Annotated in this window: 39 protein-coding genes and 10 pseudogenes (1 of these 49 running past the window's edge); 36 read left to right on the top strand and 13 right to left on the bottom strand. The window is 34.1% G+C overall.

What is annotated here, in order from left to right; all coding sequences use genetic code 11:
* The 11 genes and pseudogenes from J2S10_RS21150 to J2S10_RS21100 form a co-directional block, all read left to right on the top strand.
* Positions 1-460, top strand: partial view of an FAD binding domain-containing protein gene (locus tag J2S10_RS21150; RefSeq protein WP_307412010.1) — the 3' portion only. 410 nt of this gene lie to the left of the window's left edge; only the last 460 of its 870 coding nucleotides appear in the window; its start codon lies beyond the left edge, outside the window; its stop codon occupies positions 458-460.
* A gap of 25 nt (positions 461-485) precedes the next feature.
* Positions 486-1,283, top strand: coding sequence for an XdhC family protein (locus J2S10_RS21145; protein ID WP_307412008.1), 798 nt, complete (start codon positions 486-488; stop codon positions 1,281-1,283).
* 53 nt (positions 1,284-1,336) lie between these two features.
* The gene (locus J2S10_RS21140; RefSeq protein ID WP_307412005.1) at positions 1,337-1,771 is read left to right on the top strand and encodes a J domain-containing protein; all 435 of its coding nucleotides are present in this window, start codon (positions 1,337-1,339) and stop codon (positions 1,769-1,771) included.
* Between the two features lie 319 nt (positions 1,772-2,090).
* Positions 2,091-2,732, top strand: a pseudogene (locus tag J2S10_RS21135) (L,D-transpeptidase family protein); the annotation flags it as partial.
* A gap of 150 nt (positions 2,733-2,882) precedes the next feature.
* On the top strand, positions 2,883-3,020 hold the full coding sequence (locus tag J2S10_RS21130; protein WP_307412002.1) for a hypothetical protein: 138 nt from the start codon (positions 2,883-2,885) through the stop codon (positions 3,018-3,020).
* Complete coding sequence (locus tag J2S10_RS21125; RefSeq protein WP_307411999.1) at positions 3,002-3,352, top strand: hypothetical protein; 351 nt, start codon at positions 3,002-3,004, stop codon at positions 3,350-3,352. Before J2S10_RS21130 ends, J2S10_RS21125 begins: the two co-directional genes overlap by 19 nt.
* 753 nt (positions 3,353-4,105) lie before the next feature.
* Complete coding sequence (locus J2S10_RS21120) at positions 4,106-4,885, top strand: DUF6602 domain-containing protein (RefSeq protein WP_307411996.1); 780 nt, start codon at positions 4,106-4,108, stop codon at positions 4,883-4,885.
* 1,058 nt (positions 4,886-5,943) lie between these two features.
* Entirely contained in the window at positions 5,944-6,933 is a 990-nt protein-coding gene (locus J2S10_RS21115; protein WP_307411991.1) for a restriction endonuclease, read from the top strand.
* A gap of 167 nt (positions 6,934-7,100) precedes the next feature.
* On the top strand, positions 7,101-7,976 hold the full coding sequence (locus tag J2S10_RS21110; RefSeq protein ID WP_307411988.1) for a hypothetical protein: 876 nt from the start codon (positions 7,101-7,103) through the stop codon (positions 7,974-7,976).
* A gap of 18 nt (positions 7,977-7,994) precedes the next feature.
* Complete coding sequence (locus J2S10_RS21105; protein ID WP_307411985.1) at positions 7,995-8,420, top strand: DUF6884 domain-containing protein; 426 nt, start codon at positions 7,995-7,997, stop codon at positions 8,418-8,420.
* Positions 8,420-9,853 (top strand): HNH endonuclease, encoded by a 1,434-nt coding sequence (locus J2S10_RS21100; RefSeq protein ID WP_307411981.1) that lies wholly within the window; start codon positions 8,420-8,422, stop codon positions 9,851-9,853. Before J2S10_RS21105 ends, J2S10_RS21100 begins: the two co-directional genes overlap by 1 nt.
* Before the next feature lie 132 nt (positions 9,854-9,985).
* On the opposite strand, the gene J2S10_RS21095 is transcribed toward J2S10_RS21100, so the two are convergent.
* Positions 9,986-10,195 carry a hypothetical protein gene (locus J2S10_RS21095; RefSeq protein ID WP_307411979.1) on the bottom strand — a complete coding sequence of 70 codons (210 nt, stop codon included), beginning with the start codon at positions 10,193-10,195 and terminating at the stop codon, positions 9,986-9,988.
* An 830-nt stretch (positions 10,196-11,025) separates the two neighbouring features.
* On the opposite strand from J2S10_RS21095, the gene J2S10_RS21090 reads away from it, so the two are divergent.
* The 9 genes from J2S10_RS21090 (at position 11,026) to J2S10_RS21050 (ending at position 30,958) form a co-directional block, all read left to right on the top strand.
* The gene (locus J2S10_RS21090; protein WP_307411976.1) at positions 11,026-12,780 is read left to right on the top strand and encodes a hypothetical protein; all 1,755 of its coding nucleotides are present in this window, start codon (positions 11,026-11,028) and stop codon (positions 12,778-12,780) included.
* Positions 12,781-12,792: 12 nt separating this feature from the next.
* On the top strand, positions 12,793-14,343 hold the full coding sequence (locus tag J2S10_RS21085) for a hypothetical protein (RefSeq protein WP_307411973.1): 1,551 nt from the start codon (positions 12,793-12,795) through the stop codon (positions 14,341-14,343).
* 5 nt (positions 14,344-14,348) lie between these two features.
* The gene (locus J2S10_RS21080; protein ID WP_307411970.1) at positions 14,349-19,652 is read left to right on the top strand and encodes an ATP-binding protein; all 5,304 of its coding nucleotides are present in this window, start codon (positions 14,349-14,351) and stop codon (positions 19,650-19,652) included.
* A 2-nt stretch (positions 19,653-19,654) separates the two neighbouring features.
* Positions 19,655-20,473 carry a DUF4007 family protein gene (locus J2S10_RS21075; RefSeq protein ID WP_307411966.1) on the top strand — a complete coding sequence of 273 codons (819 nt, stop codon included), beginning with the start codon at positions 19,655-19,657 and terminating at the stop codon, positions 20,471-20,473.
* 15 nt (positions 20,474-20,488) lie between these two features.
* Positions 20,489-24,754 carry a hypothetical protein gene (locus J2S10_RS21070; RefSeq protein ID WP_307411963.1) on the top strand — a complete coding sequence of 1,422 codons (4,266 nt, stop codon included), beginning with the start codon at positions 20,489-20,491 and terminating at the stop codon, positions 24,752-24,754.
* Between the two features lie 105 nt (positions 24,755-24,859).
* Positions 24,860-25,744 carry a DUF4007 family protein gene (locus tag J2S10_RS21065; RefSeq protein WP_307411961.1) on the top strand — a complete coding sequence of 295 codons (885 nt, stop codon included), beginning with the start codon at positions 24,860-24,862 and terminating at the stop codon, positions 25,742-25,744.
* Positions 25,734-29,180, top strand: coding sequence for a hypothetical protein (locus tag J2S10_RS21060; RefSeq protein ID WP_307411959.1), 3,447 nt, complete (start codon positions 25,734-25,736; stop codon positions 29,178-29,180). The genes J2S10_RS21065 and J2S10_RS21060 overlap by 11 nt, the downstream gene beginning before the upstream one ends.
* 12 nt (positions 29,181-29,192) lie before the next feature.
* Positions 29,193-30,026 (top strand): hypothetical protein, encoded by an 834-nt coding sequence (locus J2S10_RS21055; RefSeq protein ID WP_307411956.1) that lies wholly within the window; start codon positions 29,193-29,195, stop codon positions 30,024-30,026.
* A 542-nt stretch (positions 30,027-30,568) separates the two neighbouring features.
* On the top strand, positions 30,569-30,958 hold the full coding sequence (locus tag J2S10_RS21050; RefSeq protein ID WP_307411953.1) for a hypothetical protein: 390 nt from the start codon (positions 30,569-30,571) through the stop codon (positions 30,956-30,958).
* 481 nt (positions 30,959-31,439) lie between these two features.
* Here the strand turns inward: J2S10_RS21050 and J2S10_RS21045 are convergent, their stop codons facing one another.
* Positions 31,440-31,595 (bottom strand): hypothetical protein, encoded by a 156-nt coding sequence (locus tag J2S10_RS21045; RefSeq protein ID WP_307411951.1) that lies wholly within the window; start codon positions 31,593-31,595, stop codon positions 31,440-31,442.
* Positions 31,596-31,820: 225 nt separating this feature from the next.
* On the opposite strand from J2S10_RS21045, the pseudogene J2S10_RS21040 reads away from it, so the two are divergent.
* A pseudogene (locus J2S10_RS21040) lies at positions 31,821-32,255 on the top strand (nuclease-related domain-containing protein); the annotation flags it as partial.
* Positions 32,256-32,377: 122 nt separating this feature from the next.
* Here J2S10_RS21040 and J2S10_RS21035 read toward each other — a convergent pair.
* The 5 genes from J2S10_RS21035 to J2S10_RS21015 all read right to left on the bottom strand — a co-directional run bounded on the left by J2S10_RS21035 (position 32,378) and on the right by J2S10_RS21015 (position 37,298).
* Positions 32,378-33,247 carry a nuclease-related domain-containing protein gene (locus J2S10_RS21035; RefSeq protein ID WP_307411948.1) on the bottom strand — a complete coding sequence of 290 codons (870 nt, stop codon included), beginning with the start codon at positions 33,245-33,247 and terminating at the stop codon, positions 32,378-32,380.
* A gap of 29 nt (positions 33,248-33,276) precedes the next feature.
* Positions 33,277-33,726, bottom strand: coding sequence for a hypothetical protein (locus J2S10_RS21030; protein WP_307411945.1), 450 nt, complete (start codon positions 33,724-33,726; stop codon positions 33,277-33,279).
* Positions 33,727-33,848: 122 nt separating this feature from the next.
* On the bottom strand, positions 33,849-34,067 hold the full coding sequence (locus tag J2S10_RS21025; protein WP_307412445.1) for an arsenate reductase/protein-tyrosine-phosphatase family protein: 219 nt from the start codon (positions 34,065-34,067) through the stop codon (positions 33,849-33,851).
* Positions 34,068-34,667: 600 nt separating this feature from the next.
* A complete protein-coding gene (gene iadA, locus J2S10_RS21020) occupies positions 34,668-35,840 on the bottom strand; it encodes a beta-aspartyl-peptidase (RefSeq protein WP_307411941.1) in 1,173 nt (390 codons plus the stop codon).
* A gap of 36 nt (positions 35,841-35,876) precedes the next feature.
* Positions 35,877-37,298 (bottom strand): YfcC family protein, encoded by a 1,422-nt coding sequence (locus J2S10_RS21015; RefSeq protein WP_307411937.1) that lies wholly within the window; start codon positions 37,296-37,298, stop codon positions 35,877-35,879.
* Between the two features lie 272 nt (positions 37,299-37,570).
* On the opposite strand from J2S10_RS21015, the gene J2S10_RS21010 reads away from it, so the two are divergent.
* The 5 genes from J2S10_RS21010 (at position 37,571) to J2S10_RS20990 (ending at position 44,373) form a co-directional block, all read left to right on the top strand.
* On the top strand, positions 37,571-39,616 hold the full coding sequence (locus J2S10_RS21010; protein WP_307411934.1) for a sigma-54 interaction domain-containing protein: 2,046 nt from the start codon (positions 37,571-37,573) through the stop codon (positions 39,614-39,616).
* A gap of 535 nt (positions 39,617-40,151) precedes the next feature.
* Positions 40,152-41,246, top strand: a complete 1,095-nt coding sequence (locus tag J2S10_RS21005) for an endospore germination permease (RefSeq protein ID WP_307411931.1) — start codon at positions 40,152-40,154, stop codon at positions 41,244-41,246.
* The gene (locus J2S10_RS21000; protein WP_307411928.1) at positions 41,239-42,651 is read left to right on the top strand and encodes a spore germination protein; all 1,413 of its coding nucleotides are present in this window, start codon (positions 41,239-41,241) and stop codon (positions 42,649-42,651) included. The genes J2S10_RS21005 and J2S10_RS21000 overlap by 8 nt, the downstream gene beginning before the upstream one ends.
* Entirely contained in the window at positions 42,652-43,803 is a 1,152-nt protein-coding gene (locus J2S10_RS20995; protein ID WP_307411925.1) for a Ger(x)C family spore germination protein, read from the top strand.
* A gap of 432 nt (positions 43,804-44,235) precedes the next feature.
* Positions 44,236-44,373, top strand: a complete 138-nt coding sequence (locus J2S10_RS20990; RefSeq protein WP_307412465.1) for a hypothetical protein — start codon at positions 44,236-44,238, stop codon at positions 44,371-44,373.
* Positions 44,374-44,594: 221 nt separating this feature from the next.
* On the opposite strand, the gene J2S10_RS20985 is transcribed toward J2S10_RS20990, so the two are convergent.
* Positions 44,595-46,112 (bottom strand): Ig-like domain-containing protein, encoded by a 1,518-nt coding sequence (locus tag J2S10_RS20985; RefSeq protein WP_307411922.1) that lies wholly within the window; start codon positions 46,110-46,112, stop codon positions 44,595-44,597.
* Positions 46,113-46,382: 270 nt separating this feature from the next.
* Here J2S10_RS20985 and J2S10_RS20980 point away from each other — a divergent pair, with 270 nt between their 5' ends.
* From J2S10_RS20980 to J2S10_RS20960, 5 genes and pseudogenes are all read left to right on the top strand, one after another.
* Positions 46,383-47,474 (top strand): low temperature requirement protein A, encoded by a 1,092-nt coding sequence (locus tag J2S10_RS20980; protein WP_307411919.1) that lies wholly within the window; start codon positions 46,383-46,385, stop codon positions 47,472-47,474.
* A 190-nt stretch (positions 47,475-47,664) separates the two neighbouring features.
* Positions 47,665-47,853, top strand: a pseudogene (locus tag J2S10_RS20975) (MFS transporter); the annotation flags it as partial.
* A gap of 492 nt (positions 47,854-48,345) precedes the next feature.
* Positions 48,346-48,603 carry a hypothetical protein gene (locus tag J2S10_RS20970; protein WP_307411916.1) on the top strand — a complete coding sequence of 86 codons (258 nt, stop codon included), beginning with the start codon at positions 48,346-48,348 and terminating at the stop codon, positions 48,601-48,603.
* Between the two features lie 44 nt (positions 48,604-48,647).
* Positions 48,648-48,962, top strand: a pseudogene (locus J2S10_RS20965) (Ger(x)C family spore germination protein); the annotation flags it as partial.
* Between the two features lie 275 nt (positions 48,963-49,237).
* Positions 49,238-50,053 (top strand): lytic transglycosylase domain-containing protein, encoded by an 816-nt coding sequence (locus J2S10_RS20960; RefSeq protein WP_307411910.1) that lies wholly within the window; start codon positions 49,238-49,240, stop codon positions 50,051-50,053.
* A gap of 322 nt (positions 50,054-50,375) precedes the next feature.
* Here J2S10_RS20960 and J2S10_RS20955 read toward each other — a convergent pair whose 3' ends face one another.
* Entirely contained in the window at positions 50,376-50,501 is a 126-nt protein-coding gene (locus J2S10_RS20955; RefSeq protein ID WP_307411907.1) for a hypothetical protein, read from the bottom strand.
* Positions 50,502-50,569: 68 nt separating this feature from the next.
* Between J2S10_RS20955 and J2S10_RS20950 the strand changes: the two genes are divergently transcribed.
* Positions 50,570-51,835 (top strand): ATP-binding protein, encoded by a 1,266-nt coding sequence (locus J2S10_RS20950; RefSeq protein ID WP_307411904.1) that lies wholly within the window; start codon positions 50,570-50,572, stop codon positions 51,833-51,835.
* Between the two features lie 22 nt (positions 51,836-51,857).
* On the top strand, positions 51,858-51,992 hold the full coding sequence (locus tag J2S10_RS27515) for a PDDEXK family nuclease (RefSeq protein WP_370876259.1): 135 nt from the start codon (positions 51,858-51,860) through the stop codon (positions 51,990-51,992).
* 158 nt (positions 51,993-52,150) lie between these two features.
* Here the strand turns inward: J2S10_RS27515 and J2S10_RS20945 are convergent.
* The 4 pseudogenes from J2S10_RS20945 to J2S10_RS20930 form a co-directional block, all read right to left on the bottom strand.
* A pseudogene (locus J2S10_RS20945) lies at positions 52,151-53,040 on the bottom strand (transposase); the annotation flags it as partial.
* 221 nt (positions 53,041-53,261) lie between these two features.
* A pseudogene (locus J2S10_RS20940) lies at positions 53,262-53,963 on the bottom strand (polysaccharide deacetylase family protein); the annotation flags it as partial.
* A gap of 179 nt (positions 53,964-54,142) precedes the next feature.
* Positions 54,143-54,939: pseudogene (locus J2S10_RS20935) on the bottom strand (polysaccharide deacetylase family protein).
* Positions 54,940-55,136: 197 nt separating this feature from the next.
* Positions 55,137-55,313: pseudogene (locus tag J2S10_RS20930) on the bottom strand (DUF3189 family protein); the annotation flags it as partial.
* Here J2S10_RS20930 and J2S10_RS20925 point away from each other — a divergent pair.
* The 3 genes and pseudogenes from J2S10_RS20925 to J2S10_RS20915 all read left to right on the top strand — a co-directional run.
* A pseudogene (locus tag J2S10_RS20925) lies at positions 55,312-55,476 on the top strand (IS110 family transposase); the annotation flags it as partial. The pseudogenes J2S10_RS20930 and J2S10_RS20925 sit on opposite strands and share 2 nt — an antisense overlap.
* Before the next feature lie 486 nt (positions 55,477-55,962).
* Positions 55,963-56,474 (top strand): annotated as a pseudogene (locus J2S10_RS20920) (DinB family protein).
* Positions 56,475-56,890: 416 nt separating this feature from the next.
* The gene (locus J2S10_RS20915; RefSeq protein WP_307411898.1) at positions 56,891-57,451 is read left to right on the top strand and encodes a class I SAM-dependent methyltransferase; all 561 of its coding nucleotides are present in this window, start codon (positions 56,891-56,893) and stop codon (positions 57,449-57,451) included.
* The last annotated feature ends 220 nt before the right edge of the window (positions 57,452-57,671 follow it).

Genomic DNA, 57,671 nt, shown 5'->3' with positions numbered 1-57,671 from the left:
CTCTGTTAATGGTGATCGGGTAGTAGCGATTAGCGATTTTATTCAAGGTCCACGAAGGGTCGGGCGGGATCACAATGAAATTTTGGCTGAAATTATATTGCCGTCCGTATTCGAAGAAGGTTCTCATGTCGTTTTTGAGAAAGTAGGCAATCGCAATGCCGATGCCATTGCCAAAGTATCGTTTGCAGGATATATCCGGATAAATGGCGCTCGAATCGATGATGTTCGCTTTGCATTCGGGGCGGTCGGACCTACTATGGTTCGTTCCATCGATATTGAGAAGAAGTTGCTTGGACATACCATACCATTAGCAGATGCAGACATCGCTCAGGTTGTGGCAGACTTCGATAAGATCATTAAACCAATCGACGATCAGCGCTCCACTGCTTTATACAGAAAAACAGTCGCGTTAAATCTTTTACATTATTTTCTTAGCACGTCGCAAAATCATCCGACTTAATGTTTAAAAAAGGGGGGAGCTATTCATGCTACTGATGGAAAAAGTGGCCATGCTGACGCGTCAAAACGAAACCTTTGCTTTAGCCATGATAATTGAATCCAAGGGCTCGACTCCCAGGCATGTTGGAAAAATGATTGTATACCGTGATGGTACGATTGAAGGGACTGTCGGTGGGGGCTTGGCTGAACACTATATCATCGAAGAGAGTGTACAGGCGATTCAAAAGGGTCAATCGCAAATCGTTGAATACAAATTGAATAAACATGCAAAAGACGGAATTCAAATGAATTGCGGCGGAACGTTGCGGGTGTTTATTGAAGTCTATACAAGCAGGCCTGAACTCGTTCTGGCTGGAGCCGGTCATTTAGGCTATGCGTTGGCAAAGCTCGCCGATTTTCTTGAAATTCCATATTGCGTTGTTGATGACCGGGTGGGTTATTGTACGAAGGAACGCTTTCCGAATGCAACCAACCTTTTTGTGAATGAGGATATTGGAAAGGCAATGCTTGCAGCCAACCTAAATGAAAAGTCTTACGTAGTGATTGTTACAAAAGATGGTGATGATATTGTCCTAAAAACGGCACTGCAATTTCCGATTGCCTATGTTGGGATGGTCGCCAGCAAGCGCAAGGTCATAACCATATTTGAAAAATTAAAAAGTGAAGGAGTTTCAATAGAACAGTTGGAGCAGGTTCATTCTCCCATCGGATTGGAAATTGGCTCGGAAACAACACAAGAAATTGCCATCAGTATTATCGGAGAAATCATCAAAGTAAGCAAGGAAAAAAAGCCTATAAAAGTGATACAATTAATAGATAATTAGAATAGAAGAAATAAAGGTAGACGTCTTCACACAAAAAAGGCTTCTACCTTAATTTGAAAACAGGAGCTATTTTTACACAAGAGGGTGGAAAATACATGGGAACCATTGGAAATTACTATCGTATTTTAGACGTACCCTATGATGCAACTTTTAGTGAAATTAAAGAAGCTTATCGAAAAAAAGTAAAAGAAGCACATCCAGATAAAGAAAGAGGGAACGCTGAACAGTTTAAAAGAGTTAAAGAAGCATATGAATTTTTAAAAAATGTTGAAAAAAGAAAGAGGTATGACGATCTCCTTTTCCAAAAAGCTCATAACGTCACACATAATTTAAATCAGGAAGCTCCCGCTAAAACGAATCCTTCGATAAATATACTAAAAATACAGAGAAAAAATCGAAAACAAGTTACCCTTACACCTGTAATCATAAATGCAGCTCTTATTTTAATTGGAGTTTTGGGAAATACGTATTTAAATAAAAAGAAATAGTAAAAAATAAAAAACCTCATTTAGATGCTTTGCGGTGAACCGTATCATAAGTAATTGAGGTTTTTTGAGATTTTCGACTGCTAATGTTTAATTCTCAAAATCTGTTCCATTTTCGTGGAAGACTGTTATTGGTTGGGGAGTGATAAAAGGTTTTTTATCTATTGCAATTGTTTTATCCATAACACCTAATTACAATGGAAAAGACCTACTATTAGCAAAGATCTTTATCAAAGTACTGTTCTCTTTGCTTGTCCAATGAACAACAATTAAGTTACTTGTTAATAAAAATCTAACTATAAGATATTTTGGATTGATACATAAAAATAAGATTACTGAAATTAATAATTCCCAATCAACCTTAAAAAAATTTCACTTTTAAAACACATTCAGGTTCAGTCATACAGGTAAAAGGAGAATCTTACGGTTGGGCTATTAATGTCCCTAAAGAAACGAAGCGAATTCAGGAAGCTTTTGAAAAAGGGGAAAAATCGCATGTTGCCGATCATATTTACACTACTGGTTTCACAACTAAAGGTGTTGGCTACAATACGATAACGAACAATAAGTATTGGCGATACTTATGTGAAAGTATCCATTGCAGAACAACGTATTTGGAATTTAAAAAATGGCCAATTAGCAATTACAACAAACGTGGTAGGTAAGGGGCAGGCATGATGTTGGCGAAGATACACCAAAAGGAGTTTGGTATATTATGTTTAAAGAATCGCCTTCAATCCTTGAGGGCAGTGAATATGGAATGGCACACTATAGAGTTCCAGTATCTTATTGGGCTCCTTTTACGCTCAGTGGATGCGGGTTTCATGACGCCAGCTGGCGAAAAAAATGGGCAAGTAACGCATATCTCACCGCAGGTTCTGGAGGATGTGTTAACACTCCACCAAGTGTAATGAAAACCGTGTATGACAATTTTAGTCAGAACGAACCGGTTGTCATTTATTAAGGAATGGTAGTCTATTTTTTATTAAATCAATTAAAAGTAGTATTTTCTTTAAAAAGATGCAGGAAATCGTTCAAGTGAGGGAATTGATACATAAATAGATTATCATTTACTATATTATGTATTGAACATGTGAAAGTGGGGAACGGGGAATTGGAAAGAATACAGCAAATCATTGACAAGTATAAAGTGATTTCTTTTGAGAAAATCTTCGAAGAGGACAAAGATTATGACCAAAGAGTGAATGATGCCACTTGGGATAAAAAACTGAATTGTTTGATTCTAAATTAGAAGGTTTTCAAAGTCAAATTAGCTTTTTTGATGAAGATAATCTTGAAACGGATGCATCTAATAAAAACAAACTAAGTGAAAATAAGGACTTAGACTCATTTTCTTTAGTTCAATATTTACAAACTGAGGGATACGATGTCATAGATCAGAGAGAAAAGGGCGGATGTATCTGGGTTATACGTGATGAGACCCTACAACCATTAATGGATAACCTCGAAAGGACGAATATATCATTTAAATATTCACCCAATGGAAGTCGTTCAACGAAAAAGTACCTGCTTGGTATTCAAAGTATAATGGTTAGTAAGAAAAGAGAGTCTAACAAAGAATAATAAATTACTCTATCAATGCCTCCTTCGTGGGGGCTTTTATTATGTTTATTGAGTGCACCCGTCCAAAATTAGTCGACGACACACGTACGCCTATTCAGAAAAGGATATAACTTGTTCCGTTTAATCTTTACAATGGTATTAAAAAGATGTACATGAATAAGTAATCCCTTTTGGAATTAAACAGTAATATAGAAAGGTAAGTATTAGATATTTTTCACCAAGTTTATACTTGCAGATACCTGCTATAAATCTTTGTTATCAAACCTTGTAGCCCTCTAATTAGATTCATTAATCCCTTAAGTTTATTTTCTCATCAAGTTTGCAAATTCCGCTTTAGGTGACGGATTTTTGAGAAAGTAAGATTAGACTGATGATATGTATGGAAAATGAAATTGATGGGTTATTTGTATTATGTCTAGTAAAATGCTTTCTAATAACTACAACGATTAATAAGGAATTAGAATTTCAAATATCATTGATTTCCATTACAATAGAACTAGAGGTTTTTTATAGTTAAGGAACAACTTGATCTACAGCAAATATTGGATTTGAAGGAAAGCTATGGCTATTGTCAGATAATTTGCGCTCGGCAGAATGGGTTCATCTGAATATTAACACGGAGTACTTGGGATGTTTTTTTAAAATTATGTATCTGATGCTTTTAAAAAAAACAATCGGAACTTCGGGTGATTTAATAAACACTCTTTTTCCAAAACTTCTATCTGGAGAAACCGAATTAAGGGAGATTTTAAAATGAGAAACAGTGATTTTACAGCATATCATGAATCGATCACAGCAGAATTATTGGCTAGTCGAAATAGAGTAAGATACTTTATCGGAAATCGTCATTGGGGAGAAGATGGGAGATTTAAAGAAGTATTATTAATGAATTACTTAAAAAAGGTTTTACCGTCTAATATTTCCATTGGTACAGGATTTGTAAGTAATGGACAAGAAATTACTAGTCAAATTGATTTAATTATCTATGATAACAGCATACCTACTCTATTTTCTGAAGGGGATTTTGTAATAGCATTACCTGAAAGTATTTATGGGATTATTGAAGTAAAGTCCAAACTGAGTGCAAATGAAAAGTGCAGTAATGCAATTATTAAAGCGAATAAGAATGGTGAAATAATTGGAAATAATATTTTTAATGGTATCTTCGGTTATGAATCTGACATTAGCTTTTCTGAAAATCGAGTTCTTCCCGATACTGTAAAACATGCTTTGTTAAGTAATAATGGATATATTAACCACATTACATTTGGCCCTGATATTTTCGTTAAATATTGGGGGGAAGGAAATCCTGAAGACATAGATGAGCTTGAGTGTTTTTCATTTTATAAATTAAGGAATCTATCCTTTGGATATTTTATTTCTAACCTTATTGAAACAATTCATATAAAAAGTAGAAATCAGCCTTTAAGTGATAACCTTAGTGATTTTTTATATCCAGTTAATGAAGGTAAAGAAACACGTAGATTAAAACACTTGGAGATGAAACTGAGAGTTCCCATTTCACGAGGATGATTAGGAATAAGCTCTCTTGAATAGGTTGTGGGAATTGGCTATCAAGGAACAAATGGTTCAGTGATTGATGCGGACTTATCTTGCCAGAGATTATTCTGATGATGTGTTGAAATGGTTTTTAGAAGACACTCATTCTGGTGTCGAGTATCCTGGAAATAACGATTTTCTTGAATTAATCAATTTACCGTGATCGAGAGTTCTACCACCAAGCTTCCGGATACTGTTTATTGGGTATTGTAGGACTTTGGTTAAAGCGACGGTTGGATTTTAAGGTATCGAACCAGAAATGTTTTAATGGTAGAACCAGGGGGAAGATAAACAAGACAAAAAATAGTATAGCGATTTAAATCCTCTCCGTTTTATCAGGGTATATTTTGGATTATAACGATGATTCGTGCCCCATATCGATTGGATGGGCAATAAGAAGAAGTGGTTAATGGGAAAGGCTAAATGGTATTTATATAAAGAACCCTGATGAGTTGAAAGTGCAGGAAGTAAACGATTCCATCCTTCTCCTAGAAAAACGAAAAATGCAACAATTAACAGAGAAGAGTACAGCCAATATTTAAGTAAGCGAATTAAGGAAAGCCTTACCGTAAAAAATTAATTTCAAGTTGAAGCATTAAGGGCTTTCCATTTTAGCTCGAAGGCAATTGGTGATGAAATGTATGTTGTCAAAACGAATTTTTTCCGAGAAAAAGGATTATCAACCCAAAAATATAAAATGGCTGATTTTAATTCTCTAAATGCAAAGTCAGGAACTCCATTGCAAAACAAATTAAGGTTCGACCACATGGTCCCTAAAAACTTATAAGTTAACAATATGGTATAAGCAACGATGTCAAGCACCATAACTGAACCGTTCATATATAATTTAATGTATAAGTTTTACTATGTGTGTACGGTTACATTAGAAGAGGTTGCTCTCTTATTAACAAAAAAAATGCCAACCAATTGGGATGAACCTAATCCTTTTTATAGGTATGAATTAGCAGATGTCCCATTCATTCCGAACTTGTTGGTTAATAACAATAATTTAATTAAAGGGGAATATATAAATGACAAGATGGTGGATGGTAAGAGCAGGAGATAATAATGAGCTAATTTCTTTATGGCTAGAAAAAGGAGTAGCATCAATTGGATGGGCAGATCTTGATAACCCTAAAAAATTTAGAAATAGAAATGATTTTATTGAAAAGGCCCATGAAATCTATTACGGAGAAAAACCTGGAACAAGAATAAATTGGGCAAGTCAAGTCTGGCGATTTGCATATGAAATAGAGATAGGCGATAGAATTTTGTCTTATGCAAGAGACAAAAGGGAATACATAGTGGGAAAGGTAACAGGAACTCATAAATATGACAGCACTGCTGTAAGTGATTACTATCCAAACTGTATCAGCGTTAAATGGGAAGAGAAAAAAGTGTCAAGGGACCTCTTATCACAGGCTGCAAAAAATTCACTTGGTTCAACTTTAACAGTTTTTCGTGTTGATGATTGGGGAACCGAGTTTGATAATCTTTTAAAAAATAATGATAAAAATCCAATTATTCCTCCGCCTTCTGACGATGACGATGAGGATTTTATTATTGAAGACTTTGTTTCAAAAGCCCTTACCTTAATCCAGGATAAAGTCGATAAATTAGATGCCTGGCAAATGCAAGAGCTTGTAGCAGGATTACTTCAAGCAATGGGGTATAACGTAAAGGTAAGCAAAAAAGGTCCTGATGGTGGAGTTGATATCTTGGCTCACAAAGATGCATTGGGCTTTGAAAGACCAATCATAAAGGTTCAGGTAAAACATCGTAAGTCAAGTTCCTCTGGTCCAGAAATTCAACAGTTATTAGGTGCACATCCACTGGATGCAAGCTGTTTATTTGTTTCAACTGGGGGCTTTACCTCACATGCTGAAGCCATAGCTAAACATCATAACGTAAAACTATTGGATTTAGAAGAACTAGTCAATATGATAGTTTTCTGGTATGAGAAAATGCCAAACGATACAAGGTCATTGCTGCCACTTCAGAAAATATATGTGCCTGAATAAATTTTACTAAAGCACTTTACCAAATATGGTAGGTGCTTTTTTCTTAATCGAAGGCGGTCCCTTTTTCTATTGTAAAAATATAGAACAAATTTGATGATACACTTCGAATGGTGCAGGAATTATATTACAATGGTAAATATAGGATTAGGGTGGAGGTGCAATAATGTATGAACCTAATATTAGATAGAGAGTTTTTAAAATCATTGTTTTCAAGTGAAAAGGAAAAAAGAATAAAAGGGATTGAGTCATTGATTAATAGGGATACTAATCTTTCGAGTTTAAATAAAAGGTTTGCTCATCAAAAGGAAAAAGATGAAACCTTACTTACCTTATATACAATGGCGTTCTTACATAAAAATGGACCCAAAAGCTGGAGAAAACTTTTGGAAAAAGGATTTGTTGATGATGATTGGACTGACTTAGCAGAAGTAAAATTAGAACTAGAAAAGGCCATTTCCCCCACTAAAGAGGTGATGGAAACAATCCGAAGTAAGACTTTTCAAAATCCCGTCAAGTATTTAAGGGAAGAAAGTAAATCCAAACAGGTGATAGAAGGCAAAACCACTTTTGATTGCACGCTTACCCTTAACAATCAGAAAAAGATTTTTATTGAGTGTAAGTTTACTTCAGACATTTCCTACCAAACTACATACTTTACAACCCGTAATCAAATTGCTAGAAGTATCGAAGTGGGATTGGCTTCCATGAACTTTGATGTAAAAAACTTTTATTTTTTGCTCATAACACCAGCTATTTATATGGAATATCCAGGAAGCCGATTGTATTACTATAAAATGCATGAATATAAGAACGAATTGGAGGCTTTAGCGGAAGATATTCGAACTATACAATCCTGGTATGACGACAAAAATTTACATGAGCAACTGGAGACTCTAAGTAAACATATTGGATGGATATCATGGGAAGATTGTTATGATATAATTCGAAATTCAAATTTTACTAGGAATGAGCTGAATAAATTAACCGATTTTTATAACGAACGTCTTTTAATTCGAGATGACGACGATTCATTACCTTTTTAAAAAGGGGAAGGAATAAAAATGAAAATTGCCTTAGTAAGTTGTACTAAGTTAAAAGAAGAGTATCCATGTGAGGCGAAAAAGCTGTATAGTAAATCAACTTTGTTTAAGAAAGCAGTAAACTACATTGAAGCAAAGGACTATGATGATTGGTACGTTTTATCAGCAAAATACGGACTCCTTTCAAAGGATAAGGTAATCGAACCATATGATGTTACACTCAACAAGATGAACATAAGGGAGCGAAAATTTTGGGCTGAATCGGTCCTAAGGGACATAGTTAAAATTAAGCCTAACGAAATTGACTTCTATGCTGGTAACAAATATAGGGAACATCTTATTAAACCATTGCGGGACATAGGTATATTAGTTAATGTTCCTCTTGAAGGAAAGGCTATTGGAGAACAATTAAGGTTTTATACTGAAAGACATGAGGAGGTAAAATAATGCCAATTCCAAAAAATATTAAAAGGGAACATGTATTAAGCGCTATATCTGAAATCGACAATCACGGAGTCCCAGAAGAAAGGAATTCAACCAAGTTTAATCTTTTGTATGAAGGGCGGCATTATCCTCCAAAGTATGTTTTAACGCTCGCTAATAAATATGCAAATGGTCATGAATTGATCCCTTCAGAATTCAGTGGTGGAAAAGAATCGAATTCTTATTTATCGGATTTGGGTTTTGAAATTAAATCAAATGAAAGAGAACATGAGCATGGAAGCCATTCATGGACAATCATATCCCCAATCGTTGCAGTAAAGGAGATGGATAAATCATCTTTTTTACATAAAGGAACTGGTATCCCAATGGATATAAGATATTTCTTTGAAATAGAGAATATGGAAAAAGGAGAAAAAAGAAGGACCACTTTAATTTATAGTGATACCCAATATGAAGCTAATTTTATTATGGATAAGATTGATAACCCAAGAACAAGGTTACTTTGGGCAGGTGATTTCGCAAAAGCAATTAGAGATGACTTTCCGGTTGAATACGAAGGTTTTAAAGAAGGGACTTTAACAAAGAGCAAATTAAAGATGAAATTTACCAAATACAGTGATAATGAATTCGAAGTACATATAGCATCTGAAATTATAGAAAACAGTGCTGTTCCAGGCGAATTTGACTACATTCAGTTTAATAGAAGTTTTTCTAAAAAAGAGTATGTTAAGGGAAAACTAGAAACAAAGTATTATATTTTAACTGTTAAAAATCCTGAAAATCTTACACCTCCTCACCAAAATATTATTTATAGAGTAATTGTACTAGAAAATCATCAAGTCATTAAAAAAGATTATGTATATGATAGGAATCATAAAAACCTGTTAACACCCGCAAAAGATATGGGAATACGTTTTTTGTTAGAATATGCTCCAGCTGTTTCAATTGATGACATTACCATGGTTCATTATAAGCAGGACAGACCAAATGCAGATGCTTGGCAAAATGAAAAGACTAAAGTCCTAGAAGACCTTTTTAACAAAGGTAAGGGCATCCAAAACAAACAACTAGAGACAGTTAGTAATGATATTGAGTCCGAGCGTGCAGAGGAGGATGAATATTACCAAGATGGAGCTGTTAGGTATTATTATGGTAAAAGGTATGAAAGAAACCCTATAAACAGACAAAGGGCAATTGAAATCCATGGACTTACATGCATGGCTTGTGGCTTTAATTTTGAAGAGGTATACGGGGAACATGGGAAAGATTTCATTGAAGTACATCATGTAAAGCAGCTTAGTACACTGAAAGAGGAAATGGATATCAATCCTGCTGAAGACTTGGTTACGCTTTGTTCCAATTGTCATCGGATGGTTCATAGGCAGAAGGACAATGTCCTATCTCTTGACCAATTAAAGGAAATAATTATGTGGTAGAAAGTAGCCTTAATCTTCGATGGATTTATATAATGGGGATATCCCATTTTCTCCAAAAGTGAAGGGATATCCTTGTTTTATTTATTATTATGTAAGCTAAGTGAGTCTCCTTTATTAAGGAAACTCTTTTACTTATTTTTTATCTTTGTTTATAATTACTAGTTCGTTATCCGTAATGGTTTTAGTTTCAGAAGGTTTTTCAAACTCAAATAAATAAAGGGCGGGTTTTTGCTCCTCAGTTTTACTAAGAATACTATTAGTAGCTTTAATCATATTCTGCACATTTTTGGGAGATAGGTTAATAAAATCATTTTGGCTAATCCAATAGTCAAAACCAACCAAGAAATATTACCACTTTCCCTTTACAAGTCTCTTGTTAGAACTAAATAATGGCTATAGTTAAGATAAGGAAGAAGAAATAGGTTCATTCACGTTTTTCTGCAGCTCGTCCGGTTTTTCTTTTGAAAAGGAAAGTTTTAATTTACGTTTCATAGACTGGTCTGTATATTGGTTTTTTGCTTTTTCATGTGACATAGAAGAATAAACGCAAGCCTTTAACATAAACTCATCTTTATGGTTATCAGGTATCTCACTAAAAACTGTAAGCCAATGAAGTAATTCGTTTTGTGGAGCTCTATTTTTTTCAAAGTCGAAAAATAACGATCTACAGGATTGCTAAGAGAGAACCCTTCAGGGCGTTAGGTAGATAGGTGAATATATTTTGATGAACTTAACTTGGAATTCCGCGATGAAATTTAGAGAGAAAATCAGTAAACGTTGCTGTTTCACCTGATTTATTAGTTATTCCAGAGTGAGAGGAACTGGAAAAATGGAGATTTTCACACTCCAAACATTTTTCATTGTATAAAGATAGAAAGGAAAATTAATACCAATAGAGATGTAAGCACAGATCTGCTTCTGGACTAATATGGAAGCTTTTTCTGTATAGTAATCATAGCTTTTTGTTTGTGTAGAACTAAAATTGAATTAAAAGATCATTACCAATCTATAGAATATTAGAATTAAAAGTAAATTAAAATATAAAGATTTTACTATCTTTGACAAAAAATATGTTAAGATAATTTATATATGTATATAATTGTAAGCTAATTTTAATATGAATGTAATATTTAGATTATTACTGTTCTAGGTAAAGGTGGCAAATAGAAAAAATGAATGGATTTGTAACATACCTAAATTCACTGAATAACGCAAACAGTTCAAATGAGAATGCGTTGGCAGAAGCTCAAGTTACTAATCAATATTATAAGAAATTTCACGTTGAAAGAGATTTAGGCAATTATTTAGCAAAAGAGTTATCGAAAAAACCCACATGTGTAATTCTAACAGGTCATGCTGGTGATGGAAAAACAAGCTTAGTTTATCAAATTTTAAAGGCTGTTAATATTTTTGATGAAAAAGAAGGGCTTAAGAAATATGATCAGAAATTTGCAAGTGAGTTAGGTCGTGACTTTTTTTACATAAAAGATATGAGTGAACTATCAGAGCAGGAACAAATTAATCTGTTAAAACATGCACTTTTAGGAAAAACCAAAGGTATGTCTTCAATAGTTGTATCTAACACAGGACCCTTAATAGAAACGTTTAGGCAATTAATTAAAAATGGCAATATTAATACTGTCACTGAAGAAGAAGCAGAGATGAAACTCCTTAAGCTAATGGATGAGAATGTGGGGCAAGAAGCCAATATTGGGGATTTTGACATATTGTTAGTAAATATGGCCCGTATAGATAATGTCGTATTAGTACCAAAGTTTATAGACAAAATTACATCTGATGAACTTTGGATTACATGTGAAACTTGTCCCAAAAGACCGGTATGTCCAATTTATAATAATTATAATTCTGTAAAGGAAAATAAAAGGAATATTAGTTTATTTGCAACAAGTTATTATCGTTGGTTATTTGAATCAGATCGTCGTTTGACTATTCGTCAAATCCTTGCGCAGTTGTCGTATTCTATGACAGGCAATCAACAGTGTGAATCTATTTCTGAAAATTATGGTATAGAAAGAAAATTTAATTACCACTTTAGTAATTTATTTTTTGGATATATAGGTATTATTGCTTATGAAGAAGCTAGACAAATTAGAGCTATTCAAGAATTACAGCATCTTGAATTAGACAGCAAAGAAACATCTTATGATTACGATTTTTTTGCTAGAAATGACTTTTCCCATCTTTCTTCGGAGACTCAAGAAATTATTTCGTCGATTTGGGAAAAAAGAATGCAAAAGTATAAACTCAAACCTACTGAATACATGCTTTTTGAAGAACCCTACCTATTGAGGAAAGCTGTTCGGAGGATGAATATTTTATTCGGTCAATATAATAAAGAAGGGTTAAATGGTTTATTTAATGAGTTATTTTCTCCTATTTTTAGTAATTATTTGTCATTTAGAGAAAATAAATGGAACATTAAGGAAAGTAGGATTTTAAAATCTACTTTGTATAAGGCGCTACATTACATACTAGTAGGAACACATTCAAAAAACGATAATGACAAGATATACTTGCCGCTACAACGGCAAGGTACTGGAATGCAAAATGTTCAACTGTTATTAGGTGAGCTAAATAATAACGATATTTCTGTTATTCAAAAGTATAAGGAATCAGTGTTTGATGCAGCTGAAAATCATTACGAACTATATATTGGTTTTACTAGTAAAAAGGAATACAAAGTACCATTAATGTTACTAGATTACTTTAACCACATTGCAAAAGGTGCTGTTTCTTCAAAGATTAATCCTTCACTTAGTCATGGTATTGATAGAATGAAATCACAGTTGTTTTCTGAGTATCAATATAACGATAACGAAGAGATAATAAGGCTTTTAATTCATACACTTAAAGGTCCTAAATTAGTCAAGCTACAAATTGGTGAATCAGAAATATTTGTAGATTAAGGAGCATCATTAATGATTATTAAAACTAGTAAAAATATTATCTTTCCAAATTTCAAAAAAAATGAAGATATTTTAAAGGAAAACTTACAAATCCAGACATATGGTCAAAGGTTGTTTAGGGATCAGACCTTGTATGAGTATTTGCTAGAATTCTTAGTGATTTTCGCTTCTCCTAAAAGCTTGGGGAAAAAGGATTATATGGATGCTAGTCATCAATTTCAGTTTTTGTCACAAGCGGGTGAAAATCAGTTATTTTATTTCCCCACTCCAAGAATGGGATTAAAACGTTTTATATTTCTAAATCGCAGTGAAATAGAAAAACGTTTTGAAGTTGACATTAATGCATTGGAAGACCATAGGGAAATACTAAAGGGCAAACTTACGATAGATTCAAACCAACAGGAAGATTTTCTATTAAATATACTTCAAGATTTATTATATGGATTTAACGCCATTATCGGGAAACGTTCCTGGTTTGCTCAATCTTTATTACCTGTAGCACCAGAACTCATTTTTTGTGAGGCAATAGGAAAGAAAAGTGATAGAGAAAAATTAGAAAAAAATTCAAGCTTTAAGGACATTGATGGCAAATTTGATTTTAATTACAGAGCGTTTATGGCAAGAGGTGGAGAGGTTTATTATCTTCATGTCTTACAAGGAGTTCAGGAAAAACCTGATCTAAAGGAAAATTTAGAAAAGAATTTACAAGAGTTAATAACCGGAATCCCCCAACTTAGCCAAATTGCACAATTTATACAAAATAGTTGGCGTCACGACAAGATCAAGGAATTAGATGGAGACCAAGACTCGTTCATAGAAAAAATAGATTATGTCACTAAAAGTATGGAATGGATACCTGATAATTATAGAAATAGAGCTGCTTTTACTGTTCAAGAGTTAACTAACCTTCTCTCTTCTTCTATAAATACTTTAGAAAAAGTAGAAATGCTTTCCTCTTTGATCGCATTACAAGTAATGCGAATGATGTGTCTACAAGCGCAATTATTATTAGAGGGAAAAGATAATGCTGAATGGCTAATTGACGTAATCAATAATCCAGGTAATCAAATTAGAAAAATGGCAGTAGCCTCTTACGAAAAGCTAGAGGAAAATGTATTTAGAGCCGTACATCAAGCAAATATCCAGAATTATATGGATAAGAGTGTGTCGAATAAGGCAGAGGAAGCCATTTACGAAGATGCTTCTAAAGATACTAATCGGTTAATTAGAAAACTTGGTAAACAGCTTGGTTTCGTTGTACCCCCGAAGGGAGGAAGTATGCGTTTTGGAATTAATGAAGAAATCACGAAAATATTAGTCTTATCACTGGTGACTCCCGGAGAAAGAATGTTATATACAACATTTTTAGACAAGTGTTATAAACATTTTAAAATTATAATCGGTCCAAATGAAGCGAAGAAACATTGGTCAGAAAACAACAGTCTTGATTTAACAATGTTTAATGCAAACTCCGAAAAATTTCAAGATTTATTAAAAGACTCAGGACTTTTAAGGGATTTATCAGATTCAACTGCAATTGTAGAAAACCCATTTCAGGAGTGAATTAGGTGAAGGAATATATAAGTGAAATAATAGGAATATTAGATGAAAATATTGATTTCTCAAATAGAGATAAAGCGTATTTGTTTAGATTAGAAAACTTTGTACACCCTAGAATCTATTTAGAGGTATGTAGATATTTTAGAAATACTTTTTCTAAAGAGGGAATAAGCTTTCATGCAAAGCTTTCTAAAGAACAATATTCACTTTTTAAAGCACATAAGGAATTTCATTCTTTTCTAGAGGAACTTGAAGAAGAAAATTTCGTTGAACATGAAGTTCAAATGACAACATGGAGAAATTCAGTAGTTGAATATAAGGGAATAATATTCTTAATGGGAACTGAAAGTGTTCAAGATAAGGGAGGTTTAGCAGATTTTTATAAAATATCTCCTGAAGTTCTCGAGCGACTAGTTGGTAAGAAATATTATTCCTGGTTTGTAAAGCTAATAGATGTACAAGATAAATCCGAAAGAACTGCGATAAATCATTTTTTTGACCACTTATTTCGTATAGTACCGAAAGACTTATATAAGCTTAGTAGCGTTATTGATCGGTTAGAAAGAGAAAATGTAAACGGTCTCGAAGAAGTTCTAGAATCAATTGGTAGAAACCTATTAAATGACTGGGGTTTGCCTTCTATTCATAAATTTGACAGTAGAACGATTAGTAATTTGGGAAAAGAAAAAAAGTTCGATTTAATTGAAAAAGCAAATAAATTTAAAAATCGAGCAGAATTTAAGGATGGATTGACGAAAGCAAAATTTTCCAAGTTACAAAAGAAATTAAAAGATTTTAAAGATAAAAATATGTATGAAGAGTTTCCTGAATGTATTGAGCATGTAAAGGAATTATTTGGATCATTTGAAAAGTTTGAAATAGCGCTTCTTGATTATTTTAAAGGTAAAACCTTAGATGAATTAAGACCTAAACTGTTTAAATTAGATTTTAACTTTATTAATGCCATTATAAATTTAAAAAGCACTAAGGGTCCTGTGGAACCTAAAGAAAAAATGGTTAAAATTTATGGTGCTCCAATTGAGGCATTTTCAAAAATAATTTTTAGTAGCTTGTCCATGCTTAATAACTCAATTGATTTAGATGGAAAAACCAAACTTGAACTATCAGTTAATGAAGCTGTGTTATCAAATTATATAGAAGATAATGAATACGATCTTTACAATGCTTGGACGAGGATATGTTTTGCCACAGGTGGAGTAGTTGAATATCTACAGGAAGAGCTAGAAAGTGAAATAGACATTTATTATAGGGACAATAAAGATCCATTTCAAATTTCTCATTTGGATGATTTATCAATTAAACCCTCAAAAGGTACTCAAAAACTTTCTAATATATCATTTTCTGTAAATATTGAAGGTATTAACAAACCTATTGAATACAAGTGGATTTTTAACCCTAATGAATTTTGGCTTCATACCTTTGATATTAATATTCTGGATCAATTAATTGAAACAAGTCAATCAACAACAGGTTTCTTACCTATTTTTTATTGTGAGTCTTTAGGTAATTTATTAAGCAGTGTAGACTCAGAAATCTTTTTTTACCAGTTAAATGGGTCTGACTATCAGTATCTTAATGTATTTGACTTATTTCCAAAGGAAATTAAAGAAGACACGATGGCGTCTAAGTTATATCAGTTAAATAAGCCATTTAAAGACTTTTTAAATGATTTGAAAAATCATGGTTTCTACAACACTGTAAACGCAAGAAAATCATTTACAGCACAACTGTTTATTAAAAAGTATATTGATGTAATTGAATCAATTATAAACAATAATACAACGCTTACTACAATAGAAAAGAAACATTACCATCTCTTAACAAATCTTTTCTTAATGGTCGAGTCTAAGGAAGCAGCACGTGATGAAAATCTTAATGGAGCTATTGTTCCTCCTTTTCACCCTGCAATGTTAGAGAAAATGATTGAACAACAGGCGTTTTTCAGAAAAGGTATCCATACTCTTTTAATTGAGGCATTAAACAACAATACTACAAACAAGCATTTTGAAAAATTTATTGAAAATATTATTAGACAATCAACTATTAATTCGGGTTTAGATACAATAATCTCAGATTTTTCAAATAATAAACTTACAAAAGAAGTATTTGGTTATTATGCTTTACACGGTGATGTCTTAGATGAGAATACTTTAGAGTCTATTGTTCTATTGGATAACGATTTGGTATTTGATGATGATTTTAATACCAAGGAAATGATAACGAACACTTTTATGTCTCGCCTTATTGAAAGAAAGTTAACCGAATATGTTCAAACATTCCCTGCTCAAACTGATTGTATTAAAATTGGTTTTATAAACTTTGAACATTTACAACCAGTAGTTGCTGGAGTCCACACATTTATTGAAACATTAAAAGAAATAACTCACATAATAAATATTAAGTTACAAATTATATCTCCAAGCCAACTTCAAGAGGGAAGAACCTATGTGAATTATTGGTTGGATAATTTCTTTAATGAAGAAGATAATGTGAAAATTGAGACTTACTATAGAAATATTAATTTAGAAAACGATCCGTGTTCAGTATTAGAAGATGTATTACTAGATCATGATTTGATCTTTATTAATGATGTTATGACAACTAGTAAAGTTGCCTACCGACATACGGGTCAAACTAATATCACACCTTCAGAAACTAGATTTCCAATGGTGTTTCATCCTATGCCAATTTATGAATCTGAGTTAACAAGAAGGGTTTCAGTTAGTCAAAGACAGTTCCATTCTTCTTTCATTTACTCACAATTAACACATAGGGTTGAGTACCCTGATAGTAAAGAGGGAATATATAGGGTAGAAAAAGAACTGAATCTGCCTGATCAAATGTATCAAGTTTTAGATGTTTTACATAGTAAGGCAAGATGGGTAGTTACATTGGATACTGCTCTTGACAAAAATTTCTTTAATAGAGATAAGGTAATAAGCTTTTCAACTGGTGAGGGCCCATACGGTGAGTTAAATATGACTATCTCAGCCTCTGATAAGATGCGAACAGATGTAATTACACGTCTTACTAAGAGATTAAAGGATTTATTTCCATCGTGGGGTAATGATAAGTTAAATGCATGTGCTAAATATTGTATTGAACAGTCTAAGGAATTGGATGGCATTAAAATCTTAAAAGCTTTAAATCCCTATGATTACGAAATTCATAGTTTTTTATCATATATTTTATCAGTCAACACTATTAATGTTAATTCTCGTGAGGAAAATATCCTTCTAAAGGCTTACATCCCAATGGATTCCTATATGCACTGGTTTAGCGATTCTTCAAACCGACCAGACTACTTGTTAATACAAATTAAGAAAGACGATTTGAAAAATGATTTTATTGAGATCGATGCGACTATTGTTGAATGCAAAATGGGTAGGGAAAATAATGTTCATGTTGAGAAGGGGCTTACCCAGCTTAATAATAGTATTAATTATCTTTCAAAATTATTTGATGGTGAATCATCTTCATATAATAGAAGATATTGGTTTGCGCAGTTATATCGTTCATTAGTATTTGCTCCAAATTTTGTACCAAATTTAGAAAAAGATCAAAGTGAGTTTAATCAAAGTCTATTAAATATACTTGAGGGTAAATTTAAAATAAATTGGTCTGCCAAATTACTTACTTATTGGCTTAATATTAATAATGAAGTAAGTAAAAATAACATTGATATACTTCTAGGGAACAATGTTTTATGTACACACGAAGAATATGGTCAGCTTTACATTCAAAAGTATTTACTTCCTAAGGAAATGTCAGAGAATATTGAGTATGTAGATATTCAAGAGAACAACTTATTAAGTTTTACCAATAATCGTGATGATTTTGAATTTTTAATAGAAGAGTTTGAAAAGGAATTAACGAGTGATTTCACAGAGGTTAGCTTAGAAGAAAGAAATCTAGAGGATGAAGACCAACATATTAAGTTTTCACCTTCAATTAAAATTCCAGTTACTTCAGATGAAGATAGAGATGATACCAACAGTCACGATACACAGACGGTTGAAGGCCCTACCTCCATCAAAATAGGAAATGGTGGAAATGGTAATGAATTAACTGGGGAAGATAATCATCACGTAGATAATTCTAATTCCGAAATTCGTGAGCCCAAGAACAAAGATGTGGCCAGTATTAACACAAATTTTGTACCCCTTGAAAAGGTGCGCATACTTTTAGGTAAGGATACTAGAAATAATCAGGATATTTTTTGGGAGTATGGACATCCACAATTAGAAAATAGACATATTTTGATTTCTGGCAAATCAGGAGTAGGGAAAACATACTTTATTCAATGTTTACTTTATGAGTTAGCAAGAAGTGGGATCTCAAGTATTGTGTTTGATTATACAGACGGCTTTAAAAAGTCGAAACTTGAGCCGGAATTTAAAGAGGCACTAGGCGAAAATATTGAACAATTTTTGGTTTTTAGAGATAGTTTTCCTGTTAACCCGTTTAAAAGAAATCTTAAAGAATTAGACGAAGATGAATTTTTACCTGAGAGTGATGAGGATGTTGCGGAAAGAATAAAGAGCGTATTTATGGCTGTTTATAAAGATATAGGATCACAGCAAGCGAATGCATTGTATCAGGCAACCAAGGAAGGTTTACGTAAATATGGAGATGCGATGGATTTGAAATACCTAGGAAAAGAGCTAGAAGCACTTGGTACTTCATACGCTCAAACTACTCTTTCAAAGCTTCAATCTATTATTGACAGGAACCCGTTCGATACAAGCTCCAGCTATAACTGGGAAGAACACTTAAAGAAAAAAGGAAAAGTATTTATTGTTCAATTGACAGGGTTTAACAGGGATGTTCAGTTGGTTATTACTGAATTTATTCTTTGGGATTTATGGAATTATTTATTAACTCATGGTGATAAATCTTTACCTTTTCCTGCAATTATCGATGAAGCACAGAACCTTGATCATAGTGAAAAATCTCCAAGTGCTAAGATATTAACGGAAGGACGAAAGTTTGGTTGGTCTGGTTGGTATGCAACGCAATTTATGCAAGGACAATTAGGAAAAGATGAGATTCAAAGATTACAAAATGCCAGTCAAAAAATATATTTTTCACCACCGGAAGAAGAAATTACAAGTATAGCCTCTTATTTAGACACAGATTCTTTTAAACGTAAGGAATGGGCGAAAAAATTGTCTGGTCTAAGGAAAGGTCAATGTATTGTTTGGGGACCTTTACTCAAGAATGATGGTAATTTAGAAAGAATGGGTCCTAGAATTGTTAATGTTATACCATTCTCTGAAAGGATGAATTAGTTATGAAATATAGTTTGAATTTCCATAAAACCTTTTCTCCTGAAAGAGATGCAATTGCCCAATTATTACGTCTTAGCAAACAAAGTGATAAGTTTTTAACAAAAGAGGAAATCTCACAATTGACTACAATTCCAACCGGTGCAAGTTCCGGAAAGGTCGTCCCTAACATTAATTATGCTGAGTTTATGGGTCTCATAAACGTAGAAACCAAAGGAAAGAGGTTCAAGGTCTTTCCTACAATATTAGGCGACATTATATATAATGAAGACCCATACTTTGTTGAATCCATAACTTTGTGGTCCTGTCATTATAACTTAGTGTCTAAAGGTTCCAAGGCTATTTTGTGGAGTTTTGTCTTTAACGAACTAGTCCCACAACTTGGTACAGAAATTCAGAAAGAAGTTTTATCTAATATAGTTTGTAAAAATTTTGAGTCAGAAGTAAATCTTACTCCCCTACGTTCAAGTTATTTAAATGATACTAGCTTTGCTGCTCTTAATATTATGATTGACGAAGGGAAAAATTATATTTTTACACCTCATAAGATTGAGCCTTCCTATAAATATCTATACGCTTATCAACTCCTTTCTAACTGGGAAAAGTTAGCCGGTGATATGACAGAAATAACAATTACCGATTTAAAGGAAAAATTATATTTTGGGGTTCCTTATCTATGGTCTGACAGAGACATACTAAATGTTATTGAACTATTACAAGACGAACGAATAATACTAATCAATCGACAATTGAATCCGTTGACAATTGTAAGGCAGGAGTCCTCTCAAGTTTTATTAAGTCAAATATATTCATTGTTAATATGACGGGGGATATAGGGTATGGAAGGACATAAAATTAAAGATATATTACGATTTAAAAAAGAGCTATATTTTAATGGTGCTGTTCAAGTTGACTGGTATTATCAAAAAGAGAAACAAATAGATGTTGCAAAAAGCTTTGTTTTCCATGGACCAGAGTATTTTGGTGTAAGTGAAGCTGATATTGTTTATAAAAGTCATAAATTAGTAGATACAGCTAGTTTTACTAACATAATAGCTAATAAATTATATGGCGAGACAAACGGTTCAAACTTTGTCATGACAATTGCTCCTTATGGTACAGGCAAATCCCATTTAGCTGTAACTTTAGCCGCATTATTTGGAAGTCCACAAAGTTCAAGTAATGTCCTAACAAATTTAAATAAAGTGGACAAAAGAATTGAGAACGAAGTGACTACTCTTATCAATAAACCCAACCTAGTTCTTGTTTTAAATGGTATGAAGGATTTCAATTTAAATTATGAAATATTAAATGCAACACAAAAGGCCTTAGCTATTCATAATGTGGATTCGACATTCCTACAAACATTGACTAAATCTTACGACATTGCCAAGAATTTTGTGAAAAATACTTTTAATACTTTTCGGGATTTATATGAAAAAAATGCGAAAGAATTACTTCCGCACCTACCATTATCTCAATTAAAAGAATACCTTATTGAAAATATCTTACAGGATACACAAGTTTTTGAAGTAATAAACGTCGTTTATGAATATGTTAATGGAACTTTTATTCGATGGGATGAGGGAGTTTCTGCAGGTGATGTTTTGCTTAAAATATCTCAAACACTTTGTGGAGATAGAAATCAATTTAATAAAGTCCTTGTTTTATTTGATGAATTTGGACGTTACATTGAGTTTGCATCCTCATATCCAACAAGAGCAGGAGATTCGGCCCTTCAGCAAATTTACGAGGCTGTACAAGATAGTTCTGATAAGATACTTTTTGTTGGTTTCATTCAATCGGACTTAAAAACTTATCTTACCAGGGTAGATCGGTCCTCTAACATAAACCGTTATGTTGGGCGTTATGAAGCAAGTGAAAAGATACACTTATCTTCCAATTTAGAAACAATCTTTGCAAATTTAATTGAGAGAACTAACACAAAGACATTTAAAGAAATAATTGAAAACAAACTCAATAAAGAAAATGAAACTCAATACTGGAGAGAATTTCATAAACGATTATTATCTTGGTTGCCATCAGCTCAAGAATCAAGTGTGTGGAAGGAATTTAATCAATTTAGAAAAGTTATTTTAGAAGGTATATATCCTTTACACCCTTTGACAACGTGGATGTTATCAAACCTTTCCAGCTGGCTACAACAACGTTCTTCTTTAACTTTTTTAGATAAACAAATTGAAAATTTTGGTGATGTAAAATTACATGATTTCGGTGACTTACCTTTTATTCCTGGGATCTCAATAATACAATCTGATTTCTTCCAAGAGTTGTTAGCTGCAGAACAAGACGAACGGAAACAGAGTGAATATTGTATACTCTTTAATCAAATTCTGATTAAATACGGAGATAAATTAGATGAAAGACAAAAGGCAGTTCTTGCTGCAAACCTATTATTGAGAATAGGCAGATTTAGAACAAAATCCTTACAGGATGTAAAAATAGCACTGATTTATGCATCTGGATTATCTGAAAAGGAAGTAGATGCTTCTCTATCTATTCTCGAGAATGATTATGGTGTTATCAGCTTTGATGAAACTGCAAATGTCTATGATTTTGTTTCTGATGCCACAGGAATAAATGATTTTAAAAGATTAATTCAAAAGAAAAAAAATAAAATTGATCTTGATTTAAAATTAGTTTTTCAAAGTACCACTAAAGATTTACTGAAATTAGATAATATTGAAACCTCTTTTGGACAACGTAACTATATTGTTTCAAATGAATGGAAGTACACTCAACATATAATACATTTAGACGAAATTATTAATGAGTTTCTTATTTCCTTAAAAAATGAATTCGAGATGTCTACAACACCAGAATTACCTAAAGGGAAAGTATTTTGGATATACGTACCTAAAAGTGAAGAAAGTGATAAGTTAAAATCCGTTCAGAAATTATTACACAAGTTAAAATTTAAAGAGATTCCAATTTTGTTCTTTATCCTCGATGATAGAGAAGGAATGTTTTATAACTCAATTTTAGATTATCAAATATCGAAATTATTTACTGAAGAAGAAAAGCTAAAGTATGCAAGATTTATTCCGGATTATATTTCAAAAAATGAAATGCTAGTCAAAGATAAATTTAATAATCTCGCTAGTCAAAGACTAGTTATAACAGAGAGTGGCATCGATAAAACAAGTAATCGTTTAAACAGGTATGCTGAAGATCAATTAGACCAATTGTATCCTAACATAATTCCTTTCCCTTTTACTGGCTTTACTGGAAAAACTTTAGCTACTCCCAAGAAGGGTCTTTCTAGAGTAGCAAGATTAGTACTAGCAGGAATGAATTATCAAATGATTCATTCAGAGACATCCGATATTAAAAATAGAATTGAAGAGGTTCTATTTGATGGTAAAGCTGGTGCATGGGGTGTCCTAAATAATAACTATCAACTTATTTCACCAACGTATAGGAAGGTAAAGAGAATTTTTAATAAGTTGGATGAGGAGTTAGAAAGGAACGAATCAATTCCTGTTAATAATATATTTGATCAATATCAGAAACCTCCTTTCGGTTTAAATGACTATTCTCTGGCCTTATTGATTGCGGTATATTTAGCACAGAAGAAGTTTGAAACTCGTGTTAATATTAATGATGAGCGTTTAAGATTAGAAGAATGGGGACAAGAGATTTATCTTGATAAAGAAGTTAATTTATTAAGACTCCTGGAAACGACCATTGTAAAAGTGAATGTGGATGAATTATCATCCCGATATCTAAATTTGTCGCTTAAAGTTGAAAGAAATAACGATGTGGACCAATGCCCTGTATTGAAAAAAGAATTAGAGCATCTAAAAAAAGAGGAAGATATTCCAGAAGAAATGGAAGATAAAGTTGCACATATGGAGATGATTCTTGATTTAGGGATGAACCTCTATGATAAAACAACAAGATCCATTGCAGCAGTAAGGGATAAATATTCACAAGCAAAAAGCGATAAAGACCTGAAAAAAATATTAGAGGTTATTGAAAAATGCGAAGGAATTAATGGACCGATCGAAGAATCAAACAGATACGTTTTTAATGAAAAACATACTGAAATTGCCGACAATTTAATTCAAGGTTCACATGCATTTATAGAGAAAGAATTTAAAGATTGGCTAATAAAACTGAAGTGTCAAAATATTGGTCAAGTTACTCTATTTGAAAAATGGGTAAAAGAAATCATTAAATTATTAAGAAAATATGATTATAAAGAGGAAGCAAGGAAAACGCAAACCAAACTAGAAAAAATATTAGATGATCTCTCAGTTGTTCACAAATTACAAAATATTAATGGGAATGTTAAAGAATATTTGAGGAAAAGTGTTCCAACAGAGAATACAGGCTTTGAACAACTTAATAATTTTAAAAAAGAGGGACAAGAACTTATTGATTTCATTCTAGGTCATAACGTAGATCGTAATTATTTAGATAGTTACCTTGATAAACTAGAACCTCGTGTAGAGCTTATTTCTTCTTATATAGATAGATTAACTGAGGAAATTACTCAAGTTTATGACTCATTCTTCGATCTTTCTGATATTAGGTTAAGCCAAGAAGTTTTAAAGAAAGCCAAGAAACTTTTAGCTAGAACTATAAAGGAAGAAGATAGGGTAAGTATAGAGCAAAGTGCAAATGATTTACAAAATTTCTTGAATGATGTCGATATACTTGAAGAATTAAAGGATATACGTGAAGAATTATTATCAGAGCTAGCAACATTAGAAAATAAATGGAATGAAGTTGAATCAGATATTGATTTTATTCCACTGCTAGAATCAAATAGAGAACAAATGATAAATCATCTTAATGAATTAGAAACTAAGTGGGTTAATAGGTATTTAAAGCAGCTGAACTCTGAGATAGGTTGGGATGTAACAGAGTGTAATATATGGCTCAATGATACTACGGTTTTGCCGCATTTTCTAAGTCCAATATCAATCGATAATTTCAAAAAAATGCGCAACCAAGTTATGTTGCGTTTGAATGAACTTTCTGTCGATGGCGTTCTCAGTTTATTTAACAATTTGACAGAAGAACAAAAAAAATTCTGTTATGATAAAATAGTATCTTTGCTAAGCGTAAGAAGTTAATTTAGCAGAATACTAAGCATCTAGAATTTTTCTAGATGCATTCTTTTGTACAGTATGCACTACTGGAGGATTTTCTCCAGTAGTGCACATGAAAGGGAGTTCCTTATGGGTTATGGTCAACATCAAAGCTTTTATTTGAGAGATAGATGGTTAAATAAAGCGATAAGATTTTTGAGAGAAGATCCGAGATTTTTTTATGATAAAGAAGCCTTCGAAAAAATTGGGCTAGGTAAAAATATGGTACAATCACTCAGATATTGGGCAGTTGCTACCGGCGTTGTCGAAGAAGTTTTTAATGATGATAGAAAAAAGATTCATCTAATTACGGAATTTGGAGAATTGTTTTTTAGGTACGATAAATTTGTTAAATTTCAAGATACTGCTTCTATTCTTCATTTTCATATGTGCAGAGAAAAAGATCCTAGTACCGCGTGGTTTTGGGTTTTTAATAAGTTTAATGAAACAATATCTACAAAGGAAAATCTTACCTCCGAGTTTATTGAATGGGTAAAAGAAAATGAAAACAAACCCTTTTCTAATAATTCACTTAAGAAAGATATTGATTGTTTAATAAAGTTGTATACTTCTGGTCAAAGCAATATTGATCCAGAAGAGGTAATACAAAGTCCGCTTAGTAAACTAGTATTACTAGAAGAAAAGAAGGGGTTTGTATATAAGCGGAATTTATCGGCTTCGCAAATCGGTCTTACAGCTTTAATGTACGTACTTTTAGAATACAAGTCCAAACAAAATACTGACAGTGTATCTGTGGAGGAATTAGTAAACCTTCCTGGCTTATGGGGCAAAGTATTTAATATGACTAGAGCTGCTATTGTAAATGCATTAACTGAATTATCCAGAAAAGAAAAGTACTCTTTAAGCTTTATAAGAACTAATAATTTAGATCTGATTCGAATTCCAAATGTTAGTTCACTGGAATTTCTTAAGGAAGAATATTCCCGAAAGGTTGAAATACTGCATGTCTACTAAAGTTAATAGTTTTAAGACAAGTGTAAATATTAAATTTGATTTAGGTAAAAAAGAATTTGTAGATCGTTACCTACCTACACCATCTCATGCACAATCTCTTTTAGGATTACTTAAAGGGTTTAATGACACAAAAAATAAAAGATCTCATATTATCGTTGGTCCGTACGGAACGGGTAAGTCTTTAATCGCAACTATTGTTGGAAATATTACTTCTAAAAAGATAGATTCATGGACACTTGGATCATTAACTAAAAAATTTGATAAAGTTCACGATGATATTTATAAAGAATTGCAAGTAGTAGATAAGCTAGAAAAAAAATATTTGACAGTTGTACTTAATGGCTTTGAAGGTCGTTTTCGTGAGGCTTTGTTAAATTCTATAATTAAAACAATAAATGAAAATCATATTAATATAGTTCTACCAGGTCAATATGGTAAGATTCTCGAAACTGTAAACCTATGGGAAAATAAGTTTCCTAAAACTTATAAAGAATTTAAGAAACTTCTTCGTGAAAATAATAAGGAATTAAACATTTGGAGACTTGCTATCATGAATCAGGAAAAGGTTGAGGTAGATTGGTTTATTTCTATTTACCCACAACTTACAGCAGGCTCTAAATTCGTGCTCGAATTTAATGAAAGCTTTACGGATCAGATAATCCATGTATTAAAAGAATTAGATAAGCAAAATATTGGCCTATTTATTACATATGATGAATTTGGTCGATTATTGCAAACTTTAGATACTCGAGAAATTCATGAAACAATGCAAGATTTACAAGACTTAGCTGAATTAATTGATCATTCGTGTGAGAATTTTCATCTCCTTTTAATAACACATCGCAATCTAAGTCAATATTTCAGTTTAATAAGTGAAGAAATTAGAAACGAATTTCAAAGAATTGAAAAGAGGTTTAAAGTTTATTACGTTGAAAGCGATAAATCAACCTTTATTAGGTTAGCCGAGATAATTATTCAAGGGCTAGGACATAAAAATACAATTAATTGTGAAACAAACAAAAGTTTAATCCAGTACCTTAGAAAATTCCCTTTATTCCCTGAACTAAATCAAAAAGAACTAGAGAAGATTATCGTTGAAGGAATATATCCTGTCCATCCTGTTGCTCTCTTTCTACTACCTTTTTTATCTAATAGTTTTGGTCAAAATGAAAGAACCTTATTTACATTTTTAGAGAGTAATGAAACTGGTGGTTTATTAAATCACTTGAGCAAAACAAATAGCTTTTATTTAGCGTCTGATTTATTTAGTTATTTTTTCCCTAATATATACGATCTAGATACAAGTAGGGAGGAAATAGATTCACTAAGAATTTATAAAAATTTAATCACAAAAACGCCAAATTTAGAAAGTAATACACCTGCCTTGAACCTTTTAAAATTGATTACTCTATGGCAATTAGCTGGCCTACAATCAAAAATTAAACTAGATACAGAATTTTTGTGCTTTGCATTAAATATCAACGTTGAAACAATTTCAACTCTATTAAAAGAACTTTCAATATTAAAGATAATTAGGTATAACTGGGTTTTAGGTTATTGGGAGCTACTCGAAGGAAGTTCTTTTCAAATAGAGGAACTTTTAAATGAGCGAGCTGCAAAATCTCCACCAACAAGAAAAACACGTTTATCAGTTTTAGAAAATTGTTTGCCAAAACATTTCTTTTTCGCTAATGAATATAATGATCAGAAAAGTATAACTCGTTATGCACGTGTAAAATTCATATTAAGCTCTCAACTAACAAAAGAAGAAATTGATTGGAAGAGCTTGAGAGAAAAAACAAAAGCAGATGCAGTAGTTTACTATATTTTAATTGAAAAAACTAGTGAAATAAATTTACTAACAGAAGAAATAAAGAAGGTAAGCGATCCACTGTCTATTTTCTGCATATCTCGGTTACCGTTCACAGCTATTGAAGAACAATTAACAGAGTATTCGATGATAGAAGCACTTTTAATTGATGCTGAATTGTTAAATTCAGATAAGAATTTGAAACAGGAACTGTTGTTAAAAAGAGAAGATTTAGATTTTATTATTAATGACTTTCTTTCAAAATATGTATCTTATGGCAAAGACATGATATGGATCTATACTGGGAAAGTAATTTCACTTTCTAGTGAAATCCATCTTGAGAATATGTTGAGCAAAATTATGTTTGAGAATTTCTCGCTTACTCCAGAAGTTAGGAATGATTCCTTCAATAGAAGAATCGTAAATAATGTTCAGCGAAAAGCTGGACAGGGTGTTCTCGATCATATAATTAATAACCCTTATCAAAATGGGTTTGGAATAGAAGGACAGGGTCCAGATTATTTGATTTATGCAACTATTTTTAAGAATAACCAGCTAAATATTTCTAATCTTAACGATATAGAAAACAAAGAATTATCACATCTTCGCAGTGTCTTAATTAATTATATTGAGCAAAAAAATACCGGAACTCTCCATGAATTTTTTAAAATAATGACTGAATCACCATTTGGAATTAGGGAACCATTAATACCTATATATCTTGTTGCTTTACTTAGGGATAAATGGGATCAAATCATGTTTTACAGAAATGATCTTTTTGTTTCTGGAATTAATGGGGAAAAATTATACAAGATGTTTGATGATTCTTCTGAATACTCATTTGTTTATTATAATTTTGACATTCAATACAAAGAATTTTTCAAAGTTCTTGAAGAGTTTTTCGGAGAATACGAGAACGATCTTGTTAAAAACAAACCAATGGTCTTAAGATTAAATAATTCGATTTTAACATGGTTAAGAAAACTTCCAAGAATCACACAAATTACAAACAGTGTACCAAATGAATTAGTTTGGTTGAAAGAGACAATACGAAGAAGTGAGATAAATCCCCAGGAATCACTCACACAGCTATTTAATAGGTTCGGAAACAAAATAGACATGCTATTACACCATAAGTTTGAATTGGAAAGCCATTATAAATTATACAAAGCAGAGCTAGAAGATGAGATTCTTAGGCTAACGAATACTTCAAACTTTAAGGAACTTTTTAGTTGGGCTAGTGAACAAACTCCAGAGAACAAAAAGAAAAATAACTTAGTTAAAAGTATTTTAAAATGTAATGAAACGAATAGTTGGCTAGAGAATTTTATTCTTAGCTTTATAGGGATTGACCTTGTAAATTGGTCTGATGCAACCTACTCATTGTTCTTAAACCAGTTGAAGTCAGAATATAAATCTACCTTTGATAAAAACGAAAATGCTGGAGATTTTATCCGAATTTCATTAAATGGAACAATTAAGACTATTAATAAGGTCCAACTTTCAACAAAATCTGAGACAATATATAGAAATGTTCAGAGAATGATTAAAAATGCAGGTAGAAATGTTACTAAAGAAGAAACAGAATACCTAATTTTTAAACTAATTGATGAGTTTATTGAATAAGGCGGAGATTATATGGAAAGAAAAACAGTACATGTTGCAATGTTTAGTGGCGGGGCTGCCAGTGCATATGTCGCTTATAATATGGTTCAAGCATATGGACGAGAAAATTGTATTTTGTTCTTCACAAACACTTTATGGGAAGATGTGGACAATTATCGTTTTATGGACGAGATAGCTGATTATATTGGACTAGAAATTACTGAACGAATAGATGGCAGAACTCCCGAAGAAGTTTTCTACGATTATAGATTCTTAGGTAATTCACGTTTAGCAAAATGCTCTGAGGAATTAAAAGTTTATCAAACTATAGTTTTTCTTGAAGAGTTACGAGATGTACACAACTTAGAACCTATCCTTTATTTTGGAATAGGCCCCCACGAGTCACATCGTGCAGATAACCTTAAAGAATTTTATGAGCATCGTCCAGTCGAACCAATTCAAACCCGTTTTCCTATGATAGAAACATTTAGAGCAGATATTGATGTTAAATCAATTATAGAAGACGAGTGGGGAATTAAATTGCCTAGAATGTATTCCATAGCAGAGAAATTAAGACCGGAGCTGGGAATAAAAGGCTTTTCTCACGCGAACTGTGGAGGCCGATGTGTAAGAGGTGGTTTCCAGCATTACGCATTACTATATGCAATTTGGCCTGATCGATATGCGGAACAAGAAGAAATGGAAGAAAACTTCAGAAAACATTTTGAAAAAGATGTATCTATATTAAAGAAGGATGGCGGACCGTATACTCTTCGAGAATATCGAGAGGTACTAGAAAAAGAAGGGGTAGAAAACTTCTTACAAAAACCTGATGATACTGTACCTTGTGTTTGTGCATTTTCATAAAATTTTCTGTACAGATGTATAGGAATTTATATATTGTAATAAAATTTAATTCAAAAACCACATTAAGGAGTAACTTCCTATATGTGGTTTTTTATTTTTTTTAATTTTAAGTAAAAGTTTTATTTCTAAGTATTATAAAATTATTTAATATTTAGATTGAAGATGAATGTGCCCTATGAAATAAAGGATTTAATCAAATCATCACTTTAAAGCTTGTAGTTTAGCATAAATATAACCAATACATTTTTAGATACAAAAATTCCCATTGTATGAATGGAATAGTAAAAATATTATATAGAAAATATTCTCAATAGAGAAAGTGGATATTTTTGTAAACATTTGGATAAGCTTGTCCTATGATACAGAATCAAATTAGTTTTAATTTTACTAATCCGATTAAAATTGGTTAGTAAGAAAAATTTAATTAAAAAGATATTTGATCAAGTTACCAAATTTCTGATCTCTAATATTGTAATTATCAGACTACAAATGTAATTGAGTTGAAAAAAACTTGACATTACCTGTATTAAAGGTGGTATTATATGACAAATCCACTCATTTTAAATGGTCAAATACTAATAAACCAACGTGTAAAAGTATATCGTAATCTTCGAAAAAAATTATTCTCAGTTTTAGATAATAAGACACGACGCTTAATTTCATATCAAGATGTGTTATTTTTATCTGACGTAGAGTTTAAAGTTCAAAAAGCTGGTCAAAAAAGAGTTAGACGCGACAAACAAAAGAATGTTCATGCTTATGTAATAGGTAACTATATGGGAAATATGGCTGAAAACATTGAAATTAATAATTTAGTTTATTATAACCCTTATGTAACAGATACATTTGTTATTGCAAATAACAATAAACCAATATTTAAGGCGGAAAAATGTTACTTGATTAACGGAATGTGTTTTGTTGAAAAATGTTGAATTAGGACAAAAAAAGCAATTAAAAAAATCACTTTTTTCTCAATGACTTTTGATGTTGTACAAAATAAAGTTTATTTTTTAGAGCATGAAAAAAATCTTTAACTTGCTGGTTAATAAATCAGATTAATTAACACATTTAAAATAAAATTTAAAGTATTAATTATCATATTCAAACAAAAAAAGAAGAAACGTTCCCTCTCCATTAGTAGAACGGTAATGGTTTTCTTCCTCTTAAACTTGCATTTATTGTAAATTATGTAACTTTATAATCTCCTCAATACTCCTTTTTTAACAAGATTAATAAGGATTCCCTTATTTTTATATCGATTATAGCCAATTAATTTATTTAAGTCCTTCACAGTTATATTAACAGGATCCGTAGCCAGTTCAAATTCCTTTGTCTTCTCAATCAAAGAGAGGGCAAATTCAATTTGTTTTGCAGATAATGAATAATCCTCTTGTTCACCTAATTGATCAGTGCTTATTTTGTCAGCAAATGATTCTCAATAGTAGCAGCATGCTCTTTTAACCTAGTATCTACTAATGCCTCTACCTCAGCTTGGCTAATCGGTTTGACAACTGATTGTGTTGTTTTTTGGTTAGCTTGAATAAATTTATCGAGGAATCCTTTCAACATTATTTCTACTTCAATTTCTATTTGTTCTCAACATTTTCTATGTAAGTAAAAAGATAACTTCCATTCTATTATTAAAATAATAGGACAAAAATACAATACTTTTGGCAGAATTTTGTTTATTTTAGTGGAAAATTGTCTTTTTACTAGGATTATTTTGTGGAATTTTAGGATAATTGCACTATCTGTTGTATAATGGAGAAAAATGCAAATTTTGGAGCGGTTATTATGGCAGTTACGATTCCTGAAACAATAAGATCATCTGCTACAGCTGGAGAACGGTTATTATTTCGCACTTTAAAGGCTTTTCTCCCAGATGATTATATTGTCTATTTCGAGCCTGAAATACAGGGGAAGAGACCTGATTTTGTGATTATTGGTCCTGACCTTGGAATTGTTGTTTTAGAAGTAAAGGATTATACGAAAAATACCTTGTTTCAAATTAATCATGAGGAGTGGCATATCGTCACCACATCAGGTGATCAAGCTGTGATTAAAAGTCCAATGAAACAGGCGAGGGACTATATGTTCCATTTAGTCGATGTTTTGAAAAAAGATAAAAGTCTTATCCAATTGGATGGCAAGTATAAATTCAATTTAAAATTTCCATATGGACACGGTGTCGTTTATACAAGAATGTTTTCAAAAGACTTTATCAAAGAGGGACCGCAGCAAAAACACTTTTGATCCGTTCCGCCAAATCTGTATTGGATTCAAGTAATTGATGGGGGCAGACCCCCATTACTATGTTTCCTCACGTGGATTCTTCTTAAATTCTTGCAAACTTAAATATAATTAGCGCTTTCGATAAGATGCTTTAAATTTTGAAGCTGAAAAGCTCCATATATTCTATTTTTGGATGTAAGCTCATTGATAAAAAACTGTTGTAACTGCTCTTTATTCGTCAACCGTTTTACTATGCTGTTATCCGACCAATCATGAACCTCTTTTTCATCGTAATTAAAGAATACCAAGGTGTTTATCCATGTTGTAATTTCTTGACTTTGTAAATAATTTGATAGGATGACGGCTGTCTCTTGAACCTGGCTAATTGGATTTTCATACGTCTTTACAGTTAATGCTCCCGACTCATCTTTATCAAATACAAGCGTTTCCTCTTTTTCTCTGTCTACTATCTCTGCCAAAAAAGATAACTTGTGGCTGCCCATCCTTGTTAATCCCAACACTATGTGACCTTCCCAGTGTTTAGTTTCTATTACATATATACCGGTTGATAATAATATAAGGTGATCGATTTGCCGACTATTACCGTTTTCTTCAGGTATAAAAATGTTCGGCATAATAATCATTTCATCTGGTGGGATGATTTTTTTTCGAATTAAATCTGATTTGAAATTTTCTAGTATCTGATGGGTTATGATTTCCCCTTGGTTTCTATAATTTTTCCGTATATCTTCATTTTCGATCATCAGTTTTTCTATTTCACGTTGGTAGGATTCGCTCAAAAGCATAACGTCCTCATCGAACCTAGTTGCTGCTGTTTCCATAGAAGCTTTTTGTAATTCTTTCAGAGCTTCTAACTCTTGGTAATGGTCGTTTCTCATTTCTTTTTGTTTCGTCTTTTCCTTTTTTACTACATAAGCTAACCAAGCGACAGACGCAGCAAGTAAAATGGAAATAATTAACCAGATCATTTATTTTCTCCTTGTCTACCAGATCATATTTAATAGCTTTTTATTAATATTTTATCTATTTCACGGACTTTATCATAGGAATTTACTAGTTTATCAGGTACCAAGGTTCTACCATAATCCCAAGCATTCGTTTCTATTCTAGTTAGTAGCTCTGCTTTTTTTTCATCTTCGAAATACTTTAAAATCCTTAAATCATGTTTGTTTTCCTTAAAAGCTAAATAATAACCGAGCTGACGGTATAGAATAAGTTTAACACAGTCTTCATCTGTCTCTTTAATTTTAAAGTTAATATTAGCTATGTATCCATTAACTTGTAAATAGTTAAACTTAATCGTATTAGTCGATACATTAAAGCTCATAGGTGCAAGTAGATTATTGTTTATTTCATAATCAATATTAAATTTGTGCTCTTGCAATGTATTTTCAATTATTTTCTCAATATCCCTTATATAAAGCATCTTTTCGACACTACCTTTCAAAATCTTCTACTCTTTATTTTTAAGAAATGAAAGTGGAAAGTAAATCCTACTATTTTCCTTTAGACTTTATTCCTATCGTATTTGATTTGATTAACTTTAAAAGAATTCCGCCAATCAACATACTAGCGGGATATCATATTATAAGTTCTGTACGATGCGTATTTTCCGAGTAATGCTCGGCAACCCTCTGAAATAAGATCATAGGTTTCCTGAAAATCACCAGTGTTGTAAGGATCAGGGACATCTTTATTCTGTTCAGATAAATCAAGCAGACGAATGATTTTTGGATGATTAGGTTTGCCGGTTATCTCTGAAATATTCTTTGTGTTGCTTTCATTGATGCCGATGATGTAGTGCTATTTGTAGAATCTTAGGAAGACGATACTCTCAATTTCTTTTGTTATAAAAGGAAAAATATATATTCCAACCTAACAATTCATCCATAGTATACTTCGTAATGCTATAATAAATTTCTAGTGTTTTAGTGCTATTCAGACTGATTCTATATAAAAATAAATCTGTTTTGGTAATGTATCAAAAAAAGCCATTCGTTTCTCTATAAGAGGCGAATGGCTTTTAAATGATAATTGTGTGTTTTTTGATAATAGAGCAATCTCTTCCGTGTCTGTATCTTTGTTCACATCGTAAGCTTGATCAGTACAACGGCATATGTTTATACCTTAACATCTTTTAAAAATAATTTTAACAAATATGTCAATATTGTATCTTATCATATGATTTATCTTTAATTTCGTTGTGCATATCATGATTACTATTAAATCATATATATAAATATTTGGTTACCTGTATCGCTGTTTTATATTGAATAATTCCTTCTTCTGTGAGTTTTTTTAATTGAGGGTAAATTTACTTCCTTTCCCTCCAAAAGTGGCCAATTATTCTTCTCTAAAAGGTCTATATTTGACATAAATGTCTCTCTCTCATTCAAATGTTCCTTTTATCAGCGTAACCCCCTTTTCTACCATCACTTGTCCTCTCGCTATTACGGTGGAAATGGCCAATGTTTCTTTTTGCAACAATACGATATCAGCATCCTTCCCGATTTGGATGCTGCCCTTGTTTGAAAGCTTCAGCACGTGTGAGGGATTCGAGGTGATGACCTCCAATGCCGTTTCCAGCGGGATGCCTTCCTCTAAAACAGAATCGCGCACTTCGTTAAATAGCGACGATACTTTTCCAACTTGAAGGCCTGCAAACTCCCCATTGCTGTCAAAGAAGGGGAGGCTGGCCTGACCGTCTGAAGAGAAGGTAATGTGTCCAACTGGAACCCCTTCGTCAAGCATCGTACGTAATGCCTTACTGCACTTCACTTCGCCTTCCTCCAAAAACTGAGGGATGGTACTTGTAGTAAAGTCCACGTATCCGCCTCGTTTCGCGTAATCTATACCCGCCCTAAATAATTCTTCATTTCGGTTGATATGCGTTGGATGAAGATGTCGAATTGGAATGTTGGTTTTATCTGCAATTTCATGCAGCAATGAAAGCTTTCCATCTCCGTCCCCAACATGAACTTCTAATAGGCCGGCTTTTCCTGAAAGGATCCCTCCATTGCGTGCCGCAGCGGCGACTTTAGCCAATTCCTCAAATGTGGGTTCTGATGATCTATGGTCGGAGATTGCAATTTCTCCAACACCGATAATTTTGTCGATTAAAATAATATCGTCTTCAATTTTTCCTGTCAGTGTTTTTACTGGCACTTGATAGGAGCCTGTATGAATGAAGCAGGAAACACCCTCTTCCTCAAGCGCCCGTGCCTTGGCAAGCAGACTTTCCATTTTACGTGTTGTCCCGTCTGTACCAAGTAAACCGACCAGTGTTGTAATACCCGCAGTTGTAATATCAGTGAGCATCAGCTCGGGAGTGCGGGTTTTGAATCCGCCCTCACCGCCTCCGCCAATAATATGAACATGTGAATCTATAAATCCTGGAACAACCAAAAGATTTTCTGCATCAATGATTTGAATAGGGGCAAAGTTTTCAGGAACCGCGATTCTGTCATCAATGAATACAATTTTATCATCGGCAATCAATATGTCTTTCCTTCCTAAGTAATAGGGTGCGTATACTTCGCCATTTTTGATTAACGTTAACAATTCATTTCTCCTCCTGTCAATACTGCCTGTCCTAAATTAGAATGGACCATACCCAATGAAGTGTGCTGTGATAACAGCTATTAATCCGATGAGGTATTGAATGAGCACCAGCGGCAGAATCCACTTCACCCACTTTGTCCAAGGAATGCCTGCAATTGCCAAGCTCGCCATTAAGGTGGTGGCAGTAGGGAAAATCATATTTCCGATTCCGTCCGCAAAAGAAAAAGACAACACTGCCGTTTGGCGCGTTATATGCAATAAGTCTGCGAGCGGCGCCATAATGGGCATGGTCAGCATCGCATGTCCGCTGCCGGACGCTAGAACAAAATGAATCAGAGTTTGGAAGTTGTACATGCCGACAACGCTTAAATAGGCAGGAATATGTTTCATCGATTCAGATACAAGATGCAACATAGGGTCGATGATATGTCCCGCATTCAATACAACAAGAATGGCACGTGAAACGCCGATTACCAAAGCGCCGCCAATCAAAGATGCAGAGCCTTTTGTAAAGGAGTTGACAATGTGATCTGCAGACAGTTTTCCGATGATTCCAATTACGACTGTCAATATAACGAATAAGGCTGCGATTTCTGTAATGTACCATTTGAACTTGATGACACCAAATGCTAAGACGATATAGTTAATTAAAAAAGCACCTAATATGAACTTATGTCTCACTGTTAACCTCGCACTTGATTGCAGCAGATGGTTCGCTTCTTCTTTTGTATATTTTCCATAGATTCCTATAGAAGGGTTTTTCTTAACTTTTATTGCGTGGCGATAGATATAAAGAACAGAAACAGGATAGACGATAACAAATAAAACAAGGCGGAATCCCATGCCTGAGAACATCGGCAATTCTGCGATTCCTTGTGCAATTCCTACTGTGAATGGATTCATAATGGCTGTTGTAAACCCTGATAATGCCCCTACAATGACGATCGCGGTTCCTGTAATCGTATCAAATCCAAGAGCCAACGCCAGTGGAATGACAAGAGGAACATAAGCCAGTGTTTCTTCCGCCATGCCCATTAAGGAGCCGCCTACAGCGAAAACAAGCATCACAACAGGAATCAATAGCTTTTCACGCTTCGACAGCTTCCGGGCCTTGGTAGCGATAAGTGCGTCAATCGTACCTGTTGCTCGTAAGACACCGAAAAATCCTCCGATAATCAATATGAAAAAGATAATATTGCCGGCTTCTACCATTCCTGTATGAACAGCTTTTATCATATCGAACAATCCGACAGGAGCCGATTTTATCCATTTAAATGAATCGGGGTTGATAGTGGTCCGTCCATTCGCTTGAATTTGTGTATATTCCCCGGCAGGTAAAATATAGGTTAGTAGAGTTGCTATTGCGAGAATGCAGAATAGCAATACAAAAATATTGACTTTTCTCTCTCTTTTTCCCGCTGTTCCGAGCGAAACAGCCTTTTCTTGTGGTAGACTCATACACGTATCTCCTTTGTATTTAAAATAAATGCACTAGACTAAAACGCTTACAAAATATACCCGCCTAAAAACTCTCTCTTTTTTTTCAGTATTCTGTTATTTCCCTCCTTATACAATCTACGGGCACTTCACTGATTTATATATGCAAAAATTGTGCCAATCTAGGTAGATTGATTTTTAAGGGAATTTTATACGTAGTTTAAATATTTTGGTCTTTATTGTCCTTTTTTGGTGATATAATAGAACCAATAAAAAGACAGGAAGGTATTTTTATGTCAAAATCCTCACTTACACTTATAGCGGGAAGCGAAAAAACAAAGCATGCCTTGCAGGAACAGCTGGAACAATTGCTTGGCGATTTTGTCCATATTAAAAGTCATGCTGCAGATGAGGGAATTCCACAGACTCTAGAAGATACAATTATCTTGTATTCATCAGATACTGCTTATACGAGAACAAAGGGTATGTATAGCCTAAATGCCAAGAAAATAATTGTAGGAAAGAGAACCGTTCATCATGAATACATTGACAAACTTTTAAGAATACCTGAAGGGTCAGCCGTTCTGCTGGTGAATGATGATGATGATGCAACGAACAGGCTTATTGAATCCTTCTATCAGCTTGGTATCGATCATGTTCAATTTATCCCTTTTCGGAAGGGTAACTTGTTTTATGAGGATGTTCAAATTGCTGTTTCACCAGGAGAAACACATCTTTGTCCCTCTTACATAAAAGAAGTAATTGACATAGGTGTGCGGCTTTTTGATATGACAACAATCCTGGAAGTTGTAGAATGCTGCGGTTTGAACAAGGATATATCCTCGAAGATTTCAGAAAGGTATATTAGCAATATCATTGAATTACAACGTAAACTGCTAGATGCGGAGCGGGATGCAAAGCAGATGAGTGAGCACATCCAAAATGTGGTGGGAACTGTCGATGATGGAATATTGGTCGTCAACCAGGAAGGACGAATTACGGTATTTAATCCTCGGCTTGCCGCATTGTTTCATGTTGTTGTTCAAGATGTAGTTAATAAAGATATAGAACATGTGATAAATTGCCGGGATATTACCGATTTCATCCTGAACGGCAAGGATGAAAGCAAGTACTTTGAGATAGACGGCGTGGGTGTTGTCATTTTTCGATTGCAAATGACGAAGGAAAATACAATTGTCGCAACTTTCAAGAGTGTGCATCAAGCCTTTGAAATTGAAAAGACAGCGCAAAGAGAAATGCGTAATAAAGGATTTCATACAAAATATGGATTTAATGATATTATCGGTGAGCACGCTGTAATGAAAGAGCGCAAGCGGATTGCCAAGAAGCTTGCTTTATCGGAACATCCGATTTTGATTCAGGGCGAGACAGGAACAGGAAAAGAGCTGTTTGCGCATGCTATTCATCAGCATTCATTACGGAAAAACCGGCCATTTCTGGCTGTAAACTGTAGCGCACTAACAGAAAGCCTGCTTGAAAGTGAATTGTTCGGTTACGAAGAAGGGACATTTACCGGCGCACAAAAAGGAGGTAAGAAAGGTCTGTTTGAATTGGCGGATAACGGGACGATCTTTTTGGATGAAATTGGCGACATAAGTCTCACAGTTCAATCACATCTGCTGCGCGTTCTGCAAGAAGGCGAAATTCGCAGAATCGGCGGTGGAAGAATTATCCCTATTAATGTACGAGTGATTACCGCAACGAATAAAGACCTTCAAGGAAAGATACGTGACGGCTCATTCAGATCAGACTTGTTTTACCGGCTGAACGTACTTAATCTCTGCATTCCGCCACTCATTGAGAGAAGAGCGGATATTCCACTTTTGATCAAGCATATCATTACAAAGAGCGGGAAGTGGGTAAAGGTAGAGCAAAACGTGTTGGAGTATTTCATGCAATATGAATGGCCCGGAAATATACGGGAATTAAAAAGCACTATTGATTACATGCTGACGGTTTGTGAGGGAAATGTGGTGACAAAAAGAGACCTTCCGTCCATGCTTGGACAAGCCGGAGGCAGCGTGGCGTCCGAATATACCGAATGTGAAAGTATGCTCGAAATCCGGGAGCGCGCTTTCATCTTGGAGATAATCATGCAATGTAACGAAAAAGGAAAAGCTGCAAGCAGAGAACTGATTTCAAGTCAAAGCAAAGAATCGGACGTTGTTTTGTCCCCTCAGCAGATCCGCCGCCGCTTGGATATTTTAGAAAGTGAAGGATTTGTCGTCAAAGGTAGAGGAAGGGCAGGCACGAAGATAACCGCTGCAGGAATGGAGTATTTGTACTTTCTTAAGTCAAAGCGTGCAGTGTATTCCTAAAGAAATTTTTATTGTTGATATTATTGTTTATCCCACCTATCTTAAGATGGGGATTGTGAGCAATATAATGAATCTATTTAGGATAAATGTAATCCTAGTAGGATCAAATGAGTTCAATCATCTTACGCTGAAGGAAAACAAGAGGTTCTGGTGCAAACCTAAAATCTTGTCAAACTACCTCCCATATGACGGGAGTAATCGTACTTATTTTACAAAATTATGTAGTTAATTAATGGGAAAAGGTTAATAATCTCAAATAGAATACAAATTCAATACTTGTAGATAATCGGAGAACCATATAATAAATATTGTAAAACGCCATTTGGCGTTTTTTTAATATCTTACCAGACACTTGAGATTGAAGAAACGAGAATTACAATATAACAAACGAGGAAAGGTTGTGTTTATTTTCAGGTTAAAGGGAGACTTTTATTAAGATAGAACCTCATTTATTAGTGTTCAAAACTAAATAATAAATATCTCCGAATAGGATAAGGAAACAGGATGAATAATATGGAAAAAAGGAAATGAAAAAATGCATAATACTTTAAGGTTCATTTCGGTCTTTTACATAATTTTACTATCCACAGGCCTTTTTGCCCATGTTGAGATTATTCCTATCCTGTTAAGCACAGCAAAAAGAGATGCTTGGATTAGTATTTTGTTAACGGTCTTCATTCTACCTTTATGGATTTATGTTCTTTACAAAATTGTTGCCATCCTAAACAAGCATTCCATTATCCAGCTAATAAAGGATCATGGGAGCCTACTTTGTTATTACAGCCTTCTTTTACCATTAGCCTTCTATATGCTGTTTGATGCTTTTGCGACGGCAAAGGAAATTATTTATTGGTCACAATTGAGCTATATGCAAGGGTTTAACAGTTTTACCCTGGCCCTTGTTCTGCTTATTTTCTGTTTGTTTTGTACCGAGTCTGGCTTGTTTTCCATTGGGCTCTTAAGCAGCATTCTTTGTCCTTTCGTTCTTTTATTAGGATTTTTTATTGCTTTTGCCAATGTTAAGAAAAAGCATTTTGAACTATTATTCCCTGTTTTTATCGACGGGTACTTACCAATCATAAAGGGTCTTTTATATACCTCTTTACCAATTTTAGAGTTATTTATCATCATTTTTTTAACTCCCGTTCTAAAAAAGACTGTTTCAAGAAAGCAATTATTCATTGTTGGGCTTGTTATCCTAGGATTAATGATAGGACCTACGATTGGGGCGATTGTCGAGTTTGGACCTGACCAGGCCTCTAAATATCGATACCCTGCTTTTGAACAGTGGCGCTTAATATCGATTGGAAGATATTTTTCACATACCGATTTTTTTGCGATTTATCAGTGGATTTCAGGTGGGGTGATAAGAATTAGTTTATTCGTATTTATCTCATGCAAAATTCTGACAAAAGGCATTACTAATATAAAAGTAGTAAGGATTATATACACTATCCTTTTTATTGCTTGCATCTATCCATTTGACCAAAGCGCTTTGGCTACCTTGATCTATGGATATTTCAGACCTTCCTCTTTCTTTTTATTAACTTTCCAAATTGTCATCTTAGCGTTTTTTATTGTGAAGAATAAACAGAAGTGGTCAGGGGAGGCAGGATTGAATCATGAATGAACATCTTTTCTCGATTGAAAAACTGCAGAAGCTTTTCAACCATTCGTCTGATATTGAAATAAAAACGGATAAAACTGCGGACCATCCTTCCATCTTTGTATATTGTAAACCCTTAACGGATACTAGTCTGATTCCCTCATTTATACTGTCGTCCTGCGAAACCCCCAGCTCCATTTATCAATCTTTGCAGATGGAGGTTATAAATAAAAAGAACATCAATGCTGAAAAAATAGAGGAAGCTATTTTCGCGGGGAAACTAATGGTAATACCTGCCGGAGAAAAGGTTTATTTTTATAATATCAGTAAATCTCCATCGAGACAGCCTGACGAGTCTGTAGCAGAAGTATCGATTCGAGGCCCGAAGGATGGATTTGTGGAGGATATCACAACCAATCTAGGTTTAATCCGTAAAAGGTTAAGAACCTCCTCTTTGGTTATTGAAGATTACACCATCGGCAAAAGAACCAATACAAGGATTTCCCTTCTTTATATAAAAGATATCATTAACGAACAGATCCTGAGAGATATACAGGGGAGGCTGAAAGCTTTAGACATTGATATAGTAACAAGTACTTCTATGCTAATCGAACATTTAATAGAGAATAAATTCACGCTTATTCCAGAAATAAACTATACAGGACGAGCTGATTTCGTAACAGAATCGATCAATCAAGGGAGGTTTGCCATTGTAGTAGATGGATCTCCAACCGTATTGATTGCACCGACAAATCTTTCTTTTCTATTTAAGACGCCTGAAGATGATAACACAAGTTTTTATTTTGCATCGTTAGAAAGAACCTTGCGTATATTAGGTCTGTTTACAACAACTTTTCTGCCAGGTTTTTATGCGGCTTTAATCACACATAATGTAGGACAATTACCTCTTCCACTTATTGCAACGATTACAGTTTCTAGAATAGGATTGCCATTCTCACCGCTTATAGAGATCTTCCTAATGCTCGTTATGTTTGAGCTATTTAAAGAAGGCGGCGCACGTCTTCCTAAAGGAATAGGACAAACGGTTGCCGTTATTGGTGGTTTGATCATCGGTGACGCGGCTATTCGAGGGGGTATTACATCCCCGACTACGCTCGTTGTCATTGGTATAACAGCCATTTCTAGCTTTACGCTGGTCAATCAGTCTTTAACAGGTAATATTTTTTTTATAAGAGTGTTTGTTCTATTTTTAAGCTATTTTATGGGGATTTTTGGTTTTATCATAAGTCTGATGTTCGTATTTCTCTTTTTAACGAAGTTAAAGTCATTTGGTGTTCCTTTATTAGCAGATATCTCTTCACCAGAGGGGAAAGATATCCTTTTCACTTTTTTCCGTATCCCTTTTTCATTCATGAAAAAACGGATTGCCTCTTTACAAATTAAAGATAGGTCAAGAACAGGTGAATAAATGAGAAGACTACTAATCATAATCTATATATTGCCTTTGTTAACGGGTTGTACGAAAGTGAATGAGATTCAATTCGTAGCATATGCGGTGGGGTTGGGAATTGATTATAAAAATAATGAATATCATGTCGTGCTACAGTTCTTAGACTTCTCGAATGTAGCTAAAACAGAGCAAGGGAAAAGTGATCAGCCTAGTCCGGTTTGGATAGGAACTGGAAAAGGGAAAACGATAGAAGAAGCGATAAATAAAATCTATCATGGCATACAAATTCCAGTGAATTATGACCAGATAGGTTTGTTCGTTTTTGGAAAGTCTTTATTGGAAAGTAGATTAGAAAGAACGCTAAAGGCTTTAGATACGAATTTCAATATTCGTTTAACAGGTTTGACCTACGGGACAGAGGAACCTCTTGAAGAAATTTTTACAACGAAAGTTCCGTTTAATTATGCATACTCTAATGCTCGAATTAATCATCCTGAATACATGCAGGAACAAGATTCATCAATTCCTGCTATTTCGTTGCAAGATCTTATTTATCAATTTAATGAAAAAACAAAAACCATAATATTGCCAGGTATAAAAATCAACGATGAAATCATGAAAAAGGATCTAAAAAAATTGCCAGTTACTACTTTTAATGGTGCGTATCTTTTAAAGGGAGGAAAACTAAAGGGGCAATTAACGAGAAATGAGCTTGAAGGTTTTATACGTATTAATAATCAATCGGTTCGCTCACCAGTAATCGTAAGTGAGAGGAAAGCAGGAAAAGAGGAACTTGTTCAAATCGAGTTATTGAAACCGAAGGTCAAAAGGGTTTTTAATAAAGACCAAAACGATGTACAAATCGGATTAGATATAATAGTTTCAGCAATTGTTAGAGAATCCGACCATGAGATTCTCTCCCCAAAAATTAAGAGACAGATACAAGATAAAATAAGAAATAAGGTATATGGAGTTTATTTAAAAAGCCAAAAAATCGGTGGAGATATATATCAATTTGAGGACTATATGTATCGATTTATGCACGATGACTGGAGGAAGTATCAAAAAAGTGCGAATTTCCCCAGTTTAAATAAAACTGACATACATGTAAAAATAGTACCACTAAAAAGCATAAACAAAATTAATTCCGGGATCCATCTGCTATTTTAAAAAAGGGGATTGAGGGTCACGCGCTAATAAACTCCAATATTTAAAAGGTACTTTCTGACCACTTGCCGTTTCATACTGAATATGTCTACATATTTTATTGGATATTAAACCATAAGGAGAGATGCCTAGATTTATCCGTATGGAAATTTTCAAATGCCACAAATTCAGTTCGAGTATAATCCATATGTATTACAGGATCAATATGACCCTAGCAGGCAAGTGTCGCAACTTCTTCAACTTCTTCCTGGCACCAGCGCATCATCATCAATTTTTATAGGAAATTTTAAATAAGAACGAGAAAAATCCCTTCCGAAAATAGAGGGCACTGAAAAAGTCCTTAAAAACAATTAAAGGTAGAACTCTCATACCATTGAGGGCTTCTGCCTTTTTTTGTTCTATAATTAAGGTATCTATTTCAGGCAGGTGGGTACGATGATTCAAAAACAACAATCAATGATATTCAGTCCTTATATGGACCTTTATAAATTAATCGTTCCGAAGGATAATCTTTTGCGAAGGATCAATGAACTGGTCGACTTCTCCTATGGTATCGGCTCCAAGTGCATTTGAATATTATTCCCGTATTGGATTTGAAAAATCGGATAAAGCGTTTTTAATTAGTCGTAAACGCAATAGGACATGTTTGCCGCCAAAAAAAGGACTTCTGGTATCGTCAACTTTTGGACAAAATAGCTTAGTAGAATCAGTTTAATATGAAAATTAGATTTGTTCTATAACGAAGGCAATATAAAAAAGAGCGACTAATTAGCCACTCTCATTCCAATCAAAATTTATCTAATCCAAGCACCATCATGACCTAATCTATAAGAACCAATCTTAGTGTCATGCGCCATGATACCATTGCTATATAGGTAATACCACTTACCACCTGTTAAAACCCAACCAGTAGCCATGGAACCGTCATTAGTTAAGAAATACCAGTTTTTATTGTAAGACAACCAACCAGTTTTCATAACACCTGTGCTATCTAGATAGTACCATTTACCATCAAGAACCCAACCAGTAGTCATTACACCAGTATTTTTATTGAAGAAGTACCATTTACCATTATATAGCAACCAGCCAGTTTTCATTGCACCAGTATTATCTAAATAATACTTCATCCCACTAATTACTATCCAACCAGTTTGTTTTACATCATTGATATAGTAATAGCGTTTACCATTTTGTGTTACCCAACCATTTAATACCCCTTTTACAACAGTTACAGTTGCTGGACTTAACTCATTCAGTTTATCCTTATAGGTTACAGTTAGGTTAGTCCCTACCTTTTGAGTAGGAATTTCTGCCTTGAAGTTTCCGGTTGCATCAGCCACTGTACTGCCAACAGGCAATGTTCCGTTCATTATTTGTATCATTACATTTGCAAAAGGAGCTTTGCCAGATAAAGATACATCATTTTCATCCACTGGGTTAACTACAGGTGCATCTAACTTATTAATAATATAAGCAGAGGAAATATAACCTGATAATTTTTGATCAGCCGTTTTGACTGGGTACCAGACAAAGCGATTACCGGTAGACTGGTCATATACAAAATCTCCGTCAATGATTAGAGGAGTATTTTTCCCTAAAGAATTTGCTGATTTAATGTCAGGTGTTGAACGCAAATTTACACCATCCATCGTTACTACTACCTTGTTTCCCGTTTTAAAAAGATAGGCAGAAGCATGCATCTGGTCAGTAATGGTATATTCCAACTTATTGAAAATAATATTTTGGTCGCTGGTGGGGTTATAAACAAAATCAGTTGTATGGAAAGGGAACTGTGCTAATTTTGTATCTGTTAAATAGCTATCATTTTCAATATGGGCAAAGACTTTTTCTTGATAAGCGTTCGTATTTTTACTTCCATTAGCCTGAATAAGGGGACTATTTACCGGTTTGGTGCCGTTATAAGCCATAATTGGAAAGTACCAATTTTCAATTACGTCTCGTCCTGCGCCTTTTATTTTCGGAAGGTCTGTACGATTGTACATGTTGTTAAGAATGTCAACACCGGCTTGAATATTGTAGTAAATATCATTCTTTAATTTCTCTTGGTCATAGCTTGATTGATTTGTAATTTGCATGACCCCTATCCCGCCATCTGAAGAAATAGTAGGCTGTCCATTATCGGTAAATTGTTTCCAACTACCATTTTCTTGTGTAGCAACAGCTTTAACAACTTCGGGAGGAATGTTTGCTTCCAATGCAGCATTTGTCAGTAAACAGTTCATCTGCTGAAGTGAAGGATTTTGATTTTGTTTAATTTCACCATATGATGTGCATTTGGATGGAAAGGTCATCTCCGCAGAAGCTTGTTCATGTGACCACCCCAGGACTATTAAACCAGTAAATAATCCTGCTCTTAGTATGAATGATTTTATTCTTTCATTCTCCTTAGCTTTTATTCTATATTTATATAGTAGATTTTACCATAATAGGTACCTGTTTTACTATAATACTATTATAAAAGAATGCTATTGTGCGGCTGATTGACTCATATAACACCTTATTTCTATTCCAGAATGATAAAAGCTTAATATAATCTATTAGAAGATAGGAGGAGTGCAGAAATGGAAGAAAAGAAAGTAACGTGGTTAGAGCTCTTTTATGATTTACTAATTGTGGCAGCTGTTACGACTGTGACTCGTATTTTACTTCATGTAGAAGAAGGCTATATTCCTCTAGAATATTTATTTAAGTTTGTTTTAATTTTTATCCCTATCTGGTGGGCATGGGTGGGGCAAACCATGTTTAATAATCGATTTGGCCAAGACTTATTGCATCAACGTATATTTACGATTCTGCAAATGTTTTTTGTCCTTATTATGACGGCCAGCTTATCGGTTGATTTTGATCGTTACTATCTTCCATTTTTTATTGGCTATATCGGATTAAGAGTACTGACCGCGATTCAATATCTTGTTGTGCAGCGTTCAGAAGAAGGAGATAGAAGAAAAACAGCTCACTATTTGGGGACACGTTTTTGGATCGGTATCATTCTCTCATCTTTCTCTCTCTTTTTTGATTCGTGGATCCGATATGCTGTGTTATATGCAGGTATTTTTGTCGATATTTTTGTGCCCATTTTCGGGCGAAAGTATTTGGTGAAAGCTCCGACAAATACAGCTCATTTATTAGAACGATTTGCTTTATTGACATTAATCCTGTTTGGAGAATCTGTTGTCAGCACTCTTACAGTAATACAACCACAAAAAGGAGATTGGTATTTAATCTCATTTTCAATCATTTCATTTGTCCTTATTCTATCGATGTGGTGGCAGTATTTCGATAATATGGAAAAGAAAGTAGACAAATCGATCCAAACAGCTGGACAAACTATTATTTACGGCCATCTGTTTATTTTAATGTCTTTGAGTATGATTGCAGCATCGATAAAACTGTTGTGTTTACATGAAGTCCATTATTCATTTATCCTATATTTTGTTTTTGGTTCTGTATTGCTCTATTTCCTTGCAACTACTTTTGTTTTCCACCAATATAGACATGAGCACCATCGGTTGAAAATTTATCATTTAGGTTTATTTTTAGGTATTTTAGCAGTCTTTTTTATTATTAATTTGATTACGGTCGTTTCAAACATTGTCATAATGGGGGAATTAACCCTGTTTTTTATCATCTATGCTAAATTAACAACCACTTAATTTGCTACTTACGGGTAGAATAGATGATCATGCTTCTTTCTTGCATGTATACTAATATCGTTTGGCGCACATGGAATGACCATAACACTTAGATGGAAAGCCAAATATTTAACACTATAAAAGTGAAGATAAAACAGGTACCATAGGATGATGACTGTTTTAATAGAAAGGCTAGGGGAATTTAAATAAATTAAGTGGAAAGAAACGATTACAGCTTGCTTTACTTTTAGGTTCACTTGGACTTTTAGGACCTTTTACTATCGATATGTAATTGCCTTCATTTCCTACTATTGTAAAAGAATATCATACTACAGCTTCTTTAGTACAAATTAGTTTAACTACATGCCTATTAGGCCTTGGTTTGGGGCAATTGATTATTAATAAAGGCTTTTCCAATTACATTTTCCATCAAGCTTTCGACGCCCATCTTTTCTATATACATACATTTTCATTTTGTTATCGTCCTATCCCCGAAAGTTATTGTCTTACACAGGGTTTTACCGATACGCTTCGTATGAATAAATCACTATGCTATTCATCTTGTCAAATTGAATTCCATTTTAGAAATTATCAACATAAATTCCTTGTTACACTAAAGGGTGCTTGAATGAAATATAGTAATTGCCGCAGTACAGTCAACTCCTGCCGTAGCCAAATGGCTTAAGGATGGGCGGAAAAAATACTTAGGCGATGATAGGAAGGAACCAGAAAAGGTGCCTTCCTTTTTCAGGGAACCATGATCGATAAGCCCAACGCTTCTCTGGTTAATCCAGTTTAAAATAAAACTAAAATAATATTTATAAAAACGGTCAAACTATGAGTATATAATTTTCTATTAATTGTCGTTGATTTCATAACGAGGCAGGTGACAGTGTTGAATAAGGCAATGATTGAACCTGTACATATCTATATTTTACTGATTTTGTCGATCGGATTCATGGTCCATGTGTTGCTCCATCCATTACTATTGGCGGCATCCGGACGGGATTCTTGGATATGCGCAATCGGCACGCTGATCCCTTTATTGTTATGGACCGTTCTTGTCTATATGGTTTACAAGCGAATAGAAAACAAAAATGTTTTTTCCTTGATGTTTCAGCTTCATCCATTTCTTTCCTATGTCCTTTGAAGGGGCAGTATTAATAGAAGAACCCATTTTTAGTCGGGGTCGCAAAAGGCTTGAGCATACCCATTACGATGAGTTATTTAATGCAACATGCAGCATATCCACTTGATTTGGGGCATTCTCAAGCCATTATCCTAAGCAAGAATGTGATGAAAAACAAAATGAAGGATACGATCGAATATATTCGTCAGACTCCATTACTGCGGTACAATATACTGCTGTTCGGAACAGAAGATAACATTCAAAATTTGTTGACTTTGTGGAAACATTATATACAGTTATTTTTTATAGTATTCAACGTATTCAAAGGTATGGGAAAATGGACTTGGGTAACAGGAGAAAGAAACAACCTTGAAGTTTAGTGTGAAGTGTACTTCTTCCAGACTAAACTTCAAGGACAGTAAGCGAAAGCGCGGTAGGTGTGATAGATAGGCTCGTTGCCTGATAGAAAAACTCTACAGCCTTCAGGATCAATCAATTATACCCACAGGGGATCAAGTCAAGCCCTTAATACGTGTATCTATGACTACATGTAATCAACGATAAAAGGTGCATTCTTTCAACTTTTTTGAGCTGATACAGTAGATAAGGGCCAGATAATTGAAGAAGACCTACTGAGCTTGCTGGTATCGTTATTATGGCTTTCGTTGTCCTATCCTCAGCTGGAGGGAAGGAAGAAACTCAACCAGGCAAAGGGTATTATGGGGGAGACATTTCAGAATTTGGAGCGAATGAAATTCCAGCTCAATATATACCAATCTATAAAGCTGCTCAAGAAAAATATGGTGTCCCGTGGAATTTACTTGCGGCTGAACATCGTGTAGAATCTAGATTCTCAACCTTGCAAACTATGGTTTCTCCGGTTGGGGCAATCGGACATTTTCAGTTTATGCCTTTAACTTGGCTTGGTTGGAGTTATCCTGGCGGGTATCGTTTAGGAAATGCTTATATCCCAAACAACATTTTGACTGATCCGGCCATGATCAAAAAATATGGCGGTTACGGTGTTGATGCAAATGGTGACGGAAAAGCGGACCCATGGGATATTGAAGACGCGATTTATTCTGCAGCCAACTATTTAAGGGCTAATGGTGCAGCTGAAGGCCGTATAAGGGATGCGGTATTTGCCTATAATCATGCGGATTGGTATGTAGAAAAAGTGCTCGGTTTTGCAGATCGGTATGTGAAAGGATATGTTGAAGTTAAAACAGGCAGTGGTGAAGGCAACACAGGTGTAAAAGTTATAGATGTAGGTTATAAATGGATTGGAAATTCTGTTTATGTTTTTGGTGGGGGAAGAGAACAAAGCGACATTACCAGAGGCCGTTTTGATTGTTCAAGTTTCGTTCATTGGGCTTTTGCCCAAGTAGGAGTAGATTTAGGTCCATTAAATTCTACCAGAACAGATACCCTAAAATATTTAGGAAAGCCGGTTTCACCTAGTGATATGTAGCTCTTTCCCTCTTGATGCCATTTCCTTCCCACCCCTTCGTTAACAAAGACTTATTACTTTTCAAGATACCTATAAGGGGTCTTGACGGCAAAACGCATATATTATACGCTAAGACATTTTCTGGAAGGTAAAACCCAAATTTTCTTACGCTAAGGGCTGTTTTGACCAATAACGAACGTTTTTGGTGATTATCGTAGAGCAGTTTCCTATTGGTTCTTTGGCTAATTTTCTTATATCCAAAAGCCGAACCAAAAACAATTCCCCAAAACATCGTCCTTTCAACGTTTTTGGGCGAACCAATTTACATTATTTGTCTTAGCGTTTAAAATCCGCGAAATGCCGTCAGGACCCCATACTGGTCATACCACTTTTTTAGAGTAATAGTATCAGTATGTCCAAGCTTTGAGATTAATTGCGATTGTTTTGAGTTTTTTGCACCAGAACCCATTTTTTTCTCCTGTTTTTTTATTCGATTTCCTTTTATACTAGAATGAGCTTAACAATGAGGTAAACTGTATGGAACATATTAAAAACTTGCTTTTACAAGTAATGATTATTTTGATCCCTGTCTTTTTTTATTCTATGTATTTAACCAATCGTCATCAATTCATCGAAACGAAACGTCAAAAATTAATTTTCAGTTTCTTGGCAACGATTACGTTAGTATTGTGCATGTCCTTCCCGATCTATTCGGATGTAAACGAGCGAAATGACCTACGGTTTGTAGCTCTTATGATAGGTATATTTTATGGAGGTGGATACGCAACAGGCATTGTTCTCACGATCATCTTATTGTTGTATCGTTGGTATTTCGGGGGGGCAGGTTTTTATTCAACGGCATACCAAGTCCTTTTCTTCTTACCCATGTTTTTTTTAGCATATCCACGTTTCATCAAACAGGATCGAGCAGGTCGAATGAAACTGACTTGGATGATAACATCGGGGATGTCCTTGATCTACATCCTCGTGGATTTTGAGATGGATTTTTTTAACCAGACACTTCAGGAAATTTTAACGATATGTGTTGCCACCATCGTAACCGTCTCTTTGATTGAAACCTTAAGGGAAAATGCCCAGTTACACATGGAAGCTCAACAGGCGGAAAAATATAAGATACTCGGAGAATTGGCCAGTTCCTTTGCTCATGAAGTTCGAAATCCCATGCAGACCAATCGAGGATTTCTCCAGTTACTTCTACAATCGCCAATTTCAGAGAAGTATAAAAGGTATGTACAAATTTGTATAGAAGAAGTGGATCGAACGAATGACGTCATTACCGAATATCTTTCTCTTGCCAAGCCAGAAGCGGATATGCAAGAGTCCGTCGATGTTTGCCAAAAAATACAAACAGTCGTCGAGATTCTCTACTCCTATGCTTTAGAACGAAAAGTAAGCATAGACTTCCGACTTCCGGAGCAAGAGTGTGCGATATTGGGTCATCCCCAAAAAATGAAACAAGCCTTCCTCAATATCATCAAAAATGGCATCGAAGCGATGCCTCAAGGTGGTGCGGTTTCCATTTGCGTGAAACAGGAGTCACAGCATGTGATGATCCAAATCCAAGATGAGGGAGTGGGGATGAATGAAGACGAAGTGAAACGTCTTGGACAACCATTTTATTCTCTGAAAGAAAAAGGAACCGGCATAGGACTCATGGTGAGCTATCGCATTATCGACTCGCTTCATGGAAAAATCACCGTCCAAAGCCAAAAAGGAAAAGGAACCACGTTTACCATTCGGTTCCCTCTCCATAATTGTAAAAATATCATCGCCATTAACTGACAAACATGAGCGTTAGCTAAAAATAAATGTATATGAACCGACAGGAGTTAAAGGGTATTGGATTGTAGATAACCGTACTGAGACAGTTGAAGTGTTTATCTTTAAGGAAAGTGGATATTATCAACTTCAAGAGTTATATGTAAAGGGAAAGATCTAATAGAAGTAAGTATTTTTGAAGACTTTATCATCGATTTAAAGAACATATTTCTATAATAGGGGTACAGCCAACATTTCGGAAATTTTGTACGCTAAGCAAAATACGACACGAAAAAAGCCAAATACCTATACGTTTAGGAATTTGGCTTATGTTAAAAATTAATTTTTATTTAAGGGTCTTAGTGAATTAGCTGGTAATCTATTTGAATCAAATTTATATTCTCCAAGAAAATTAATATGTTCCCATCCTAATGGTGAAATATGTGGAAGAAATTCTTCTTTTAGGACATCATTTTTCTTAAATTCCTGTGTCACTTCACTCAAATACACAGAATTCCATACGCTTATAGCATTGATTAATATATTCAGTGCACTAGCTCTTTGTAGTTGATCTTGTATGCCACTCTCTCTAAATTCACCACGTTTACCAAAAAATAAAGCTCTAGCCAATCAATTCATGGCTTCTCCTTTATTTAGCCCACGATTTATCCTACTCCTTAATGTTTCATTTGTTATATAGTCAAGAATAAAGATTGTTTTTTCAATTCTCCCAATTTCTCGAAGAGATGTGGCAATTTTGTTTTGTCTTGCATATGAACCTAATTTCCCCATAATTAATGATCCAGAAACTCTTCCTTCTCGAATTGAATGTGCCAGCCTTAATACATCATCAAAATTCTCTTTAATAATGTTTGTGTTTATCTTAACTCGAAGTATGCATTTATGTTCGGAGAATCATTAGGAGAAGAAATGGTGTATAATTTTGCGTCACTTATATCTCTTAGCCTTGGTGCGAAACGGAATCCTAACAAATTACTTAATCCGAAAACTTGATCCGTATAACCGGCGGTATCAGTGTAATGCTCTTCAATTGAAAGGTCAGATTCATGATGTAATAATCCATCTATTACATGTACAGCATCCCTTGCATTAGTATTAATTACTTTTGCATAAAAAGAAGAGAACTGATCACTTGTAAATCGATAAATGGTTGTACCTTTCCCAGTTCCGTAATGTGGGTTTGAGTCTGCATGTAATGATGATACTCCGAAAGGGGGTACCACCAGCAAAACGCGAATTTACAACGTTAAGGAAATTCCAAAATAAAAAGCCCAATTTCTCAGCATTTGAGAAATTGGGCTTTTTCGTTACTCCATAAAAGCGCCCTTTAATTGAATAAACCACTATATATTTTAGCCGTAATTATGGAGGAGAAAATGTAACTATAGCACCCTTTAGTCATCCATGCAGCGAAAAAATCAAGTAAATGTAGTAATTCTGATACACTTACAAATTGATACCCCTGTTGTTTTAAGGTAGGAAGAATCGATTTTAAAGCTTGAATGGTTTGACTTCGGTCTCCTCCGCCATCATGCAAGAGGACAATATCACCACTCCTTGCATGACGAATAATATGATTGGCTATTACTTGTGTTCCTGGTAAGGACCAATCCTTTGTATCCTGATGATAAGACCAAAGCACAACTTTATATCCAAGCTGTTTTGCTTCATGTAGTAAGGAAGTGTCTATATATCCTCCGGGTGGTCGGAATAACTTAAGATGGTTTGGTAGATATTTTTGTATAATACGATCAGCCATAATCATTTCTATGCCCATACTTTTAACTCCAGCTTTATTTTCATACTGGTGTGTCATTGAATGATTACCCAATTCATGACCGGCTTGAACTACTTGTTGGACAATCTGAGGATATCGCTCCATTCTGAATCCAATTTGGAAAAAGGTTGCATGTGCATCATATTGCTTTAAGAGTTCAAGTACTTGTGGTGTATATTTAGGATTAGGTCCATCATCAAACGTCAAAGCGATTATTTTTTTCGATGTATGAACTTCCCAAACTACTTGTCCGGTTGGCTCTACTTCCTTTCTCCTTATCATGTCAGTAGAGGCATTTGTATGGGTGATAAAACAGGAACAGATAAGTATAATTAGTAAACATATCCGTTTCATAACCTTTATTTTCCTCCATTTCTTGATAAAGAGTTTTGGGTTATTAATAATTTGCTCAATTATTCGCGGCTCTATGTTGTAATTTGGTGACAACAGTTAATATCCAATAAAAAAGCCTTTAAACCACACAAGGTCTAAAGGGTTTTATTTACTTGTATTATTAGGAGAAAAAAATGTATTTAAAACATTAAATCAATGTGAGACGTTTTATCTTTCTTTGAAGGATAAATTTCAAAAGAGTCTGGAATTATTTGTGTCGAGCGGTAGAGCAATTCAGATACCGTTACACATTTATACTTATTTTTGTATAAAAATTCCAAAATAGCATTTAATGCTGGAACTGTTTGGCAAGTCTTAGTGAATTCACTGCCGTGCCAATCATGAAATAGAATAATATTACCTGGCTTTACTCCTTTTGTTATATAATTGCAAATTTGACTTGCCGGAGGATTTGTCCAATCCCGAGGATCATAATTCCATAATACGACTTCTTTTCCGTTTTTTATAGCTGTACTAATAATTAAATCATTTTAAAGTCCCCCTACTGGACGATAGAGAGACGGTTTAAAACCAGCGAACTTCTGAATAATTTTATCTGTTTCTTCTAATTCTGATATTAGTTTTGCTGATGTTATATTTCCACTATAAATATGATTAAAAGTATGATTGGCAATTTCGTGACCTTCTTTTACTTCCCGTTTTATAATATCAGGAAATCTTATTACTTTATTACCTGCTACAAAAAAGGTGGCTTTAGCATCAAATTTAGCTAATATATCAAGTATTTTTGGTGTAAAAACCGGATGAGGTCCATCATCAAAAGTAATAGCAACTAATTTTTCCTTTGTTCTTATATCCCAAATAACATGCCCAGTTTTTCATATTCCTCCCGACTTTTAGTGGATGCATACGCATTTATTTGATAGGAGTATAAAGGAATCAATAAAAGAACGGTATAGAACAACATTTTTTTCATTGGATACACTCCTAATTCATACAATAGACTTAGTTTATTAGTCATGATGAAAAATATTAAAGAAAAATATGTTATGACGTGATTGGCAGGGTGTAGTTGCCGCACATCGTATGTTGTTCGCAGCATTCATTTACACAGGATTCTGTGTGATACTACAGTGTTGAACATATTGTTGCCTGGGTGAAAATTGCGGTGGATCATATGAAATTGGTTCTCCCAATCTCTTTTGTATTTTCTACCAACCTAAAAATATTATCACTGCACTGTTTTGCACCTTTTACTAATAAAGGTACACCAATGAAATCAATTTTTATTCCCCTCGAGAAAAAACCTCCTAGTGTCATAGCAGGCGGAACAGTTGGTGAAGTATTGTTTAAAGCCCTCCATTCCCATAATGTGAAGGTAAAGAAGATCAAGAAAATGAAATCAATTATGAAGCTGATAGGTAAACTAGCAAGGATTTTTGTAGGAATAGCACGACGAAACAAGTCTTATTGTCCAAATAAAGTTCAAGTATTAATCCCTTTAGCAGCATAGAAATAAAACTTTAGTTATATAAAAAGTATCATTTAAATAGTTAACTTTAATTTTGAATGTTGTCTTATTCGTAGGATTTCAAATATGTACGGAGTACCAGGTTTATTGAACAAAAGGGCACTGTGACCCATCAGTTTAGCATAACTGGCCTCCACCCCTTGGAAAGGCATGACGAAGGAATGAGAGGGCAATTGACCCGTTGAGACATGGGAGGGAAAGCCTCCAGGGGCGGTGTGGAGATGTGCATTATATGGTAAAATATGGAGTGGTAGCTAACTCCTTTATTTAACTATGCCTTCACGAAGCCAAAATGATCTGAACTCATTTCAATTACCCGTAAATCCAATTACAAGGGGTATGAAATCCTGCGAATAAGTGAGCATTCAAGAGATATTCGTATCAAACTGAGGGAGTTTAATAACGAGATATTGTCTATCCAAAGTATAATATTGGTTGAAGGTGTAAAAAGAGCTGAGGGGTGATTGGATGATCTTAGATTTAAAAGGTGAGCCTAATATGGATCCTGTTGTAGGAATGCTTTACTCAATGGTGGACGGAAATTATACACGGTTAAAATCTATTGTTGCTGGTATGTCACGAGAGGAATTATATTATAAAGGTCTTAACCACAAATACAACAGTACAGCCCAATTACTAAGGCATTTAGCTTATGTGGACCTAAACTGGGTGTTTAGAATAAAGGGGGAGGTAATGCCATTAGACTTGAAGAGAAATTTGGACCGATGTTGGATGAAAACAACCAATTACCTCAACTTAAAGGGATTTCTCTGGATGTACTCATTAGTGAATATGATGATGTCATAGAGCTGGTTAAATCTTTATGCTATCAGTTAACAGATAAACAATTGAATCAAACAGTCGCATATGAAAATGGAAATGAAGCAACAATCCAATGGGGTATTTGGCATATAGCAGACCATAATAGGTATCATCAAGCTTATATTAATCAACTGCGTAAATGGTTTAGCGAAAGGTGAAATGTTTGTTCTTTTCAACAATTGAAGCAAGTCGATTATTAATGTTCATATCGTGTAGTGAAACACCCAAATTTGGTCAACTTAAATGTCAACGCTATTTTTTGAACTAAAAAGTAGAAAAACTAGACATTTTAACCCGTCATAAAAATTATCCGAAATGATTGAAAACAGTAATTGGACATGTTTGCTGTCAAAAAGAGGACATCTTGTATCGTAAATTTTTGGTCAAAATAGCTTAGTAGTAACAACTATCTTCAATGACAAAGCCCATTCCAGCTAGCAGTTGGAGTGGGCTTTAAAGTTTTTAGGTTAGAGTGGTCCTTTGGGTGCATAATCACGACAATACTTCAACGACTCTTTCCTCTAAAATTTGAATGGAGTATGATGAAGGAACTATTACGTGGAGGAATTTTCAAATGAACACTAGAACGAAATGGAATACGAAACATAAAGAACGTATTGATCAGCTGCAGGAACCGGCGCCGAATCCCAGATTAAAGAATCTGGCTGCTTACCTTAAAGGAGGAACCGCACTTGATCTTGCTTGTGGTCTTGGAGGAAACAGTTTGTTCCTTGCGCGGATGAACTATCAAGTCCAGGCGACGGATATTTCTGACGTTGCTATCAATTATCTCCAAGAACAGGCTTCAAAATATAATCTCAAAATCCACCCTAGGGTATGCGATCTGACGGAATTGAAAAATCTTAATTGGCAAAACCAATCTTTTCACTTAGTTGTTATTACTTATTACCTTGATCGCAAGCTTTTTCCCCTTGTTAAGAGCATCATCAAAGAGAGTGGTTATTTTTTCATGGAAACCTTTCATCAGTCACCGCAGATCGAGGACCAAGGAGTATCTAATCAATATAAACTGCAGCCAAAAGAGTTGTTAGCTGAATTTAGCGATTGGACAGTTCTCTTTTTTGAAGAAAATGACCAAAAGGGGCGGCAAACGATATTTTGTCAGAAACGGTAATTTCGGTGCCGGTGCATTCTACGTTTGTTTAACTACAATCATGTCATGATTTAAAATAAGATGATCATAATAAACAATCAAAAACCTCGAACTAATTTAAAGATATATTAAATATTGGAGTAAGGATAGCATTCCTGTAGATTGTTAAATATCAGGTTTGAAAAAAATAGAGCCCCTCAGTAAGATACGAGTATAGAGACCAATCTAAACTCAGTTTCTT

The organism is Neobacillus ginsengisoli, assembly GCF_030813055.1.
The sequence above is the reverse complement of the archived record's forward strand: the minus strand, read 5'-3'. Positions and strand labels throughout refer to the sequence as shown.

Excerpts from the sequence above, each read along its gene's own strand:
- J2S10_RS21145 (WP_307412008.1), top strand. The coding sequence starts at position 486 with ATGCTACTGATGGAAAAAGTGGCCATGCTGACGCGTCAAAACGAAACC.
- J2S10_RS21120 (WP_307411996.1), top strand. The coding sequence starts at position 4,106 with ATGAGAAACAGTGATTTTACAGCATATCATGAATCGATCACAGCAGAA.
- J2S10_RS21115 (WP_307411991.1), top strand. The coding sequence starts at position 5,944 with ATGACAAGATGGTGGATGGTAAGAGCAGGAGATAATAATGAGCTAATT.
- J2S10_RS21110 (WP_307411988.1), top strand. The coding sequence starts at position 7,101 with ATGAACCTAATATTAGATAGAGAGTTTTTAAAATCATTGTTTTCAAGT.
- J2S10_RS21105 (WP_307411985.1), top strand. The coding sequence starts at position 7,995 with ATGAAAATTGCCTTAGTAAGTTGTACTAAGTTAAAAGAAGAGTATCCA.
- J2S10_RS21100 (WP_307411981.1), top strand. The coding sequence starts at position 8,420 with ATGCCAATTCCAAAAAATATTAAAAGGGAACATGTATTAAGCGCTATA.
- J2S10_RS21090 (WP_307411976.1), top strand. The coding sequence starts at position 11,026 with ATGAATGGATTTGTAACATACCTAAATTCACTGAATAACGCAAACAGT.
- J2S10_RS21085 (WP_307411973.1), top strand. The coding sequence starts at position 12,793 with ATGATTATTAAAACTAGTAAAAATATTATCTTTCCAAATTTCAAAAAA.
- J2S10_RS21075 (WP_307411966.1), top strand. The coding sequence starts at position 19,655 with ATGAAATATAGTTTGAATTTCCATAAAACCTTTTCTCCTGAAAGAGAT.
- J2S10_RS21070 (WP_307411963.1), top strand. The coding sequence starts at position 20,489 with ATGGAAGGACATAAAATTAAAGATATATTACGATTTAAAAAAGAGCTA.
- J2S10_RS21065 (WP_307411961.1), top strand. The coding sequence starts at position 24,860 with ATGGGTTATGGTCAACATCAAAGCTTTTATTTGAGAGATAGATGGTTA.
- J2S10_RS21060 (WP_307411959.1), top strand. The coding sequence starts at position 25,734 with ATGTCTACTAAAGTTAATAGTTTTAAGACAAGTGTAAATATTAAATTT.
- J2S10_RS21055 (WP_307411956.1), top strand. The coding sequence starts at position 29,193 with ATGGAAAGAAAAACAGTACATGTTGCAATGTTTAGTGGCGGGGCTGCC.
- J2S10_RS21050 (WP_307411953.1), top strand. The coding sequence starts at position 30,569 with ATGACAAATCCACTCATTTTAAATGGTCAAATACTAATAAACCAACGT.
- J2S10_RS21045 (WP_307411951.1), bottom strand. The coding sequence starts at position 31,595 with ATGTTGAAAGGATTCCTCGATAAATTTATTCAAGCTAACCAAAAAACA.
- J2S10_RS21035 (WP_307411948.1), bottom strand. The coding sequence starts at position 33,247 with ATGATCTGGTTAATTATTTCCATTTTACTTGCTGCGTCTGTCGCTTGG.
- J2S10_RS21015 (WP_307411937.1), bottom strand. The coding sequence starts at position 37,298 with ATGAGTCTACCACAAGAAAAGGCTGTTTCGCTCGGAACAGCGGGAAAA.
- J2S10_RS21010 (WP_307411934.1), top strand. The coding sequence starts at position 37,571 with ATGTCAAAATCCTCACTTACACTTATAGCGGGAAGCGAAAAAACAAAG.
- J2S10_RS21005 (WP_307411931.1), top strand. The coding sequence starts at position 40,152 with ATGCATAATACTTTAAGGTTCATTTCGGTCTTTTACATAATTTTACTA.
- J2S10_RS21000 (WP_307411928.1), top strand. The coding sequence starts at position 41,239 with ATGAATGAACATCTTTTCTCGATTGAAAAACTGCAGAAGCTTTTCAAC.
- J2S10_RS20995 (WP_307411925.1), top strand. The coding sequence starts at position 42,652 with ATGAGAAGACTACTAATCATAATCTATATATTGCCTTTGTTAACGGGT.
- J2S10_RS20990 (WP_307412465.1), top strand. The coding sequence starts at position 44,236 with ATGATTCAAAAACAACAATCAATGATATTCAGTCCTTATATGGACCTT.
- J2S10_RS20985 (WP_307411922.1), bottom strand. The coding sequence starts at position 46,112 with ATGACCTTTCCATCCAAATGCACATCATATGGTGAAATTAAACAAAAT.
- J2S10_RS20980 (WP_307411919.1), top strand. The coding sequence starts at position 46,383 with ATGGAAGAAAAGAAAGTAACGTGGTTAGAGCTCTTTTATGATTTACTA.
- J2S10_RS20960 (WP_307411910.1), top strand. The coding sequence starts at position 49,238 with ATGGCTTTCGTTGTCCTATCCTCAGCTGGAGGGAAGGAAGAAACTCAA.
- J2S10_RS20955 (WP_307411907.1), bottom strand. The coding sequence starts at position 50,501 with ATGGGTTCTGGTGCAAAAAACTCAAAACAATCGCAATTAATCTCAAAG.
- J2S10_RS20950 (WP_307411904.1), top strand. The coding sequence starts at position 50,570 with ATGGAACATATTAAAAACTTGCTTTTACAAGTAATGATTATTTTGATC.
- J2S10_RS20915 (WP_307411898.1), top strand. The coding sequence starts at position 56,891 with ATGAACACTAGAACGAAATGGAATACGAAACATAAAGAACGTATTGAT.